This window comes from Streptomyces sp. NPDC051051, assembly GCF_040682975.1.
Taxonomy (GTDB): Bacteria; Actinomycetota; Actinomycetes; order Streptomycetales; family Streptomycetaceae; genus Streptomyces.
Map to the genome: position 1 here is coordinate 115343 of NZ_JBFBCB010000007.1, position 56711 is coordinate 172053.

The following is a 56711-nucleotide window of genomic DNA, read 5'->3' on the forward strand; positions in this document are numbered from 1 at the left end:
GTCGCGGTCCACGCCCAGTTCCCCGGCGAGCCACTTCAGTTCCTCGCCGACCGGGTCGGTGACGGTGCGGTCGAGGACCTTGGCGTGGGAGCGGAAGGCGCTGCGCATCCGTCGGGTGGCGACGCGCATGCCGTGCACGGAGTCGGGCAGCTCCCGGCGGACGGCCGGATCCAGTGCGACGATCGCGTCCCGCTGGGTGCGCAGGTACGCCAGGACGTGGTCCCCGGCGGTCGCCGCGGCGCCGGAAGCGGTCTTCTCGGCGGCGCGCCTCTCGCCGGCCTGCGGCTTCCGCCTCGGTTTCCCGTCCTTCTTCCGTCGCGGTTTCGTCTCCGCCAGTGCGCGCGCCAGCTTCGACGCCGCCCCGGACGGCCGTACGCCCGCCGTGCGGAGCCGTTTCTCCACCTCGTCGAGGAAGTCCGGGTCGCCGCCGTCGGCGAGTTCCACCTCGATCTCGGTCCACCGGGCGGAGCCGCCGTCCTCGGTCAGCCGGTCGGCGCGCACCGCGTCCGCGCTGACCTCGGCGAGCAGCCGGCCCTCCGCGTCGAGCAGTTCGCGGACGTCGCGGGCGGAGCGGAGCCGGACGACCGGTGCCAGCTCGGCGTCCCGCACGCGGGAGCGGACCAGGCCGGCGAGGGCGCGCGGGAGGGTGTCGGACAGCGGTGCCCGGATCTCGTCGCGGACGCCGGGGGCGACGGGGAACTTCAGGTGCCAGCCCGCGTCGGAGCCGCCGGTGCGGCGCCGCAGGGTGAGGGAGGCGGCGGAGAGGCGCGCGTCGGCGGTGTCGTAGTAGGTGGCGTCCAGTTCGGTGACGCCCTTGTCGAGGACGGCGGCGACCCCGGCGACGCCCGTCAGATCGGGCAGCCCGTCGTCATCGGATTCGTACTTGCGCTCGACCTCGCGTTTCGTCTCCGTCATGACCCGAATCTAGTGGCAGTCGAGCCCGGGACGGCAGGGCCGACCGGGCTCGACTTCCTCCGCGCGCGGGGCGCGGCGAGTGCCGTGGTGTGCGGGCCGCTCAGGCCGACATGGGCCGCTGGACCCGGATCGACTGCAACAGTCCGACCGCCACCCACACCGCGAACATCGACGTGCCGCCGTAGGACACGAACGGCAGGGGCAGGCCGGTGACCGGCATGATGCCGAGGGTCATGCCGATGTTCTCGAAGGACTGGAAGGCGAACCAGGCGACTATCCCGGCGGCGACGATCGTGCCGTACAGCTCGGTCGTCTCACGGGCGATGCGGCAGGCCCGCCACAGGACGACGCCGAGCAGCACGATGATGAGGCCGCCGCCGACGAAGCCCAGTTCCTCGCCCGCGACCGTGAACACGAAGTCCGTCTGCTGTTCGGGCACGAACTGGCCGGTCGTCTGCGATCCCTCGAACAGTCCGGACCCGGTCAGGCCGCCCGAACCGATGGCGATGCGCGCCTGGTTGGTGTTGTAGCCGACACCCGCGGGGTCGAGGCTGGGGTTGGCGAAGGCCGCGAAGCGGGCGATCTGGTAGTCGTCCAGGATGTGCAGCTGCCAGACGGCGAGCGCACCGGCGGCGCCCGCGCCGAGCAGCCCGAAGACCCACCGGTTGGAGGCGCCTGAGGCCAGCAGCACGCCCAGCACGATGATGACCATGACCATGACCGACCCGAGGTCGGGCATCAGCATGACGACCAGCATCGGTACGGCGGCCAGGCCGAGGGCCTGGAGCACCGTGCGGTGGTCGGGGTAGAGCTTGTCGCCGGCGTCGACCCGGGCCGCCAGCAGCATGGCCATGCCCAGGATGATCGTGATCTTCACGAACTCCGAGGGCTGGAGCGAGAAGCCGCCGCCGAGCTGGATCCAGGAGTGCGCGCCGTTGACGGTGGAGCCGAGCGGGGTGAGCACCAGCAGGATCAGCAGGACCGACAGGCCGTACAGGACCGGTACGGCGTTGCGCAGCGTGCGGTGGCCGAGCCAGACCGTGCCGATCATCAGGGCGAGCCCGATGCCGGTGTTCAGCAGGTGCCGCAGCAGGAAGAAGTACGGGTCGCCCTGGTTGATCTCGGTGCGGTTGCGGGTCGCCGAGTACACCAGCAGGGAGCCGATCAGCGACAGCGCGATCGCCGCCAGCAGTATCGGCCAGTCCAGGCGCCGCGCCAGCGAGTCGCGGGCGAGGAGCCGCGTCCAGCCGGCCCGTTCGGGCCCGTACCCGGAGACGGAGAAGCCGTTCGCGCCGGTCATGTGCACTTCCTCCGGCTTCCTCGCCGGCGTCCTCGCCGCCGCGTGTCACGGTTGGTGGCCTCGGGTGAGGCGGTGGTCGCTCCCTGCTGCGTGGCGTCCGGGGCGGGCGTGCCGGTCCCGGTGGCCTTCTGGTAGGTCTGCTGCTCCTTCGCCGGGTCCTTGGAGATCTTCGGGGACGCGATCGTGCCGTCCGTCTTGATCTTCGGCAGGGTCTTCTGCGGGGTGGGCAGCAGCGCGTTCTTCTTGTTGATCACGCCGTCGTCGGAGACGCCGTACAGGGCGTCGTATATGTTCCGCACGGCCGGGCCGGAGGCACCGGAACCCGTACCACCCTGGGAGATCGTCATCACGATCGAGTAGTCCTTGGTGTACGTGGCGAACCAGGACGTCGTCTGCTTGCCGTAGACCTCGGCGGTGCCGGTCTTGGCATGCATCTCGATCTTGTCCTGCGGCCAGCCGCCGAAGCGCCAGGCCGCCGTGCCGCGGGTGGCCACGCCGGCGAGGGCCTCGTCCATCTGGGCCAGGGTCTGCTTGCTGACGGGCAGTTTGCCGTGCGCCTGCGGCTCGATCTCCTGGACCGTCTTGCCGTCGGGGCTGACGACGGCCTTGCCGACCGTCGGGTCGTACAGGGTGCCGCCGTTGGCGATGGCCGCGTAGATGGTGGCCATCTGAATGGGGGTCACCAGGGTGTCGCCCTGACCGATGGAGTAGTTGATCTCGTCACCGGCGCGCATCTTGTTGCCCTCGAGGCAGTTCTCGTACGCGATCTTCTCGACGTAACTGCCGTCCTTCTTGCCGGTCTTGCACCAGCCGGCCTTGTTGGCGTCCCAGTAGGACTGCTTCCACTGGCGGTCGGGGACGCGGCCGCTGACCTCGTTGGGGAGGTCGATGCCGGTCTCCTTGCCGAGGCCGAACTGGTGGGCGGTCTTGTAGAAGTAGTCCTTCGGCTTGCCCTTGGGGTCGATGCCGCCGTCCTTCTGCCACTGCTGGTGGGCGAGGGAGTAGAAGACGGTGTCGCAGGAGACCTCCAGGGCACGGCCGAGGGTGATCGGGCCGTGGTTCTGGGACTCGAAGTTCTTGAAGACCTGACCGCCGACCGAGTACGAGCTGGAGCAGTTGTACCGTCCGTCGAACTCGTAGCCCGCCTGGACCGCGGCGGCCGTGGAGACCACCTTGAAGATCGAGCCGGGGGCCGCCTGACCCTGTATGGCCCGGTTGAGCAGCGGGTAGTTGGAGGATTTCCCGGTGAGCTTCTTGTAGTCCTTGGCGGAGATCCCGCCCACCCAGGCGTTCGGGTCGTAGTTCGGGTTGGACGCCATGGCGACCACGCGGCCGGTCTTGGCCTCCATCACCACGACCGCGCCCGCGTCGGCCTTGTAGTTCTCGCCGGTGTTCTTGTCGAACTGCTTGCGGGCTTCCTTCATCGCCTCGTTCAGCTCGTACTCGGCGACTCGCTGGACGCGGGCGTCGATGCTGGTGACGAGGTTGGAGCCGGGCTGTGCCGGGTCGGCCTCGGCCTCGCCGATGACCCGGCCGAGGTTGTCGACCTCGTAGCGGGTGACGCCGGCCTTGCCGCGCAGTTCCTTGTCGTACTGACGCTCCAGCCCGGACCGGCCGACCTGGTCGGAGCGCAGGAAGGGCGAGTCGGTGTCCTGGGCCTTGGTGATCTCCTCGTCGGTGACCGGGGAGAGGTAGCCGAGGACCTGGGCGGTGTTGGCCGCGCCGGGGCTCGCGTAGCGGCGCACGGCCTCGGGCTCGGCGGTGATGCCGGGGAAGTCCTCGGCGCGCTCGCGGATCTGGAGGGCCTGCCTGGGCGTGGCCTCGTCGGTGATGGGGATGGGCTGGTAGGGCGAGCCGTTCCAACAGGGCTGGGGGGTCTCCGCGTCGCACAGCCGGACCTTCAGCGTGACGTCCTCGGCGGTCATGCCGAGGACGTCGGCGAGCTTGGCCAGGACGGCCTTGCCGTCGTCCTTCTGCTTCAGCAGTTCGGTACGGGAGGCGGAGACGACGAGCCGTGTCTCGTTGTCCGCGAGGGGGACCCCTCGCGCGTCCAGGATGGAGCCGCGCACGGCGGGCTCGACGACCTGCTGGACGTGGTTGCCGGAGGCCTCCTTGGCGTACTCCGCGCCCTCACGGATCTGGAGATACCACAGTCGGCCGCCGAGGGTGCCGAGGAGGGAGAGGACGAGGATCTGGATCACGACGAGCCGGATCTGGACCCGTGGGGTCCTCCCGGTCTCGGGAATGTTGGTCACTGCGGCGGTCTCCCCCTCTCAGTGCGCGGACGTGTGTGCCCGGATGCGAGTGCCTGTGGATGTGGGTGTGCGTGTGCCGGTGGGTGTGCGTACGCATGATGAACGATCCGCCTGTGAGGCCCCGTTCCGCCGCGGCGCCCCCGTTCGGGTGAACCCGCGGGCGTCTCCCGCGCACGGGACGCGGCCGGCACCGTCTTCCGCGTCACCCGTCCTCGACTCCCCCGCGATCACAGCCTCTTGACCCCCTTGATGCGCCCGGCACGGGCCGTCCGGGAGCGGGCCGCCTTCATCTTCAGGCCGCCGCGCTGGCCGCCGATCCGCAGGCCGGTGCCGGAGGAGAGCCACCCGGAGGAGATGTCGGGCGTCTTGGCGGCGGCGTTGGTCTCGGCGAGCGGGTCGTTGTCCGCGCGCCGGGCCAGGAACATCACGCCCGGCACGACGAAGGGGGCGAGCAGCAGGTCGTACAGGGCCGCCGAGAACAGCAGGCCGGTGAGACCGACGTGGCGGGCGGCGGTGTCGCCGACGAGGGCGCCGACACCGGCGTAGAGCAGGGTGGAGCCGATCGCGGCGGCGACCACGACGAGCATCGGGCCGGTGGCCGACTTGATGCGGCCGTTCTCCGGTTTGACGAGCCCGGCCAGGTAGCCGATGACGCACAGCACGAGGGCGTAGCGGCCGGCGGCGTGGTCGGCGGGCGGGGCGAGGTCGGCGAGCAGTCCGGCGCCGAAGCCGATGAGGGCGCCGCCGACATGGCCGTAGACCAGGGCGAGGCCCAGGACGGTGAGGAGGAGCAGGTCGGGGACCGCGCCGGGGAGGTGCAGGCGGGCGAGGACGCTCACCTGGATCACCAGGGCGACGACGATCAGCGGGACGGAGAGCAGGATCCGGTTGACGCGCATGGGGTAGTCAGCTCCTACTGCTCTTCCTGGCCTTCGACGGGTGCGTTCGCGTTCGGGGTCACCGTGACGGTCACCGTCGGCGTGGGGACCGGCTTGGGCTTGGTGGGCAGCACGGTGTCGCGCGGGTCCTTCTTCGGGGCCTCGACGACGACGCCGACGATGTCGAGCTTGGTGAAGCTGACGTACGGCGTGACGTAGAGGGTGCGGGTGAGGTCGCCGCCGGACGGATCGACGCGGGAGACCACGCCGACCGGCACGCCGGGTACGAACGGCTTGTCGGCCTGCGAGCCGAAGGTGACCAGACGGTCGCCCTTGCGCACCTCGGCCTTGCCGTTGAGGAGTTCGACGCGCAGCGGGCGGTCGCCCTGCCCGGAGGCGAAGCCCAGTTCGTCGGAGGCCTCCATGCGCGTGCCGACGGTGAAGTCGGGGTCGCTGGCGAGCAGGACGGTGGCGGTGTCCGGTCCGACGGTGGTGACCCGCCCGACCAGTCCGTCGCCGTTCAGGACCGTCATGTCGCGCCTGATGCCGTCGTTGGCGCCGACGTCGATGGTGACGGTCCAGGAGAAGCCCTGGGCCGCTCCGATCGCGATGACCTCGGCGCCCTTGATGCCGTACCGGCCGGCGCCGGCGGTCTTGAGGATCTTGTCGAGCTGCGCCAGCCGACTGCGGTTGCGGTCGTCGCTGCCGAGTTTCGCCTTGAGGGCGGCGTTCTCCTTCTCCAGCGCGGCGAGCCGGTCGTGGCGCTCGCCCGAGTCGCGTACGGCGGAGACGGCGTCGCCGACGGGGTCCACCGCCGACGCCACCCCGTCCTCGACCGGGCCGAAGGCCGCGGCCGCGGCCTGCCGGGCACCGTCGACCGGGGAGTCCTCTCCGCCGCGGATGTCCACCGTGATCAGCGCGAACGCGACGGCGATCAGCAGCACCAGGAGCAGCCGGCTCTCTCGTGTGTCCCTCACGTGCGGCGGCCGTGCCCTTCCTCATAGGAATGCGGGAATGCGGGATTTCGCTCGGCCCCGGCAGAATCCGGGGATGCGGTATGGGGTGCTTGGGGGCTCTTGAGGATCTTATGCCTCGATATCAACGATCCGCCGCACGAGAGGCGATCATCCCGTACGGCGGAATCGAAGCGTTACGTCATCTGCGCGGCGCCGCGTCCAGAACCTGCTGGAGCGCCTCGAACTCCTCGACGCACTTGCCGGATCCGAGCGCCACGCTGTCCAGCGGGTCCTCGGCGATGTGGATGGGCATGCCCGTCTCCCGGCGCAGCCGCTCGTCCAGCCCGCGCAGCAGGGCTCCGCCGCCGGTCAGAACGATTCCGCGGTCCATGATGTCGCCGGACAGCTCCGGCGGGCACTTGTCGAGGGTGGTCTTCACGGCGTCGACGATCGCGTTGACGGGTTCCTCGATCGCCTTGCGCACTTCGGCGGCCGAGATGACGACGGTCTTGGGCAGCCCGGAGACGAGGTCCCGGCCGCGGATTTCGGTGTGCTCGTCGGAGTCGAGATCGTACGCCGAACCGATCGTGATCTTGATCTGCTCGGCCGACCGCTCACCGAGGAGGAGGCTGTACTCCTTCTTGATGTGCTGGATGATCGCGTTGTCCAGCTCGTCGCCCGCGACGCGGATGGACTGGGCGGTGACGATGCCGCCGAGCGAGATGACCGCGACCTCCGTGGTGCCGCCGCCGATGTCCACCACCATGTTGCCCGTGGCCTCGTGGACCGGCAGGCCCGAGCCGATGGCCGCGGCCATGGGCTCCTCGATGATGTGCACCTGCCGGGCGCCGGCCTGGGTCGACGCCTCGATGACGGCGCGGCGCTCGACGCCGGTGATGCCCGAGGGCACACAGACGACGACCCGCGGCCTGGCCAGATACCGCCGCTTGTGGATCTTCAGGATGAAGTAGCGGAGCATCCGCTCGGTGATCTCGAAGTCGGCGATGACGCCGTCCTTCAGCGGACGCACGGCGACGATGTTGCCGGGGGTCCGCCCGATCATCTTCTTCGCTTCGGAGCCGACCGCGAGGATGCCACCGGTGTTGGTGTTGATCGCGACGACGGACGGCTCGTTGAGTACGATCCCACGACCCCTGACGTACACCAGCGTGTTGGCGGTCCCGAGGTCGACAGCCATGTCACGGCCGATGAACGACATTGAGTTCCCCATCAGGATTCGACTGGCCTTCCCATGAGCTCGTGAGGGCTTTTCAGGTCGGCGAGGTGGGTGCTGTGACGTGAAGGCTTACATCGTAGACGCGCCTGCACGAACACTGCGCGAGGGTCTTCGCCATTGTCAGCAGATGCCGTGGCGCCTCGCTTGTGGAGACGGGCCATCGGGGGCATGCGTTCCCCCGATCGGCACGCATATGCCGAGGGACGGCCGAAATCGTACGGCCGTCCCTGGTCAGGCGACGAGGCGAGGTGACGGGCCCTCAGAAAAATTTCCGAAACCTCCGCGACGGGCGGGGTCGGGGAGCGCCGTCGGGCGGCTCGGCCCCCGCCCGGTTCGCTCGTTTCGTCCGGCCGCTCCCGGCTCAGGCGCCTTCGGGTCAGGCGCGTCCGGGGAAGAAGATCTTCACCTCGCGCTCGGCGGACTCCTCGGAGTCGGAGGCGTGGATCAGGTTCTCGCGGACGATCACGCCGAAGTCGCCCCGGATGGAGCCCGGCGCGGCGGCGATCGGGTCGGTCGGGCCGGCCAGGGCGCGCACGCCCTCGATGACCCGCTCGCCCTCGACGATCAGGGCGACGACCGGCCCGGAGGACATGAACTCCACCAGCGGCTCGTAGAAGGGCTTGCCCTTGTGCTCGCCGTAGTGCTGCTCCAGGGTGTCCTGGTCCAGGGTGCGCAGTTCCAGCGCGGTGATCTGCCAGCCGGCCTTGCGCTCGATACGGCTGATGATCTCGCCGGTCAGGCCACGACGGACGGCGTCGGGCTTGAGGAGGACGAGGGTGCGCTGGCTCACGGGGTGGCTCCTTCTGCTGCCGGTGTGCGGTGGGACGAGATTACAGGGCGTGTCCGAGCCCCTGTCACACAGCGTCAGCGGTGTCCGAGGGGGAGGCGGCGGCCTGCGCGGCGAACCTCGCCTTCGCCTCGTCGATCTTGCGTCCGTAGTGCACCGACGCCCACCACAGGGCCCCGAAGAGCACGCCGAGGATGAACATCATCGGCACGACGAAGCCGCTGAGGACGAGGGCGATCTGGAGGGCCCAGCCGAGAGCGACTCCCCCGGGCCGGGTGACCACGCCGCACAGCAGCACGCAGAGGAACATGGCGATGCCGCACACCGTCCACACCGTGGACGTGGTGAGGTCGGCGTCCTTCATGGCGACCAGGCCGGCGAAGCCGATGATGAAGAACTCGCCGATCAGGGTGGAGGAACAGAGCGTACGCATGGTGTGGGACCTCAGCCCTTCCCCAGGAGCAGCCGGGCTTCCCCGACGGTGATGACGGAACCGGTGACCAGGACGCCGCCGCCGGCGAACTCGCCCTCCTCCTCGGCGAGCGTGATCGCCGCCTCCAGGGCGTCGGGCAGCCGCGGCTCGACCTGGACGCGCTCCTCGCCGAACACCTCGACGGCGATCGCGGCCAGCTCGTCCGCGTCCATGGCGCGGTGGCTGGTGTTCCGGGTGACGACGACCTCGGCGAAGATCGGCTCGAAGGCCTCGAGCAGCCCTCGCACGTTCTTGTCGCCGCTGGCCCCGACCACGCCGATCAGCCGGCTGAAGTCGAAGGCCTCGCCGACCGCCTCGGCGGTGGCGCGGGCGCCGGCCGGGTTGTGGGCGGCGTCGAGCACGACGGTCGGGGACCGCCGGACGACCTCCAGACGGCCCGGCGCCGACACGGCCGCGAAGGCCTTGCGCACGGTGTCGATGTCCAGGGGCTCGGGCCGCTGGGCGCCCACGCCGAAGAACGCCTCGACGGCGGCGAGGGCCACGGCCGCGTTGTGCGCCTGGTAGGGGCCGTGCAGCGGGAGGTACACGTCGGGGTACTCGCCGCCGACGCCGCGCAGGGTGAGCATCTGCCCGCCGACGGCGACCTGCCGGGCGACGACCCCGAACTCCAGGCCCTCGCGGGCCACCGTGGCGTCCACCTCGACGGCCTTCTTCAGCAGGACCTGGGCGGCGTCGACGGGCTGCTGGGCGAGGATCACGGTCGCGCCCTGCTTGATGATCCCGCCCTTCTCCGCGGCGATCTCGGCGGGCGTCCCGCCGAGCCGGTCGGTGTGGTCGAGGTCGATGGGGGTGACGACGGCGACGTCCCCGTCGATCACGTTGGTGGCGTCCCAGGAACCGCCCATGCCCACTTCCACGACGGCCACGTCCACGGGGGCGTCGGCGAAGGCGGCGTACGCCATGCCGGTGAGCACCTCGAAGAAGGACAGCCGGTACTCCTGGGCCGCGTCGACCATCTCCACGTACGGCTTGATGTCGTGGTAGGTCTCGATGAACCGCTCGGCGGAGACGGGGGCGCCGTCGAGGCTGACGCGCTCGGTGATCGACTGCACGTGCGGGGAGGTGTACCGGCCGGTGCGCAGGTCGAAGGCGCCGAGGAGCGCCTCGATCATGCGGGCGGTGGAGGTCTTGCCGTTCGTCCCCGTGATGTGGATGGAGGGGTACGCCCGCTGCGGTTCGCCCAGGACGTCCATCAGGGCGGCGATCCTGGCGACGGACGGCTCCAGCTTGGTCTCGCCCCAGCGGGTGGCGAGCTCCGCCTCGACCTCGCGCAGGGCCTTGTCGACCTCGGGGTCCGCGGGCCGGGCGGGCACGTCGGGCTCGGGCGGACCGCCCAGGGTGCGCAGGGTGCGGCTGCCGGCCTCGATCACCGCCAGGTCCGGGTCGCGGTCGGTCTCGGCCGCGATGATCTCCTCGAAGGAGTCGAGGGCATCGGGCTGGTCGTCGTCGTTGCCGTTGGGGGGGAGCTCGCTCACGGGGCCAGTCTACGGACGCCCACCGACGAAGGTGGGCGAAGGCCCCCGGAGCTGCACGTTCCGGGGGCCTTCGCCCATCTGTGGGACACGGGGCGCGGGCGCGCCTACGCCTGCGGCAGCCGGTCCAGCTGGGCCTGGATGCGGGCGATGTCCTCGTCCGCCTTCGCCAGCCGGGCGCGGATCCCGTCGACGACCTTGTCGGGCGCCTTGGCGAGGAAGGCCTCGTTGCCGAGCTTGCCCTGGGCCTGGGCCTTCTCCTTCTCGGCGGCGGCCAGGTCCTTCGCCAGCCGCTTGCGCTCCGCGGCCACGTCGATCGTGCCGGACAGGTCGAGGGCGACCGTGGCGCCCGAGACCGGCAGGGTCGCCGTCGCCGAGAAGTCCTCGCCCTCCGGCTGGAGCCGCAGCAGCTGGCGGATGGCCGCCTCGTGCGGGGCGAGCGCGGTGCCGCCCAGCTCCAGGCGGGCCGGGACCCGCTGGCCGGGCTGGAGCCCCTGGTCGGCGCGGAAGCGGCGGACCTCGGTGATGACCGACTGGAGCGTCTCGATCTCGCGCTCGGCGTCGGCGTCGTGGAAGCCGCCCGGCGCGTCGGCGCCGGGAACGGACACGGCCTTCGGCCAGTCGGCGACGACGACGGACTCGCCGCCGGTCAGCGTCGTCCAGAGGGTCTCCGTGACGAACGGGACGACCGGGTGCAGCAGCTTCAGGGTGACGTCGAGGACCTCGCCGAGGACGCGCTTGCTGACCTCGGCCGGTTCGCCGCCCGCCTGGAACGTCGTCTTGGACAGCTCGACGTACCAGTCGAAGACCTCGTCCCACGCGAAGTGGAAGAGGGCGTCGGAGAGCTTGGCGAACTGGAAGTCGTCGTAGAACGCGTCGACTTCGGAGACCACCGAGTTGAGGCGGGACAGGATCCAGCGGTCGGCCGCCGACATCCTCGAGGCGTCCGGCAGCGGGCCCTCGACCGTCGCGCCGTTCATCAGCGCGAAGCGGGTGGCGTTCCAGATCTTGTTGGCGAAGTTGCGGGAGCCCTGGACCCAGTCCTCGCCGATGGGCACGTCGACGCCCGGGTTGGCGCCGCGGGCGAGGGTGAAGCGCAGCGCGTCGGAGCCGTACTTGTCCATCCAGTCCAGCGGGTTGACCGCGTTGCCGAAGGACTTGGACATCTTCTTGCCGAACTGGTCGCGGACCATGCCGTGCAGGGCGATGGTGTGGAACGGCGGGGTGCCGTCCATCGCGTACAGGCCGAACATCATCATCCGGGCGACCCAGAAGAAGAGGATGTCGTAGCCGGTGACCAGGACGGAGTTCGGGTAGAACTTCGCGAGCGACTCGGTCTGTTCGGGCCAGCCGAGGGTGGAGAACGGCCACAGGCCGGAGGAGAACCAGGTGTCGAGGACGTCGGTGTCCTGGTGCCAGCCCTCGCCGGTGGGGGCCTCGTCGTCGGGGCCGACGCAGACGACCTCGCCGTCGGGGCCGTACCAGACGGGGATGCGGTGGCCCCACCACAACTGCCGCGAGATGCACCAGTCGTGGAGGTTGTCGACCCAGTCGAAGTACCGCTTCTCCATCTCCTGCGGGTGGATCTTGACGCGGCCGTCGCGGACGGCGTCGCCGGCGGCCTTCGCCAGCGGTCCGACCTTGACCCACCACTGCATCGACAGGCGGGGCTCGACGGTGGTCTTGCAGCGCGAGCAGTGGCCGACGCTGTGGACGTACGGCCGCTTCTCGGCGACGATCCGGCCCTCGGCGCGCAGCGCGGCGACGATGGCGGAGCGGGCCTCCAGGCGGTCCAGGCCCTGGAAGGGGCCGTGGGCCGTGATGACGGCGTGCTCGTCCATGATCGTGAGGGACGGCAGGCCGTGGCGCCGGCCGATCTCGAAGTCGTTCGGGTCGTGGGCCGGGGTGACCTTGACGGCGCCGGTGCCGAACTCGGGGTCGACGTGCTCGTCGGCGACGACGGGGATGGAGCGGTCGGTCAGCGGCAGCCTGATCAGCTTGCCGACCAGGTGCCGGTACCGCTCGTCCTCGGGGTGGACGGCGACGGCCGTGTCACCGAGCATCGTCTCGGCGCGGGTGGTCGCGACGACGATGGTGTCGTCGCCCTCGCCGTACTTCATGGAGACGAGCTCGCCGTCGTCGTCCTGGTACTCGACCTCGATGTCCGAGATGGCGGTGAGGCAGCGCGGACACCAGTTGATGATGCGCTCGGCGCGGTAGATCAGCTCGTCGTCGAAGAGCCGCTTGAAGATGGTCTGGACGGCCTGGGAGAGGCCCTCGTCCATGGTGAACCGCTCACGCGACCACGCGACACCGTCACCGAGGCGCCTCATCTGGCCGCTGATCTGCCCGCCGGACTCGCCCTTCCACTGCCAGACGCGCTCGACGAAGGCCTCGCGGCCCAGGTCGTGCCGCGACTTGCCCTCCTTGCCCAGCTCGCGCTCGACGACGTTCTGGGTCGCGATGCCGGCGTGGTCCATGCCGGGCTGCCACAGCGTCTCGAAGCCCTGCATGCGCTTGCGGCGGGTCAGGGCGTCGATGAGGGTGTGCTCGAAGGCGTGGCCGAGGTGCAGGCTGCCCGTGACGTTCGGCGGCGGGATGACGACGGTGAACGGCGGCTTGTCGCTCTTGGCGTCGGCCTCGAAGTAGCCCCGCTCGACCCAGCGCTCGTACAGCGGCGCCTCTACGTCGGCCGGCGCGTACTGGGTCGGCAGTTCGGTCGTGGGCGCTGGGGGCTGCTGCTGAGCGTTGTCGGTCACGGGGCCAGTTTAGGGGTGTCACCGCGCCGTCCCGAAACGCCTTTGTTCTGTAACGGTGGGGCCCCCGCCGCCGTGACCGCACCGGGATTGAGTCAGGATGTGAAAATCGCATAAGCGTCTGGAGGGGAACCCCGTCATGAGCTACAACCAGCCGGGCCCGTACGGCGGGCAGCAGCCTCAGCAGCCCGGCCCGTACGGCCAGCCCGGCCCGTACGGCCAGCCGCCGCAGGCTCCCCAGCCCGGCTACGGGTACCCCCAGCAGCCCCCGCAGGCCACCCCGCCCCAGACGCCGCCGTACGGCCAGCAGCCCCAGCAGCCCGGTCCGTACGGCCAGCAGCCGCCCACCCCGCCCTACGGCCAGCAGCCCCCCTACGGCCAGCCCCCGTACGGCCAGGCCCCCTACGGCGTCCCCCAGCCTCCGCCCCCGGGCGGCGGCAAGAAGAAGACGGGGATCATCATCGGCGCGGTCGCGGTGGTCGTGGCGCTCGGCGTGGGCGCGGCCTTCCTCCTCGGGGGCAACTCGGGCTCGGGCGGCCTGGAGGACGACGGCGCCCACAAGCTGACGACGCCGGAGACGGTGCTCGCCGAGTACAAGCGGGTCGGCAAGGGCAACCAGGTCAGCGACTCCGACAACGCGAAGGACATGGAGAAGAGCGGCGTCAAGGGCGGCACGGCGGTCCTCGGGCAGTGGTCGACCGCCGACTTCAGCGACTACGACCCCCAGGACCCCTCCACGCTGCCCAGCCAGTCCGAGCTGCTGACCGCCAAGGGCATGACGATGGTGGGCGGTTACGGGGAGATCGCCGACCCGCAGGCGACCCTGGACAAGTTCTTCGCCTCCATCCAGAAGCAGGTCAAGGACAGCTCCACCAGCGACACCGGCGCCATGCAGAACGCGGAGCTGGTCGGTGAGCCGGAGGAGGTCGAGATCGACGGCGCGGTCGCCAAGTGCCAGTCGACGAAGAGCACCAACGCGCTCACCAAGAAGGAGTCGACCGACTGGTTCTGCGCCTGGGCCGACTACAGCACGGTCGCCATGGTCTCGCCGGGCGACAACAACGGCACGGGGGTCGGCAAGGACACCGCGGTCGACCTCACCACGAAGCTGCGGGAGCAGATCCGCGTCAAGGCCTGACGCGCCCGCCGCACGACGGACACGACGAAAGGGCCCCGGTCGCTCGACCGGGGCCCTTCGCACGTCTCGTCCGTCCCTCGCTACGCCGTCTTCTGCTCCCCCGGCCCCCGGCCGCCCCGGACGTCCCGCGGGATCAGGGTCGGGTTGACGTTGGAGAGGACGACGTCCGCGGTGATGACCACGCGGGCCACGTCCTTGCGGGACGGGACCTCGTACATGACCGCCTGGAGGACCTCCTCCATGATGGCGCGCAGGCCGCGCGCGCCGGTCTGGCGCAGGATGGCCTGGTCGGCGATGGCCTCCAGGGCCGCACGCTCGAAGTCCAGTTCCACGCCGTCGAGTTCGAAGAGGCGCTGGTACTGCTTCACCAGCGCGTTGCGCGGCTCGACGAGGATCTGGAGCAGCGCCTCGCGGTCCAGGTTGTGGACCGAGGTGATCACGGGGAGGCGGCCGATGAACTCGGGGATCATGCCGAACTTGACCAGGTCCTCGGGCATGACGTCCTCGAACTGGTCCTTGGCCTCCAGCTCCCGCTTCGAGCGGATCGTCGCGCCGAAGCCGATGCCCTTGGCGCCGGCCCGGGACTCGATGATCTTCTCCAGACCCGAGAAGGCACCGCCCACGATGAACAGGACGTTCGTCGTGTCGATCTGGATGAACTCCTGGTGCGGGTGCTTGCGGCCGCCCTGCGGCGGGACCGAGGCCGTGGTGCCCTCGAGGATCTTCAGCAGGGCCTGCTGGACGCCTTCGCCCGAGACGTCGCGGGTGATCGAGGGGTTCTCGCTCTTGCGCGCGACCTTGTCGATCTCATCGATGTAGATGATCCCGGTCTCGGCCTTCTTGACGTCGTAGTCCGCGGCCTGGATCAGCTTGAGCAGGATGTTCTCGACGTCCTCGCCCACGTACCCGGCCTCGGTGAGCGCCGTGGCGTCGGCGATCGCGAACGGCACGTTCAGCATGCGCGCCAGGGTCTGCGCGAGAAGGGTCTTGCCGGAACCCGTGGGGCCCAGCAGCAGGATGTTGGACTTCGCCAACTCGATGGCGTCCTCACGGCCTTGGCCGCCGCCGTGCTCACCGGCCTGGACGCGCTTGTAGTGGTTGTACACCGCGACCGACAGGGCCTTCTTGGCCGGCTCCTGGCCCACCACGTAGCCCTCGAGGAACTCGTAGATCTCGCGCGGCTTCGGGAGTTCCTCCCAGCGGACCTCGCTCGTCTCCGCGAGCTCTTCCTCGATGATCTCGTTGCAGAGATCGATGCACTCGTCGCAGATGTACACACCGGGCCCTGCGATGAGCTTCTTGACCTGCTTCTGGCTCTTGCCGCAGAACGAGCACTTGAGCAGATCGCCGCCGTCACCGATGCGTGCCACGGTGTGCTTCCCCTTCGCCTGGGAAACGACTGGACGTCTTTCGAGTCCAGCGTCTCCTGGTGCTGCCTTATGTCGACGGTACCTTGCCGGGCCCCACGTTCGGGCCCCCCTTGGCACGGTTCACTTCCACGTGGACCGTGTCACACCATGCCAAGGGGCGGCAGACGATACTCCTCCGCCCGCGTCAGCGCAGGTCGGCGTTGTTCATCTTGCGGGTCGAGATGATCTGGTCGATCAGGCCGTACGCCAGCGCGTCCTCGGCCGTGAGGATCTTGTCGCGCTCGATGTCCTCGCGGATCTTCTCGATCGGCGTGGTGGAGTGCTTGGCCAGCATCTCCTCCAGCTGTCCGCGCATCCGCAGGATCTCGTTCGCGGCGATCTCCAGGTCGGAGACCTGACCGCGGCCGGTCTCGCTGTACGGCTGGTGGATCAGCACGCGGGCGTTCGGCAGCGCCATGCGCTTGCCGGGCGTACCGGCGGCCAGCAGGATCGCGGCGGCGGAGGCCGCCTGGCCCATGCAGACCGTCTGGACGTCGGGCTTCACGAACTGCATCGTGTCGTAGATCGCGGTCAGCGCCGTGAAGGAGCCGCCGGGGCTGTTGATGTAGATCGAGATGTCCCGGTCGGGGTCCATCGACTCCAGGCACAGCAGCTGCGCCATGACGTCGTTGGCGGAGGCGTCGTCGATCTGCACGCCGAGGAAGATCACGCGCTCCTCGAACAGCTTCGCGTACGGGTCGTACTCGCGGATGCCCTGGGAGGTGCGCTCGACGAAGCGCGGGATGACGTAGCGGGACTCGGCGCGGGGGCCGGTGTACTCGGCCTCGGTGCGGGCGTAGAGGCCGCTGCCGGGGAAGTCGTTCACGGTGTCTCCTGGAAAAAGGGCTGGGGCGGTGGGTGGAGGGGGCTGGGAGGGGCGCCGACGGCCTCGGGGGCGCCGGGTGTCCGGCGGGGTCCCCCGGGCCGTGACGAGCCCGTACTAGGCCGCCCCGGTACCGCCGCCGCCCGGCATGCCGGCGGCCGTGGGGATGACGTCGTCGATGAGGCCGTACGCCTTGGCCTCGAAGGCGTCGAACCAGCGGTCGCGGTCCGAGTCCCGGGTGATCTGCTCGATGGTCTGGCCCGTGTGCTGGGCCGTGAGCTCGGCCATGCGCCGCTTGGTGTGCAGCAGCCGCTCGGCGTGGATCTTGATGTCCGAGGCCGAGCCCGCCAGGCCGGCGGAGGGCTGGTGGATCAGGATCTCGGCGTTCGGCAGCGCGAAGCGCTTGCCGGGCGTACCGGCGCTGAGCAGGAACTGGCCCATCGAGGCCGCGAGGCCCATCGCGATGGTCACCACGTCGTTCTTGATGAACTGCATGGTGTCGTAGATCGCCATGCCGGCCGTGATCGAGCCGCCGGGGCTGTTGATGTAGAGGAAGATGTCCTTGTCCGGGTCGGCGGCAAGGAGCAGCAGCTGTGCGGTGATCTTGTTGGCGATGTCGTCGTCGACCGGCTGGCCGAGGAAGATGATCCGCTCGCCGAGCAGCCGGTTGTAGACCTGGTCGCCGAGGCCACCACCGATGGAAGGCTCGCCGGCGGCGGAGGGCATCAGATTCGTCACGTATCCACCTGCTCGTCTTGTCGACGGCGTCCGGGCCGTCTCACGTGTACTGCCGGGGGCAACGGGGACTCCCCTGCCCTCGTATTCATGGACCCTAACGCGCGGGTCCCTTCGGAGAATCCCGGAGAGGTGAGTGTTCGCCGGGGGCGTAGCCGGGCCACCGGCGGCGGGGGCGGGGTCGCGCGCGGATCGTGGGCGGGTGCGGGCCGCGCGCCGCCGGTCGCCCGTACGGCGGAGCCGCACCCCGGCAGGGCCTCGCGCCCCCTCGGGCAGACGGACGGGCCCCGGGACGAAGTGTCCCGGGGCCCGTCGTGCACGCGTCGGAGGCGGTGCGAGGCTCAGGCCTCGGGCTTGTCCTCGGCGGACTCGGCGGTGGCCTCGGCGGCCTCCGCGGTGCCCTCGGCGGCCTCGTCCTCGTCGTCCAGGTCGACGATCTCGCCGTTGGTGTCCTTCACCGTGGCGGACTCGACGACCACGGCCAGGGCCTTGCCGCGGGCGACCTCGCCGACGAGGAGCGGGACCTGACCGCCCTCGACGACCGCCTGCGCGAACTGGTCGGGGGACATGCCGGAGGAGGCGGCGCGGCGCATGAGGTGCTCGGTCAGCTCCTCCTGGTTCACGTTCAGCTTCTCGCGCTTGACCAGCTCGTCGAGGACGAACTGGGTCTTGATGCCCTTGACCGCGGCCTCGCGGGTCTCGGCCTCGAACTCCTCGGCGGTCTTGCCCTGGAGCTCCAGGTACTTGTCGAGGGTCAGACCCATCTGGCCGAGCTGGTGGTGCTCCAGGTTGTGCTTGCGGGTGTTGATCTCGTCCTCGAGCAGCTTCTCGGGGACGGGCACCTCGACGAGCTCCAGGAGCTTCTCCAGGACGCGCTCCTGGGCCTGGGTGGCCTGGTCGTACTGCTTCATGTTCGCGAGGCGCTTGCGGCTGTCCACCCTCAGCTCCTCGAGCGTGTCGAACTCGGAGGCGAGCTGCGCGAACTCGTCGTCCAGCTCGGGCAGTTCGCGGGCGGCGACCTGGGTGACCTTGACGGTGACCTCGGCCTCCTTGCCGGCCGCGGAGCCGCCCTTCAGCTCGGAGGTGAAGGTGGCCTCGCCACCGGCCTCCAGGCCCTTCACGGCGTCGTCGATGCCCTCGAGGAGCTCGCCCGAGCCGATCGTGTAGGAGACGCCGTCGGCGACGCCGTCCTCCAGGACCTCGCCGTCGACCTTGGCCTCGAGGTCGACCGTGACGACGTCGCCGTCCTCGGCGGCGCGCTCGACCGGGGAGGTCGAGGCGAAGCGCTCACGGAGCTGCTCGACGGACTTCTCCACGTCCTCGTCGCTGACCTCGACGGCGTCGACCTCGACCTCGATGGAGGAGAAGTCCTCCGGCAGCTCGAGGGCGGGGCGGATGTCGACCTCGGCGGTGAAGTTCAGCGTCTCGCCGTCCTTCAGCTCCGTGATGTCGACCTCGGGCTGACCGAGGACGTCCAGCTCGGCCCCGTTGACCGCCTCCGTGTAGAACTTCGGAAGCGCGTCGTTGACGGCCTCCTCCAGCACGGCCCCGCGGCCGAACCGCTGGTCGATGATCCGGGCGGGGATCTTGCCCTTGCGGAAGCCCTTCACCGTGACCTGCTGGTTGATCTTCTTGTACGCCGCGTCGAGGCTGTCCTTGAGCTCCTCGAAGGGCACCTCGACAGTGAGCCGAACCCGAGTCGGGTTCAGGGTCTCCACGGCGCTCTTCACGGTTCGGTCTCCTTGTGGCTGACTTCTCGGGTTTCGCCGGAACCTGACAGGTCCGGCGATTCAGCGCCCGGGATATTTCGAGGCCGGTGGGCCGGGACACACGGGCGCGCAGTCTGCATAGTAGCCGCAGCAGCTGCGGCCGCCCAAAAGACGATCCCCCGGTGCGGCGCCTGCGCGCTCGCGCAGGATGGCGCACGGATGACGCAGATGGTCGGGGTGGCGGGATTTGAACCCACGGCCTTCCGCTCCCAAAGCGGACGCGCTACCAAGCTGCGCCACACCCCGTCTGGTGCGACACGTAGGGTACATGCCCGCAGGCCGCCCGGCCGCCGCATTCACGAGGGTCCGGCGGGCCCCGGACGCGGCGCGCGAAGAGGGTGTGCGACGAGGGGCGCCGACCCGCTACGATGCCTGAGGCACCGCGGTCGACCGACCTGCGGTCCACGTGTGCGGGCGTAGCTCAATGGTAGAGCCCTAGTCTTCCAAACTAGCTACGCGGGTTCGATTCCCGTCGCCCGCTCTGTACGGCCCGGGGCCGGTCGGAAGTCACCTTTCCGTCCGGCCCCCGCTGTTTTCCCGGGCCGGACCGGGCCTCCCGCCGACGCCTCTCGCGCGGGAACGGCGCGGAAGGCGCTGGTCCCCGTCGGCAGCGGCCGGTCTCTCCCGGCAGCCGCCGGTCCTCCCTAGAAGCTGATCGAGTTGATCGTTTCGGCGAGGGAGTCGAGGAAGCGGTTGATCGACGGGGCCATGCCCGTCGAGGCGAGGAAGAAGCCGAAGAGGATCGCGACGATGGCGGGGCCCGCCTTGATCGACCCGCCTCTGATCAGGACGACCAGGACGATCGCCAACAGCAGCACCACTGACAGTGAAATGGCCACAACTGATCACACACCCTCGGTCGGTCCGCACTCCCGGCCCGGGGACGCGACCCGCGCACCCCGCCAGAGAACATCGTGCCACCAACACGGCCTCCCTATGCGGCCGCTGACGCATCCTCGGTCACAACCGTGCACGCCCGATCACTTCACACCGCCCGCGAGGCCTTGCCGTACGGCAATTCACGGACGCGGTCCGCATACGAATTCACAACTGGCCCGCAGGTAATTCGAATTGTGGGCACACGGTCTTCGAGGACATCCCACAACCGCCCGTTGTGCACCTTTTAGTCGGTATGAATCGTGACATACAAGGCGTCGAAGTAGGTGGGCAGTTGGCACCGGTCGGAAATCGCGAGGAATGAGACCGCGATGACGAGGAAGGTTTTACGGACCGCCACGGACAACGCTAGGGTGCCTCAGATGTTCCACGCCGCTTCGTCTCTCGCGCCGAGTCCCAGCTCAACCGCGAACGAGAAAGATCAGCACCGATCGTCCCCGGACAGACGGGCGAAGCAGCGTGACGCGTTCTTCGACAACGCCAAGTACCTGGCGATCGTGCTGGTCGCCATCGGCCACTCCTGGGAGCCGCTGAAGGGCGACAGCCGGGTACTTCAAGCCACCTACCAGTTCGTGTACGCGTTCCACATGCCGGCGTTCATCGTCGTCTCCGGCTACTTCTCGCGGAGCTTCGACGGCAGTCCGGCCCGGCTGAAGCGCCTGGTGACCGGTGTCGTCGTGCCGTACGTCGTCTTCGAGACCGCCTATCCGCTGTTCAAGCGGGTCGTCGACCACGACACCGAGACTCCCGTCTCCCTCCTCGACCCGTACTACCTGACCTGGTTCCTGTGCGCGCTGTTCGTCTGGCGGCTGACTACGCCGATCTGGCGGATGATCCGCCGTCCGCTGCCGGTGGCTCTGGGCATCGCCCTGCTGGCGTCCGCCGCACCGGGCATCGGCGGCACCCTCGACCTCCAGCGCGTCCTGCAGTTCCTGCCCTACTTCGTGCTGGGCCTGTGCCTGCGGCCGGAGCACTTCCGGATGGTGCGCAACTGGCCGGTGCGGATCGCGGCCGTGCCGGTGTCCGCCCTCGCGCTGGTCTTCTCCTGGTGGGCGGTGCCGCGGATGAACACCGGGTGGCTCTACCACCGCGCCTCCGCCCAGGAGCTGGGCGTGCCGTGGTGGGTGGGGCCCGTCATGCAGCTCGCGCTGTTCGGCTGCTCGCTGCTGCTGACCGCCTGCTTCTTCTCCTGGGTGCCGGGGCGCACGACGTGGTTCACGACGCTCGGCGCGGGCACGCTCTACGGCTATCTGCTGCACGGCTTCCTGATCAGGGGCGCGGACTACCGCGGCCTGTTCGAGTTCGACGCGCTGCACCGGCCGCTCGGCGAGATCGCCGTCACCGTGGCCGTCGCCGCCGCCGTCACCCTGCTGTGCACCAAGCCCGTCCGGTGGGCGTTCCAGGGTGTGATGGAGCCGAGGATGGACTGGGCGTTCAAGCGGGACGCCACCGCTCCCGAACAGGCTCGCGTCCCGGAGCGACAGCCGGTGCGGGAGCGCGAGAAGGTCGACGCCTAGGGTCTGCCTCCGGGTCTGCCTCCGGCCGGATCGGGCCGGATCAGGGAGTCCCGGGGAAGGCCTGGGCGTTCTCCAGGCCGAGGAGTGCGCGCATGCGGGCGTACTTCCCGGTCAGGCGGGTGCGGGTCGGCTCGGTCAGGGCGGCCAGCCGGGCCGGGTCGGCGTTGTGCGCCAGGTCGGACTCCTTCACCAGCAGCGCGCCCGGGGTGGCGAGGATGCGCTCCGCGTACGCCTCCGGGGTCTCCCCCGCCCGCTTGGTGACCGCCGCCACGATGTCCTTCGTGCGGTCGCTCAGGGCCGCCTCGCGCAGCCAGGCCGCGGAGAGGGCGTCGTCCTCGACGGCGTCGTGCAGCCAGGCCGCCGCGATCTGGTCGGGGTCGCCGCCCCGGGACCGTACGCCCTCCGCGACGGCCTGGAGGTGCTCGGCGTAGGGGCGGCCCGCCTTGTCGGTCTGGCCCTCGTGGGCCGCGCGGGCGAGGGCCTCGACCTCGGGGACGGTGAGCATGAAGACCCTTCTACCGGAGTTCGGCCGCCCGGGTCTACAGCAGCGAGGCCGCCTGGGCCGTCGGGCCCTCGCGGCAGACCAGGAGCAGGGCGCGGTCGTCGTTGACGTCCTTGGCGACGGCCTCGATCAGGTGCCAGGCCGCCCCCTGGAAGCCGCCGGCCACATAGCGGTCGGCCTCGCCGGTGAGGCGGTCGATGCCCTCGACGATGTCGCGGTCGGAGGTCTCCACCAGGCCGTCGGTGAACAGCATCAGCACGTCGCCGGGGCGCAGCGAGCCCTTCACCGGGTCGAACTGGGCGCCCTCGTACACGCCGAGCAGCGGGCCCTCCGCGGCCTTCTCCTCCCAGCGGCCGCTGCCGGCGCTGAGCTGGAGGCCCGGCGGATGGCCCGCGGAGTACAGCTCGTAGTCGCCGGAGTCGAGGTCGAGGACGAGGTGGATGGAGGTGGCGAAGCCCTCGTCCCAGTCCTGGCGGAGGAGGTAGCCGTTGGCGGCCGGGAGGAAGGCGTGCGGGGGCAGGGAGCCGAGCAGACCGCCGAAGGCGCCGGACAGCAGCAGGGCCCGCGAACCCGCGTCCATGCCCTTGCCGGAGACGTCCGTGAGGACGACCTCCATGGTGCGGCCGCCGTTGGTGCGGGCCGCGACGACGAAGTCGCCGGAGAACGACTGGCCGCCGGCCGGCCGCAGCGCCATCTCGCGGTGCCAGCCCCGCGGCAGCGTCGGCAGCTTGCTCTGCACCCGGATGCGTTCGCGCAGGTCGAAGAGCATGGTGCCGCCGCGCCGCCAGGGCACGCCGACCCGGCTGCGGAACTGGGCGATGAGCAGGCCGACGAAACCGCAGGCGGCGACGACCAGCACGACGCCCGGCGTGACCCGGGACGGGCCCTCGGTGTACGGGCCGAGTTGCACCGACTCCACGATCAGCGCCGTGGCCGCCGCCGCGTACAGGCCGAGCAGGCTCGCCGGGCGCAGCACGAGGCCGCCGGCGACGATCGGCAGGACCAGGGCGGCCGGTGAGCACCAGACCGGGTCGGCGAGCGTGGTGGCCGCGATCACCGGGACGGTGAGCAGCAGGCCGGCCAGCGCGATCCAGTCCGAGCCGTCGCCGCGGAAGTAGTCCACTGCGCTTCTGCGCAGGCCGGTGCGGACCCGGTGCACCAGGTGCTTCAACCGGGCCGTCAACGTCTCGGCTTCCGCGCGCCGCTGTCGTCCTGCTGCCATTAGTTCGGGACCCTATCCATCCAACCCGGCGCTCGGCACGGGAGGTCCCACTTGTCCCCCGTCCGAGGCTCGACTTCACAGTGAACGCCACGGAAAGCGCTCGCGTCGCCAGGAGGGAGAAATCCCCTGGCTCGTCCCGCATTGCACCGGTAGGCGTGGATCCGTGCCGACTGGGGCGGCGGGCCGTGCGGGCCTCGTCCCCGACATCCGGCGGCGCGGACCCACCAGGCTCCGGTCGACGGGGTACTGGAGGCGGAGGACGCCTTCTGCCCCTGGAACGCCGGGCGTTGACGGCCGGCCGGGGACACGAGGGACCGGCTGCTCCCGTACGACGGGTCCGGCGGATCTCTCCTTGTCCGTACCGTACGGGAGTTGGCGGCGGCGTATCTCGACGGCGTCCCCGCCGGCTCGTCGGCGCGGGCCGGGCCGGTGCGGGAGACGCGGGCGGGGGCGTCGGTGGGGCCTCGGCGGGGTGCGGGGTGCCCGGTCAGGGCTTCTGGCAGGTAGGGCACCAGAAGAGGTTGCGGGCCGCGAGGGATGCGGTGCGGACGGTGTCTCCGCAGAGGTGACACGGCTGGTGGGTGCGGCGGTAGACGTACACCTCGCCGCCGTGGTCGTCGACGCGGGGCGGGCGGCCCATCGCCTCCGGGGTGTGCTCCGGGCGGACCGTGTCGATGCGGTTGTTGCGCACGCCCTCGCGCATCAGGGCGACCAGGTCCGACCACATCGCCGTCCACTCGGCGGGGGTGATGTCGCTGCCGGCGCGGTAGGGGTCGATGCCGTGGCGGAAGAGGACCTCGGCGCGGTAGACGTTGCCGACGCCCGCGATGACCTTCTGGTCCATGAGGAGGGCGGCGATCGTCGTACGGCTGCGGGAGACACGGCGGTACGCCCGCTCCGGGTCGGCGTCCGCACGCAGGGGGTCCGGGCCCAGGCGGTCGTGTATCGCCCGCTTCTCCGCGTCCGTGATCAGGGCGCAGGTCGTCGGGCCGCGCAGGTCCACATGACCGGCGGGGCCGACGAGGCGGAGACGGACGGTGTCCGTGGGCGGGGGCGCGGGAGTGTCCGGGTCGCCGAAGGTGACCTTGCCGAAGAGGCCCAGGTGGATGTGGACCCAGTGGTCCCCGGCGAAGCCCAGGAAGAGGTGCTTGCCGTGGGCCTCGGTGCGGGTGAGTTCCGTGCCGGTGAGCAGGGCGGCGGCGTCGGAGAACTTGCCCTGCGGGCTGGTCACCCGCGGCGCGCTCGCGGCGAAACGGGCGTAGTCCTGGGCCAGGCGGTGGATGGTGTGCCCTTCCGGCACGGCGGGGTCCTCTCGGTCGTTCCTCGTCGCCCTCCCGCCCGACCCGGTCCGACGGGAGGTCCGACTCGGCCCGGGTCTCCGACTCGGCCCGGGGCTCCGGGCCGGACCCCGCAGAGGTCACGGCGCGGGCTCCGGCAACGGATCACCCCGTCGGAGCCGGCCGTCGTGCGCTCAGGCCTGCGGGTGGTGGGACGGGATCGGGGGGAGTTCCGAGGTCGTCTCGTAGGCCGCCAGCATGTCGATGCGGCGGATGTGGCGTTCGTCGCCCGAGAAGGGGGTGGCCAGGAAGGTCTCGACGAACTTCGTCGCCTCGTCCCGGGTGTGCATGCGGGCGCCCACCGCGACGACGTTGGCGTTGTTGTGCTGGCGGCCGAGGGAGGCCGTCTCCTCGCTCCACGCGAGGGCGGCTCGGACGCCCTTCACCTTGTTCGCGGCGATCTGCTCGCCGTTCCCGGAGCCGCCGATGACGATGCCGAGGGCGTCGGGGTCGGCGGCGGTCCGCTCGGCCGCGCGCAGGCAGAAGGGCGGGTAGTCGTCCTGGGCGTCGTAGATGTGCGGGCCGCAGTCGACCGGGTCGTGACCCGCCTCCTTCAGCCATTCGACGAGGTGGTTCTTGAGTTCGAAGCCGGCATGGTCCGAGCCGAGATACACGCGCATGGCACGAGTGTGACACGGGCGCCGCCGGGTGGCAGCGCCGGGTGTCATGCCGGAAAAGTGTGAGCAACGCAATAGAAGCTCAGGGAAACCTCAAGTAACAATCCGGAATCAAAGGTTCCCGAATTCATTCACCTCGGATTCACTGGACCGGCTCGTACGCCCTCGTACGGCCCGTACACCGCTCGTACGGGAGTTCCCCTCACGCGGCGCAAAGGAAATCCGTCCCATGACTTCGCAGCCGACCCTGACGAAGACCGGAAACGGCCCAGGAGACCCCGGAGAACCCCGCTCCGGTCTCCAGGCGGGCCTCAAGAACCGTCACCTCTCGATGATCGCCATCGGCGGGGTCATCGGAGCCGGACTGTTCGTCGGATCAAGCTCCGGCATCGCCACCGCCGGGCCCGGCATCCTCCTGTCCTACGCGCTCGTCGGCACGCTCGTGGTGCTGGTGATGCGGATGCTGGGTGAGATGTCCGCGGCCAACCCGACCTCGGGTTCCTTCTCCGCGCACGCCGACCGCGCGCTCGGCCCCTGGGCGGGGTTCTCCATCGGCTGGCTGTACTGGTTCTTCTGGGTCGTCGTGCTGGCCGTCGAGGCCACCGCCGGTGCGGCGATCCTCGAGTCGTGGATCCCCGCCGTCCCGCAGTGGGGGTGGGCGCTCATCGTGATGATGGTGCTGACCGCCACCAACCTCGTCTCCGTCGGCTCCTACGGCGAGTTCGAGTTCTGGTTCGCCGGCATCAAGGTCGTCGCCATCGGCGCCTTCATCGTCGTCGGCGGGCTCGCCGTGTTCGGCGTGCTGCCCGGCGTCGACAGCGACAAGGCGGGCGTCGGCAACCTCGTCGACCACGGCGGCTTCCTGCCCAACGGGCCCGGCGCCATCCTCACCGGCGTCCTGCTCGTCGTCTTCTCCTTCATGGGCAGCGAGATCGCGACGCTGGCCGCCGGTGAGTCGGAGAACCCGCAGCAGGCGGTCACGAAGTCCACCAACAGCATCATCTGGCGTATCGCCGTCTTCTACCTCGGGTCGATCTTCGTCGTGGTCACCCTGCTGCCGTGGAACGACCCCTCCATCAAGGAGAAGGGCTCCTACGTCGCCGCCCTCGACTCGCTCGGCATCGCGCACGCCGGTCAGATCATGAACTTCATCGTGCTGACCTCGGTGCTGTCCTGCCTGAACTCCGGGCTCTACACGGCCTCCCGCATGGCCTTCTCGCTCGGTGAGCGCGGGGACGCGCCGAAGGCGTTCGCGCGGACCACCTCGCGCGGTGTGCCGATGGCCGCGATCATCGCCTCCGTGGTGTTCGGGTTCGTCGCCGTCTTCTTCAACTACAAGTTCCCGGACTCCGTCTTCCTCTTCCTCGTCAACTCCAGCGGCGCGGTCGCCCTGTTCGTGTGGCTGGTGATCTGCTTCTCGCAGCTGCGGATGCGGAAGATCATCCAGGCCGAGGCGCCGGAGAAGCTGGTCGTCCGGATGTGGCTGTACCCCTACCTGACCTGGGCCACGGCCGCGCTCATCGTGTTCGTCCTCGGCTACATGCTGACCGACACCGAGCACGACGGCCGGGAGACCGTGCAGCTGTCCCTGCTCGTCGCCGCGATCGTCGTCGCCGTCGCCTTCCTCAAGCAGCGGCTGAAGGCGCGGGACGAGGCGCGGGCCGAGGTGTAGTCCCGGCCGGCCGGTCGCCCCTCGGGGCGCGGGCCGCGGTCCGCATCGGTGAAGGGGCCCGTACCCACGGGCCCCTTTTCCGTATCCCCACCGCCGCCGGCCGCCGGCCTTCGGTCCCGGCAGGGGTGGGGCCGTACCGCCCGGACACGGAAGAGGCCCGCCCGGTCACCTCGCGGTGCGGCCGGGCGGGCCTCTTCGACGGATTCCCCGTGCCGGGACAGCGCACCTAGCGCTTGACGAGCTTCCAGGCGGTGGGCAGCAGCCCCATCGCCAGGACGGCCTTGAGGGCGTCGCCGATCAGGAAGGGGGTGAGGCCGGCCGCGATCGCGGCGGAGGCGGAGATGTCGGCGGCGTAGGCGAGGTAGGGCACGCCGACGGCGTAGACGACCGCCTCGCCCACCAGCATCGCACCCGCCATGCGCAGGACCGAGCGGTCGGCGCCGCGGCGGGCCAGGGCGCCGACCACCGTCGAGGCGAGGATCATGCCGAGGACGTATCCGAAGGAGACCGCGGCGGCGCCGGACCCGCCCTCCGCGAACCACGGGACGCCCGCGACGCCGACCAGGGCGTAGAGGGCGAGGGAGAGGAAGCCGCGCCGGGCGCCGAGGGTGGTGCCGACCAGCAGGGCGGCGAACGTCTGGCCGGTCACCGGCACCGGGGAGCCGGGCACGGGGACCGCGATCTGGGCAGCGAGGCCGGTGAGCGCGGCGCCGCCGAGCACGAGCGCGACGTCCCGGACGCGGGAGGCCGGGATGAGGTCGGCGAGGACCCGTCCGGGGCTGACGGGGGTGGCGGCGGCGGTGCTCATGGAATCTCCGCGGAGATAGGTGCGGTCGGGGACACCGTGACGCTATCCCAGCGGACTCGGACCGATCACCGTCAGCCGTCGACAAACGGGCGAGCGGCGTCTTGGTGGGCTCCGGACAAAGGCGGCCGGTTACACGCGGTACGGCGTGACCCTGGTCACTGAGGTGCCGTGGCGGCGGCAACGCGGGGCGGATGGCGGACCTCTGTAGGTTCTCGCCAAACGCGACCGTCGAACGGGCGGCGGCCGACGGCTTTCCCGGCGTCGGGCGCCGGACTCCCCGACCGGGCCGTGGAGGACGGCGCCGCGCACGGCACGCACGTAGCGACGTAGGCACGGCGCGTGCCGGAGGTGTCCGGATGATGGGCGGACCGTCCGTCCGAGCGGACGCCCTGCCCAGAATGTGGGCGTTTTTGCCCTCTCACGCATTGGACGAGCCGCGCCCATGCCCAGCACCACGGTCACGACTCCCCCGGAGTCGGACGACGTCTCCCTCTCGCACGGCCTCAAGCAGCGCCATCTGTCGATGATCGCCCTCGGCGGTGTCATCGGCGCGGGCCTCTTCGTCGGATCCGGCGCGGGCATCGCCGCCGCCGGTCCGTCGATCGTGCTCGCCTACGCCCTCTCCGGACTCCTCGTCATGCTGGTGATGCGGATGCTGGGCGAGATGTCGGCCGCGTACCCCTCGTCCGGCTCCTTCTCGGCGCACGCCGAGCGGGCCATCGGCCCCTGGGCGGGCTTCACTGCGGGCTGGTCCTTCTGGGTCCTGCTGTGCACGGCCGTCGGACTGGAGGGCATCGGTGCGGCGAAGATCGTCACCGGCTGGTTGCCGGGCACGCCCGAGTGGGCGTGGGTGGCGCTGTTCATGACGGTGTTCTGCGGGGCGAACCTGGCCGCCGTGCGCCACTTCGGCGAGTTCGAGTTCTGGTTCGCGGCGCTGAAGGTCGGCGCGATCAGCCTGTTCCTGGTGCTGGGCGTGCTGGCGATCGCCGGCGTCCTGCCGGGCACGCACTCCCCCGGCGCCTCGCACCTGAAGGACTTCCTGCCCAACGGCGGCGAGGGCCTGGTCGTCGGCCTGCTCGCCTCGGTCTTCGCGTACGGCGGTCTGGAGACCGTCACCATCGCGGCGGCCGAGTCGGAGGACCCGGTCGGGGGTGTGGCGAGCGCGGTCCGCACGGCGATGTGGCGCATCGCGCTGTTCTACGTCGGCTCGATGGCGGTCGTCGTCACCCTCGTCCCCTGGGACGCGGAGGCGGTCGTGGAGCAGGGCCCCTACGTCGCCGCCCTCGGCCGGCTGGGCATCCCGGGCGCCGGTCAGCTCATGAACGTCGTCGTGCTGGCGGCCCTGCTGAGCGCGATGAACGCCAACGTCTACGGCGCCTCGCGGATCGCCCACTCGCTGGTGGAGCGGGGGCAGGGCCCGAAGGCGCTGGGCCGGGTGTCGAGCGGGGTCCCGCGCACGGCCGTGCTGGTGTCGTGCGTGTTCGGATTCGGCTGTGTGCTGCTGAGCTACTGGCGGCCCGACGACGTCTTCCCCTGGCTGCTGAACATGATCGGGGCGGTCGTCCTCGTGGTGTGGGTCTTCGTCGCGGTGTCGCAGCTGCGGCTGCGCCGACGGCTGGAGCGCGAGGGCGCGCGGCGGCCGGTGGTGCGGATGTGGGCGTTCCCGGTGCTGACGTGGGTCGCGCTGGCCGGCATGGCGACGATCTTCGTCCTGATGGCGCGGGAGCCCGGCACCCGGGTGCAGCTGTACTCGACGGGCGCGATGACGGCGGTGCTGGCGCTGACCGGATACGCCCGGCAACGGGCGCGCGCCGGGGTCTGAACAGGCGCGGCACCAGGAAGGCCCCCGTCCGGGCGACCGACGGGGGCCTTTTCGATGCCCACGGCCGCCTTCTTATTGCTAGCCTGCACTTGCAACCTCTTTGCAATAAGGTTCGGAGGGGAACCCGCCATGCCCGTCTACACGTTGCCCGACCTGCCGTACGACTACTCCGCGCTCGCCCCCGTGATCAGCCCCGAGATCGTCGAGCTGCACCACGACAAGCACCACGCGGCCTACGTGAAGGGCGCCAACGACACGCTGGAGCAGCTCGCGGAGGCGCGCGACAAGGAGTTGTGGGGCTCGGTCAACGGGCTGGAGAAGAACCTGGCGTTCCACCTCTCCGGGCACATCCTGCACTCGATCTACTGGCAGAACATGACCGGCGAGGGCGGCGGCGAGCCCCTCGCGGTGGACGGGGTGGGCGAGCTGGCGGACGCGATCGCCGAGTCCTTCGGCTCCTTCGCCGGCTTCAAGGCCCAGTTGTCCAGGGCTTCCGCGACCACCCAGGGCTCCGGCTGGGGCGTCCTCGCCCTCGAGCCGCTCAGCGGCCGTCTGATCGTCGAGCAGGTCTACGACCACCAGGGCAACGTCGGCCAGGGTTCCGTGCCCCTCCTCGTCTTCGACGCCTGGGAGCACGCCTTCTACCTCCAGTACCGCAACCAGAAGGCCGACTTCGTCGAGGCCATGTGGCAGGTCGTCGACTGGCAGGACGTCCAGCGCCGTTACCTGGCCGCGAAGTCCCGCGCCGACGTGCTGCTGCTCGCGCCGTAGGCGCCGCACACACGTCCCGCCTCGTGATCGTCTTCTCACCCTTCACGGCGGCGGGCGGAAAGAGGGAGACCCCCGCGAGGACGCGACTCGCGGGGGTCTCTCCTCCGAGCGGCCGGCTCTACAGGTTGCTGAAGTCGGGGCCCTTGGTGCGGGACCGCTTGATCTCGTAGAAGCCGGGCACGGAGGCGACCGCCAGGGTGCCGTCCCACAGCCGCGCGGCCTCCTCGCCCTTCGGGGCCGGGGTGACGACGGGGCCGAAGAAGGCGATCTGCTCGCCGTCGGCGCCGGGCACGGCGATGACGGGGGTGCCGACGTCCTGGCCGACCTTGTCGATGCCCTCCTTGTGGGAGGCGCGCAGCTCGGCGTCGAACTCGAAGTTCTCCTGCTCGGCGTACTCGATGAGGTCGGCGGGCAGTCCGGCGTCCTCGAGGGCGCCGGCGATGGCCTCCAGGGTCGGGCCCTCGCCGTTGTTGTGGAAGCGGGTGCCGAGCGCGGTGTAGAGCGGGCCGAGCACCTCGGCGCCGTGCTTCTGCCAGGCGGCGGTCACCACCCGGACGGGCTTCCAGGCCTTGGTGGCGAGCATGTCCCGGTACTCCTCGGGCAGCTCGTCGAGCTTGTCCTCGTTGAGCACGGCCAGGCTCATCACGTGCCAGCGGACCTCTATGTCACGGACCTTCTCCACTTCCAGCACCCAGCGGGAGGTCATCCAGGCCCAGGGGCACAGCGGGTCGAACCAGAAGTCGACGGGGGTCTTCTGCGACATGTCTCTCCTCGGGAGGAAGCGTTTCCCCGGTGAACGCCACGGCACGCGCCGGTCATTCCCCGCTGACGGCCGTCAGGGGCGCATGGCAGGATCGGTGCTGTCCACAGCCATCGCGCAGACGCATCGAGGGAGTACCGCCCGTGCCCGGTGAGAACCTGTCCCGTGACGAGGCCCGGGAGCGGGCCGCCCTGCTGTCCGTCGACGGGTACGACGTGTCCCTCGACGTACGGTCGGCGATCGGCGACGCGGCCGGCGACGGGGGCGGCCGGACGGCCGGTGACGGGAGCAGCGAGCCGCGCACCTTCCGCTCGGTCACCACCATCCGCTTCCGCTGCAACGAACCCGGCGCGTCCAGTTTCGCGGACCTGATCGCGCCGAGCGTGACGGCCGTCTCCCTCAACGGCCGCGACCTCGACCCCGGCGAGGTCTTCGACGGCGCCCGGATCCAGCTGGACGACCTCGCCGCCGAGAACGAACTGGTCGTCGACGCCCGGTGCGCCTACTCGCGCACCGGCGAGGGCCTGCACCGCTTCGTCGACCCCGAGGACGGCGAGGTCTACCTCTACACGCAGTACGAGCCGGCCGACGCGCGCCGCGTCTTCGCGAACTTCGAGCAGCCCGACCTCAAGGCGCCGTTCCGCTTCGAGGTGCGGGCGCCCGAGGAGTGGGTGGTGTGGGGCAACGGCGCCGGCGAGCGCACCGACGGCGTGTGGCGGTTCGCGGAGACCAAGCCGATCTCGACGTACATCACGTGCGTGGTGGCGGGCCCGTACCACTACGTGACGGACTCCTACACGCGCGAGCTGGGCGACGGCACGACGCTGGAGATCCCGCTCGGCGCCCTGTGCCGCAAGGGGCTCGCGCCCTACTTCGACGCCGACGACGTGTTCCTGGTCACCAAGCAGGGCCTGGACTTCTTCCACGACCACTTCGACTACCCGTACCCCTTCGGGAAGTACGACCAGGCGTTCGTCCCCGAGTACAACCTGGGCGCGATGGAGAACCCCGGGCTGGTGACCTTCCGGGAGGAGTACATCTTCCGGGGCAAGGTGACGCAGGCGTCGTACGAGGCGCGGGCCAACGTCATCCTGCACGAGATGGCGCACATGTGGTTCGGCGACCTGGTCACCATGGAGTGGTGGGACGAGCTGTGGCTGAAGGAGTCGTTCGCGGACTTCATGGGCTCCTTCTCGCTGGTCGGCGCGACCCGCTTCACCGACGGCTGGATCACCTTCGCCAACCGCCGCAAGGCGTGGGCGTACCGGGCCGACCAGCTGCCCTCCACCCACCCGGTCACCGCGGACATCCGCGACCTCCAGGACGCCAAGCTCAACTTCGACGGCATCACCTACGCCAAGGGCGCCTCGGTGCTCAAGCAGCTGGTGGCGTACGTCGGACAGGACGCGTTCCTGGAGGGCGCCCGCCGCTACTTCAAGCGGCACGCCTACGGCAACACCCGCCTCGGCGACCTGCTGTCGGTGCTCGGCGAGACCAGCGGCCGGGACATGGCCGGATGGGCGCGGTCCTGGCTGCAGACGGCCGGGGTCAACTCGCTGACCCCGCAGGTGCTGCTGAACGCCGAGGGCCGGATCGACGAGCTGGCGGTGCTCCAGGAGGCGGCGGAGTCGCACCCGGAGCTGCGGCCGCACCGGGTGGCGATCGGCCTGTACCGGCGGGTCGACGGGCGTCTCGTGCGCTACGCGCGCGCCGAGGCCGACGTCGAGGGGCCGCGGACGGTCGTGTCGGAGCTTGCGGGCGCACAGGCGCCGGAGCTGGTCCTGGTCAACGACGAGGACCTGACGTACTGCAAGATCCGGTTCGACGAGACCTCGCTGGCGGCGCTGCGGGAGTCCCTGGGCGACCTGACCGACCCGCTGGCCCGCGCGCTGTGCTGGTCGGCGCTGTGGAACATGACGCGGGACGCGCTGCTGCCCGCGCGGGACTTCGTGGACCTGGTGCTGCGGTTCGCCGGACGCGAGACCGACATCGGCGTGCTCCAGATGCTGCACGCCTGGGCGGACTCGGCGCTGGCGCACTACGCGGCGCCCGACTGGCGGCAGGCCGGCGAGCGGCTGCTCGCCGAGGGCGCGCTGGCGGAGCTGCGGTCGGCGGAGCCGGGCAGCGAACACCAGCTGGCGTGGGCGCGGTTCCTCGCGTCGGTGGCGTCCGGGCCGGCCGACCTCGACCTGCTCCAGCAACTGCTGGAGGGGGCGGCGAAGGTCGACGGTCTCGAGGTGGACCAGGAACTGCGCTGGGCCTTCCTGGAGCCGCTGGCCGCGCACGGCCGTGCCGACGAGGGCGTGCTGGCGGCGGAGCTGGCCCGCGACGACACCGCGTCGGGCAAGCGGCACCAGGTGCGCTGCCTGGCCGCCCGGCCGTCCGCGGAGGTCAAAGCGCAGGCCTGGGTGCAGCTCGTCGAGTCGGACGCGCTGTCCAACGCGCTGGTCGAGGCGACCATCGCGGGCTTCCAGCAGCCCTCGCAGCGCGATCTGCTCGCCCCGTACGCGGAGAAGTACTTCGCGGTGATCGGGCGGATCTGGGAGCAGCGGTCCATCCAGATCGCGATGCACGTGGTCAAGGGCCTGTTCCCGGCCCTGCTGGACTCTCCGCGGACGCTGGCGGCGACGGACGCGTGGCTCGCGGCGCACGAGGCGGCGCCGCCGGCCCTGCGCCGGCTGGTGCTGGAGGCGCGCGACGACCTGGCGCGGGGGCTGCGCGGGCAGGCGTGCGACGCGGCGGGCGGATCCGGCGCCTTCTGACCGCACCGGTCCGACCGGCAGCGGCAGATCCCACCGGCAGCGGCGGCCGGCCGACAGCCGCTGCCGGCCGAGAAGCACCGCCGGCCGGCAGCGCCCGGCCGGGCCCGGCATCCGCCTGGCCTTTGGCCTGAACTCCGGCCGACGGTGACCGTTACGGAATTCAGTCGATCGGAACCGTAACCCCTGGCCCCCACTGAACGGACCAGGGGTTTCCGGCCCCTACTCGGCATCCGAACACCCGTCCTTTAGGACGAGCTTGTCCGAGTTTGTCGACGGGCTTGTAACAACGGTTACCGGAGGGATCGGAAACGGGAATCTCGGGGTCATGAACCACAACACCCCCCTCACCCCGGCCGCCGCCCGCCCCGCGCGTCACCTCCCCGGCGCGCAGCGGCGCGTACTGTCCACGGCCCAGCTCCGCTCGCTCGGTGTGTCACCGGGCGAGATGAACGAACAGTGCCGGTCCGGCGGTCCCTGGCAGCAGTTCCTGCCGGGCGTCTACCTGCTCCACCAGGGGCCGCCGACCAGCGAGGAGCGGCTGCACGCGGTGCTGCTGTACGCGGCCCGCGAGGTGACGGCGCCCGGAGTGCCGGCCCAGCCGGAGCCGGGGCAGCCGCACCGGCCCGTGTACCGCGAGGCGATGATCACAGGGCTGGCCGCGCTCACCCTGCACGGCTTCGCCTCCGCGCCCGCGCTGCTCTCCCTGGACCGCATCGACGTCCTGGTGCCCCGGCTGCGCCGGCTGCGTTCGACGGGCTGCGCGCACGTCCTGCGCGCCGCGGCCCTGCCGGCGCCGGAGGAGGTCACCGGGGTGCCGGTGGCGCCGGTGCCGCGCGCCCTGGCGGACGCGGTGTCGCAGCTGACGGACACGGGGGCGGTACGGCGGCTGCTGTCGGAGGCGGTGCGCACCGGCCACTGCGAACCGGCCGCGATCGTGGCGGAGTTGGAACAGGCCAAGCTGCTGGGCCGTCCGCACGTGGTGGACGCGGTGGACTCGCTGCTGGCCGAGGGACGGGCGATCGCCGAGGACCGCCTCTACGCGATGGTGCGGGACTTCGGCCTGCCGGACCCGGTGTGGAACGTGGACCTGCGGCTGCCGGGCGGCCCGCACCTGGGGGGCCTGGACGCCTACTGGCCGCAGCAGGCGGTGGCGGTGGAGCTGGACACGCGGGCACCGCGCCAGGACGAGGACGCCCTGTGGTCGGAGTACGTCCGCAAGCGGGAGCACCTGGAGCGGCTGGGCATCACGGTCGTGTACATCACGCCGAGGAAGCTCCGGGACGGGACGGAGCAGCAGGCGGCGGTGGTGCGGACGGCCCTGATGGCGTCGGGGGACCGCGATCCGGCGGCGTACGTCGTGGTGCTGCCCCGGTAGTGACGGACCGGGGCGGTACCAGAAGGGGAGAGGAGGGGCCGCCGGGTACGACCCGGCGGCCCCCTCCTCAGGTCGGCACCCGTCCGTTCGCGGGCCGCTCGCGCCACAGCCTCAGCGCCACGTCGACCAGCCGTATCCGGGTCAGCTCCGGTACGGCCGTCAGGTCGTGCCAGGCCGCCAGGTCGGTCGAGCCGCCGATCTCGTTGCGGAGTTCGCCGCCGGTCACCCGGCCCTCGTAGACGATGCGCACCCCGTGGTGGTCGACGGGGCCGCGCAGGTTCCTGCGGGGCACGGTGTGGCGGGAGGAGTCCACGCCGAGCAGACCGGTCACCTCGATGCGGTAGCCGGTCTCCTCCGCCAGCTCCCTCATGACGGTGTCGTGCGGGTCCTCGCCGTGCTCCATGCCGCCGCCGGGCAGCACCCACTCCGGGGTACCGTCGGGCGCCGGCGAGCGGGCCAGCAGCAGTTGTCCGTCCCGGACGCACACGGCGTAGGCCGCCACCCTCAACTTCTCGCGCACACCTGGACGTTAGCGGTCCCGGTCCGGGTTGGCAGGTGAGTATTCGGGTGCGGACCAGCGCAGGGGCAGCGCGGCGGGGGTGTCGACGGCCCGCGCCACGGTGAAACGGACCGTGCGCTCGCCGTCGGAGCCGAACTCGGTGCGGGCCTCGCCGGTGAGCTGGAGGGTGCGGCCCGTCGTCCAGTCGAGGAACAGCAGTCCGGCGCGCGGGTCGGCCGCGAGGTTGCCGAGGCTGAGGAACATCGCGTTGCCGGGGTAGTCGCGCCAGGCCAGTTCGCCCGGTGAGACGACCCGGACGAAGCCGGGGTTGCCGCCGCGGTGGCTGGCGTCGGCGCCGCCCTCGCGCACGCTGGCGAGGAAGAAGGTGTCGGACGCGGCGACGAACCCGGCCTGTTCCGGGGTCAGTCCGGTGCCGTGCCGGGGCGGACCGGGAAGACGGCCGGACACCGTCCCGTACGTCTCCCGCCGCTGGAGGTACTTGGGGCAGTTGGCGAAGACCTGGTCGGCCTCGACGGCGAAACCGCCGGGGGCGGCCAGCAGCCGGCCGTTGAGGCGCATACGGCGGCGGGTGCGCGGGTCGAGGGCGATCGTGCCGACGGGGGTGCCCGGAGTGGCGAGGGCCGTCGCGAGAGGGTCGGTCGGGGGTGGCCCTCCCGCGACGGAGATCCGCCGGGGCCCGGTGGCTCGGACGAAGCCGGGGGTATCCGTGATCACCGAGGCCCACACCTCGCCGCCCACGGGATCGGCGGCGCCCAGCACCAGCTGTGGCTGGAGCTCCAGGAAGGCGGCGGCGACGGACCGGATGCCCTCGCCGACGGACCGGCCGACGTGGTCGGCGAGGTCGCGCACCCCGAGCCGGTCCTGGAGGGTGCGCGAGCCGGCGTGGTAGAGATCCACGGCCTGCCCCATGACCTAGAAGAAGCCGCAGGTCGGAGCGGACGCGCCGCCGGGCGCCGGGGCCCCTTCCACCCCGTCGGACACCGAGATCTCCAGGCGGGTGCCGTCGGGGTCGTGGAAGAAGACGCCACCGGAGGCCGCACCCTCGTGGTGGGCGACGACGCCCTCGTGGGCGAAGTCGGCGCCGTGGGCCCGCAGCGCCGCCTCGTACTCCCGGACCCGCTCGACGGAGTCGGCCTCGAAGGCGAGGTGGTGCAGACCGGCGCGGGCTCCGTCGTACGGCCCCTGCGCCTGCTGCCAGAGGGTGAGGACGAGCCGGTCACCGTCCCCGAGGAAGGCGTACCGCCGGCCCTCCTCCTTGCCCTCGCCCATGAGGGCGAAGCCCATGACCTCCCGGTAGAAGGCGAGGGAGCGGTCGAGGTCGGTGACGTTCAGGCCGACGTGGCCGGTGCGCAGGGTCATGACGGGTGTCCCCTTCGACGGAGGAAGGTCAGCAGTTCTAACCTCTGTTCATGATGTTAAAGGTTAGACAAGGGTACGTCAACCAGTCACGTACCCTTTGCTGGTTAGTACGGAAGGAGCCCTTCGATGCCCACCACCCCCGACCCGCGCCCCCTCACCGGCGAACCCCTCGCGCTCGACCTGCTCAACACGCGCTGGATGCGGGACGGCTCCCTCCAGGACCTGTTGACCGGCACGGACGGGCTGGCGGTGTGGCTCGCCGCGAACGGGCTGGACGGGCGGTTCGCCGCGGACGAGGCGACCCTGCGACACGTCCTGCGGGCGCGCGACGCGCTGAGGGCGGCCGTGGACGGGGCGGCCGGGGGCGGGGCGGCGGCCGGGACGACGGCGGACCGCGGGCCGGCGGACGCGGTGGACGCCGTGCTGGAGCACGGACGCATCCGGCCCACCCTCGCCGCCGAAGGACCCGGCGAACGGGCCGAGTTCGCGGACGGGACCTGGGGGCCTGCCTGGCTGGCCGCCCGCAACTACCTGGAGCTGCTCGCCACCGCGCCCGACCGGATCCGCCGCTGCGCGCACGAGGCGTGCGTCCTGCATTTCTTCGACACCTCGCGCAACGGCACCCGCCGCTGGTGTTCGATGGCGGCCTGCGGCAACCGCGCGAAGGCGTCCCGCCACTACGCCCGCACGAAGGACGCCTGACCGGCACCCCGGCGGCGCCCGCACCCTGCCCGACCGGCGCCCGCACGGCGCCTTGCCGACGCCCCACCGGCACCTTGCCGACGCCCGCGCAACACCACGCGGACACCCCGCAACACCCCGTCGACGCGCCCGCGACCCCCGGCCGTCGCCCGGCCGTCGGCATCCGGACGGCCGAAAGCCCTTGCACAGGTGACTCGTAGAGGGTTTTCCCCATACATCCATATCGATTCGGTCAACTCTCCCCAAACATCTGTCCCTTGGACAAGGCTGTGCGATCGTCCGGGATCACATTCCGGCGACCGCGATCAGGCAGGAACGGCCCGGTCGCGTGACGCTCGTTCCTTTACCTCCAAGGGATGCCGATGACCCACACCCCCCAGCGCGAACCGATACCGGGCGCGAGACGCGCGGTCCGGATAGCCGTGGCCGCCGGTCTGGTGGCCGCGCTGTCCGCGGCCGGGCCCATACCGCTGGCCTTCTCCGCCGACCAGACCCCGGCCGCCGACCCGGGCGTGAAGTCCGCCGCCGACAAGCTGGGATCCGACGACGCCGACGTCCTCGCCGACGCCAAGGCCGCCGGTGACAAGAACGTCACCCTGATGGTCGCCACCTCGCCCGGGAAGACCGAGCAGGTCGCCGACGAGCTGGACGCGGTCAAGGGCGGTTCCGTCGGCCGGTCCTACGACAAGCTCGGCTACGTCCGCGCCACCGTCCCGACCGCCAAGGCGGACGCGGCCATCGCCGCCGCGGCCAAGTTGTCCTCGGTGCACGCGATCGACCTGCGGCAGGAGATCGCCCTCGACGACCCGACGCCGAGCGCCGACACCGCGAAGGGTGCGGGCGCCACCGCGAGCGCGAAGACGTATCCCGCGCCCGGCAGGAAGACCCCGGCCGAGAACCCGTACAACCCGTCCTTCGAGACGGGCGCCGTCGACTTCGTGGACGACCACCCGAAGGCGGACGGCCGCGGCGTCACCATCGGCGTGCTGGACTCCGGCGTGGACCTCGGGCACCCCGCGCTCCAGAAGACCACCACCGGTGAGCGCAAGATCGTCGACTGGGTCACCGCGACCGACCCGATCGTCGACAGCGACGGCACCTGGCGCCGGATGACCACCCCCGTCAGCGGCCCGGCCTTCACCTACGGCGGCGCGTCCTGGAAGGCGCCCGAGGGCAGCTACCAGGTCAACCTGTTCCGCGAGTCGGTCACCGCCGGCGGCGACGCCAAGGGCGACGCCAACCGGGACGGCGACACCACCGACGTCTGGGGCCTGCTCTACGACCCGGCCGCCGGCACCGTCCGCGTCGACCTGAACAACAACTTCGACTTCACCGACGACGCGCCGATGAAGCCGTACAAGGACGGCTACCAGGTCGGCTACTTCGGTACCGACAACCCGGCCACCGACGTCGTCGAGCGGCAGCCGTTCGTCGTCGAGATCCGCAAGGACGTACCCACCGACCCGTACGGCGGCGACTGGGTCGGCAAGAAGGCCGACTTCGTCAACGTCGGCGTCATCGAGTCCGAGCACGGCACCCACGTCGCGGGCATCACCGCGGCCAACGGCCTGTTCGGCGGGAAGATGAACGGCGCCGCCCCCGGCGCCAAGGTCGTCTCCTCCCGTGCCTGCTCCTGGACCGGCGGCTGCACCAACGTCGCGCTCACCGAGGGCATGATCGACCTGGTCGTGAACCGCGGCGTCGACATCGTCAACATGTCCATCGGCGGCCTCCCGGCGCTGAACGACGGCAACAACGCGCGCGCCGAGCTGTACACGCGCCTCATCGACACCTACGGCGTCCAGCTCGTCATCTCGGCGGGCAACGAGGGCCCCGGCGCCAACACGATCGGCGACCCCGGCCTGGCCGACAAGGTCGTCTCGGTCGGCGCGGCCATCTCCAAGGAGACCTGGGCCGCCAACTACGGCTCGCAGGTGACGAAGAAGTACGCGCTGCTGCCGTTCTCCTCGCGCGGCCCGCGTGAGGACGGCGGCTTCACGCCGACCCTCGTCGCGCCGGGCGCCGCCATCAACACCATCCAGACCTGGCTGCCGGGCGCCCCGGTCGCCGAGTCCGGATACACGCTGCCGGCCGGCTACGCGATGCTCCAGGGCACCTCGATGGCCTCCCCGCAGGCCGCCGGCGCCTCCGCGCTGCTGCTGAGCGCCGCGAAGCAGAAGGGCATCGAGCTGACGCCCGCCACCCTGCGCACGGCGCTGACCTCGACCGCCGACCACATCAAGGGCCTCCAGGCCTACGAGGAGGGCGCGGGCGCCATCAACATCGTGGACGCCTGGGACTCCATCAAGGACGGCGCCACCGCCCACGAGTACGCGGTCAAGGCCCCGGTCGACACCGCGATCGACTTCGCCCTGAAGACGCCCGGCTTCGGCACCGGCATCTACGACCGCGAGGGCGGTCTGAAGGCCGGTCAGAAGAAGACGTACGACGTCACCATCACCCGTACGACCGGCGCCGACAAGGCGATCCGCCACGAGCTGCACCTCGAGAACAACGCGGCCGGCACCTTCAAGATCCTCGGTTCGGACGAGGTGAAGCTGCCGCTGAACCAGCCGGTGACCGTCAAGGTCCAGGCCGCTCCGAAGTCCGCCGGCATCAAGAGCGCGATCCTCGAGGTCGACGACCCGCGGACCGAGGGCATCGACAAGCAGGTCCTGAACACGGTCGTCGTCTCGACGCCGGTGGCGCACACGTTCTCCGCGCAGAACACCGTGCAGCGCAACAGCTCGCAGCACTACTTCCTGACCGTGCCCGAGGGTGCGACGTCGCTGGAGGTCGCGATGAGCGGGCTGAAGGACAAGAGCCAGACCCGGTTCATCTCGATCCACCCCTACGGTGTCGCCGTCGAGGACAGCGCCACCGTCTACTGCTACAACAACTACCTCGACGGCAACGGCTGCAAGCCGGACGCGCGTTCCTACGCCGACCCGCAGCCCGGCGTCTGGGAGATCGAGGTCGAGTCGCGCCGCACGTCGCCGCTGCTCGACAACCCGTACAAGCTGGACGTCACCGTGTACGGCGCGGCCTTCGACCCGGCGACCGTGACCGTGCCCGAGGCGAAGGTCGGCACCCCGGCCGCCGTCTCCTGGAAGGTGACGAACGACTTCGCCGCCATCGACGGCAAGCTGAAGGGGGGCCCGCTCGGCTCGTCCAAGGCGGCCCGTCCGACCATCGCGGACCACGAGAACCAGACGACCACGGTCGAGGTGCCCGCGGGCGCCAAGTCCCTGGACGTCTCCATCGGCGGTGTCTCCGACGCCTCCGCCGACCTCGACCTGACCGTGTACGACGCTGAGGGCACGGAGGTCGGCAAGTCCGCCGACGGCGACTCCGAGGAGGCCGTGTCCATCCCGTCGCCCGCCGCCGGGACGTACACCGTCGAGGTCGCGGGCTACTCGGTGCCGGCCGGCACCACCGCTTACGACTACCTGGACGTGTTCTACTCGTCCGCGCTCGGCACGGTCGGCGTCGACGAGTCGACGCCGGTGAAGCTGGCCACGGGCGCCTCGGCGACGGTCTCCGCGACCGTCACCGCCGCGGCCCCCGCGCCGGCGGGCCGGTCCTTCTTCGGCCAGGTCCAGCTGGTGAACGCGCGCGGCACCGTCGCGGGCCTCGGCAGCGTGGTCATCGAGAAGGTCACGCAGTAAGGCGGTACCTCAGGGGCTCGGCAGCGCGATGAGCGACTGAGCCGCTGAGCGAAGGGGGGCGGGCGTCCGGTCGGGCGCCCGCCCCTCGCTCATTCGCAGGCCGCGCCGCCCGCCTCGGGCAGCGCGCGGGCCAGCGCCGAGCGGCCGTCGGCGATGTCGGCCTCGCCGACGATCCACACGTCGGGGGACGCGGACCCCTGCGGGAGGCCGGCCAGGACGTGATCGCCCTCGGCGGCCGGCGGGTCCACGTCCCGCTCCACCACGAAGTCGACCTCCTCCCGGGCCACGGCCCCGGGCTTGTAGGAGCGGGTCACGCGCAGGGTGACCCGCTCGCGGGAGGTGCCGCGCACCGGGACGACGTCCGTCACGTCGCCCTCGACCACCAGCCGGGCGCAGGCGAGGTAGCCGGGGTCGTCGAGGGGACCGTGGGCGCCGGACGCGGCGGCCTTCTCGCCGGCGCCGGACGAGGTGATGTCGTCGGCTCCCCCGTTCACCTGGACGAGCAGCCATCCGCTCCCGGCGACCAGCGCACCGGCCGCCGCCAGCCCGACCGTCCTCAGGGCCGGGGGGAGGCGCCTGCGGGCCGGCCGGAGCGGGACGGGGGCCGGCCGGAGCGCGGGCTCCGCCGCCGACGGGCGGGTGAGGGCCTCGGCGAGGACGCCGAGCTGCTCGCGCAGGAGCGCCACGTCGGCCGCCGCGGCGCGGTGTCCGGCCACGAGGGCGGGATCGGTCCGCGCGTCCCCGGACAGCGGCACGTCCAGGATGGCCGCCATCAGCGGGTCCGTGCCGTCCGGGCCGCCGCGGGGGCCGTCGCCGTACCGGGCGCAGGGGTCCTCGCGGCCGTCGTCGTGGGTGTCGGGTTCGTGTCCGGCGGTCATGTCACACCACCTCGTCCTCGTGCAGGCGGGCGCGCAGGGCCCGGACGGCCGTGTGCAGGCGGCTCTTGACCGTGCCCTCGGGGACGCCCAGCTCCTCGGCTATCGAGCGCACCGGCAGGTCGGCGTAGAAGCGCAGGACGACCACCTGGCGCTGGGCGTCGGGCAGGTCGTCCAGGCCCTGCGCGACGGCGAGGGAGAGCACGCTGGTGTCCTCGCCGGAGGGGTGCTCGTGCGGGCCCAGGGACGCCAGCCGCTCCCCGAGGCGCTCCTGGCGGCGCTTGGCCCGGTGCCAGTCCATGGCGAGGTTGGAGGCGACGACGGCCGCCCACGCCGAGACGTCCCGCGGGGCGTCGTACCCCTTGGCGGCCCGCTCCAGCAGCCGCAGGCGGACCTGCTGCACCCCGTCCGGCAGGTCCGCCTGCGGTACCCCGCCCAGCGCGAGCACCGCCCGCACCCGGCGTTCCTGCGCCGCGTCCAGCGGGTCACCGTGCCCGGTGTCCTCCCCCGGTCCGCGGCGGGCCGTTCTGCGCAGCACGGACACCCCTCCCCTCCCCGTGTCACCTCTACGACGCCGTCGCGCGCGGAAACGTTCGGCGCGGCGCCGGGAAATCGTTCGGAGGCGTACGTCACACCGCCGCGCGCGGCAGCACAGCTTGCGGCGGGAAACCCGGACGGAGGGAATTCCTCCAGCTCAGCGGGGGTGCGGACGGGAGTTCCGGAGCCGTTCGGGGGTGCGGGGCGTCCCAGTCCTCGGGCATGGGGGTCAAAGGATTGGACAGGCGGGGCCGTGTCGGCCGCATCATGGAAAAGCCTCGGCCAGGCACCATGCACGCAGAAGCACAGACAGAGGGAGTCGCCGTGAGGGTCGGAATCGTCGGAGCCACCGGTCAGGTCGGCACGGTCATGCGCAGGATCCTCAAGGAGCGTGACTTCCCGGTCACGGAGCTGCGGCTGTTCGCCTCGGCCCGTTCCGCGGGGACCGAGCTGGACGGTGTGACGGTCGAGGACGCGGCGACCGCCGACTACTCCGGCCTCGACATCGTGCTGTTCTCCGCCGGTGGCGCGACCTCGAAGGCGCTGGCCGAGAAGGTCGCCTCGCAGGGCGCGGTCGTGATCGACAACTCCTCGGCCTGGCGCCGCGACCCCGACGTGCCGCTGGTCGTCTCCGAGGTGAACCCGCACGCGATCGCGAACCGCCCCAAGGGCATCATCGCCAACCCGAACTGCACCACGATGGCCGCGATGCCGGTCCTCAAGCCGCTGCACGCCGAGGCGGGCCTGGAGGCGCTGGTCGTCGCCACCTACCAGGCGGTGTCCGGCTCCGGTGTCGCGGGCGTCGCGGAGCTGCACGGCCAGGCGCAGAAGGTCGTCGCCGACGCCGACCGGCTCACCCACGACGGCGAGGCCGTCGACTTCCCGCAGCCGCAGGTCTACCGGCGGCCCATCGCCTTCAACGTCGTCCCGCTGGCCGGCTCGATCGTGGACGACGGCCTGAACGAGACGGACGAGGAGCAGAAGCTCCGCAACGAGTCCCGCAAGATCCTGGAGATCCCCGAGCTGAAGGTCTCCGGCACCTGCGTGCGCGTCCCGGTGTTCTCCGGCCACTCCCTCCAGGTCAACGCCCGTTTCGCGCGCCCGATCAGCGCCGAGCGCGCCACCGAGCTGCTCGCGGACGCCGAGGGCGTCGTCCTCACCGACATCCCGACCCCGCTCCAGGCGGCCGGCAAGGACCCGTCGTACGTGGGCCGCATCCGCCGGGACGAGACCGTGGACAACGGCCTCGCCCTGTTCGTCTCCAACGACAACCTGCGCAAGGGCGCGGCCCTGAACGCGGTGCAGATCGCGGAGCTGGTGGCGGAGGAGCTGAAGGGCTAGTCAGCCCCCGGTGACCTCTCGGGTCACCTCGTAGAGGTAGCAGCCGTACTCGACGGCCCGGACGTGGACGAGCGCCACGGCCGGGTCGTCGAACGCTTCCCGCAGGGCCCGCTCGAACGCCTCCGGCGAGGGGTCCGCGACGAGTCGGCCGCCGAGGATGCGGCCCTCGGCGGAGTAGCGGCGGACCGTGCGGTGCGCGTTCGTGAAGGGCAGGGCCCCGCCGTCCCGGTCCGGGCCCGGGCACGGGTCGGCGTGGACGAAGACGGGGCCCTGTTCGTCGTACGCCCCGGGGTCGGTGCCCGTCTCGGCGGCCCGGCGGCGCAGGGGCGCGTAGGAGACGAGGGCGATCCGCTCCCCCGGCGTGCTGTGGCGCAGGCAGCAGCGCAGCGGGGCGCCGCCCTCGTCGTCGGTGAACGCGGCCGTGGGGCGTCCGGCGTCGTCGACGGCGCGGAGTTCCGCCAGCGCGCCGGGGGTGAGGGGGCGGGCCGTGAAGGTCCGGGTCGTGGTCGTCATGCCTTCCAGGTTCACGCGCCGCGGGACGTCCCACCGGCGGGTTCCGGACGTCGCGCTGCCGTCGTGGTACGGGACATCGCGCACATCTCACCTTCCAGGGCTGCGGAGGCCGTGATCCGGCGTACGGTCGTCACGATCTCAACTTTCTGGAGGTTTCGTGGCCTCGTCCGCCGCAGAGTCCCGCCCCGGCCGCGGGGAACCGCCGCCCGCCCGTCCCGGTGGCGCGGTGACCGTCGAGGGGCTCGTCGACGAGATCGGGCGGGGAGCGGCGGAGCTGAAACCGGGCGAGCCGGACGCGCTGTACGCGGGGGTGGCGCGGCTGACGGCCGCCGTGGACCGGCTGCGGCGGGTGGCCTGGACGGCGCGGGCCGCGGCGGCGGACGACGGGGGCTGCGGCGAGCCGGACGACGGCCCGTACGGACTCGCCCTGCCCGCGGCCGGTTTCGCCGCGGTCGCCGAGACGCACCGCCGTGGCTCCTGGTCCACTGCTACCGCATGACCGGCTCCTACGACGACGCCGAGGACCTCGTCCGGGAGGCCTTCCTGCGGGCCTGGCGGGCCCGCGACACCTTCCGGGCCGGGACGGGCGTGCGGACCTGGCTGTACCAGATCGCCACCACCGCCTGCCTGGACCTGCTGCGCCGCACCGCGCGCCGCCCCCACGACCACGAGCCGCTGCCCGGCACCGACCGCCGGGGAGGCGAACCGCCCGCGCGGGTCACCTGGCTGCAGCCCTTCCCGGACGACGAGCTGCCGGAGACCGCCGGGGACGGGGACGCGGTGGGCGCGTACGGGTCCCTGGAGCTGCCCATCGTGGTGGCCCTGTAGCACCTTCCGCCCCGGCAGCGGGCCGCGCTGGTCCTGCGGGACGTGCTCGGGCTGAGCCTCGGGGAGACCGCCGAGACGCTCGACCTGGCACCGGTCTCGGTCGACGGCGCGCTGCAACGGGCCCGGCCCGCCCTGCGCGACCTGCTGCCGGACAGGCGTACGCGGGAGCCGGCCGAGCGCGAAGCCGCCCTGCTCAGCCGGTACATGGCCGCCGGGGAGGCGCTCGACCCGGCGGCGTGGGGCGGGCTGCTCGCGGACGACGTGCTGCTGACGACGCCGCCGAACCCGTACTGGTGCCGGGGCCGGGACGCCGTCCTGGCCTTCCTGCGGCCGAGCCCGGCCCCGGCCTCCGCCGCCTTCCCGGGCCACCGGCGGCACCTGCCCGCCCGTGCCAACGGGCAGCCCGCGACGGGGGGTTACCTCCGCCGGCCGGGAACGAACGTGTACCGCGCCCAGGTCCTGGACGTGCTGCGGGTCGAGGGCGACCGGATCGTGGAGATCACGTCCTTCGAGCCGCACCTCTTCCCGGCCTTCGGACTGCCCCTGCGGCTGTGAACGCTCCCGCGGGGCCGTGCCCCGCTCCCCCGGCACGGCGAAGGGCGCCCGGCCGGACACCGGGCGCCCCTCACCACCGTACGGACCCGTACGGACCCGTACGGACGACGGCTGCTACCGCGCGTCCGCCGCCTGGGCCTTCAGGGCGCGTTCCACGCCCGAGCGGGCCTCGGAGACGAGGCGGCGCAGGGCCGCGTTCGGCTCGGCCGAGGTCAGCCAGGCGTCGGTCTTGCGCAGGGTCTCCTCGGAGACCTGGACGGCCGGGTAGAGGCCGGTCACGATCTGCTGGGCGATCTCGTGCGAACGCGAGTCCCAGACGTCCTTGACGACGTCGAAGTACCGGTCCGTGTACGGCGCCAGCAGCTCGCGCTGGTCGGTCTGCACGAAGCCGCCGATGACGGCCTCCTGGACGGCGTTGGGCAGCTTGTCGGACTCGACGACCGACGCCCACGCCTCCGCCTTGGCCTCCGCCGTGGGGCGGGCGGCGCGGGCGGTCGCCGCGTGCCGCTCGCCGGCGGCGGTCCGGTCGCGCCCGTACTCGCCGGCGATCTCCGCCTCGTCGAAGCGGCCGACCGCCGCGAGGCGCTCCACGAACGTCCAGCGCAGCTCGGTGTCGACGGCGAGACCCTCGATCGTCTGCGTGCCCTCCAGCAGCGCCTCCAGAAGGTCCAGCTGCTCCGGCGTGCGGGCGGTGGCCGCGAACGCGCGCGCCCACGCCAGCTGGTGGTCGCTGCCCGCCTCGGCGGTCCGCAGGTGCGCCAGCGTGGCGTCGGTCCAGCGGGTCAGCAGCGCCTCGCGGGCGGCCGGGTCGGCGTACAGGTCGACGGCGAGCTTGACCTGGCGGTGCAGGGACTGCACGACACCGATGTCGGACTCCTTGCCGATGCCGGACAGCACCAGGGACAGGTAGTCGCGGGTGGGCAGTTCGGCGTCGCGCGTCATGTCCCAGGCGGACGCCCAGCACAGGGCGCGCGGCAGGGATGCCTCGAAGTCGCCGAGGTGCTCGGTGACGAACGCGAGGGACCGCTCGTCGAGGCGGACCTTGGCGTACGACAGGTCGTCGTCGTTGAGCAGCACGACGTCCGGCCTGCGCGTGCCGGCCAGCTGCGGTACGGCGGTCAGCTCGCCGTCCACGTCCAGCTCGACGCGCTCGCCGCGCACCAGCTTGCCGCTCGCCTCGTCGAGGTCGTACAGGCCGACGGCGATGCGGTGCGGCCGCAGGGTCGGCTCGCCCTTGGCGCCGGCGGGCAGGGCGGGGGCCTCCTGGCGGACGGCGAAGGAAGTGATGACGCCGTCGGCGTCGGTCTCGATCTCGGGGCGCAGGATGTTGATGCCGGCGGTCTGCAGCCACTTCTGCGACCAGGTGCCCAGGTCGCGGCCGGAGGTCTCCTCCAGCGCGCCCAGCAGGTCGGACAGCCGGGTGTTGCCGAAGGCGTGCCGCTTGAAGTAGGCCTGCACGCCCGCGAAGAACGCGTCCGTGCCGACGTACGCCACGAGCTGCTTCAGGACGCTGGCGCCCTTGGCGTAGGTGATGCCGTCGAAGTTGACGAGGACGTCGTCCAGGTCGCGGATCTCGGCCATGATCGGGTGGGTCGACGGCAGCTGGTCCTGCCGGTAGGCCCAGGTCTTCATGGAGTTGGCGAACGTCGTCCAGGAGTGCGGCCACCGGCTGTCCGGGGCGTACGCCTGGCAGGCGATGGAGGTGTAGGTGGCGAACGACTCGTTCAGCCACAGGTCGTTCCACCACTCCATGGTGACGAGGTCGCCGAACCACATGTGGGCCAGCTCGTGCAGGATCGTCTCGGCCCGCAGCTCGTACGCCGCGTCGGTCACCTTGGACCGGAAGACGTACTGGTCGCGGATGGTGACCGCGCCCGCGTTCTCCATCGCGCCCGCGTTGAACTCCGGCACGAACAGCTGGTCGTACTTCTTGAACGGGTACGCGTAGTCGAACTTCTCCTGGAACCAGTCGAAGCCCTGCCGGGTGACCTCGAAGATCGCGTCCGAGTCGAGGAACTCGGCGAGCGAGGGACGGCAGTAGATGCCGAGGGGCACGCTCTGGCCGTCCTTCTCGTACACGCTGTGCACGGAGTGGTACGGGCCGACGATCAGCGCGGTGATGTACGTGGAGATCCGCGGGGTCGGCTCGAACACCCAGACGTCGTCCTTGGGCTCCGGCGTCGGCGAGTTGGAGATGACGGTCCAGCCGCTCGGCGCCTTCACCGTGAACTGGAAGGTCGCCTTGAGGTCGGGCTGCTCGAACGAGGCGAAGACGCGGCGGGCGTCCGGCACCTCGAACTGCGTGTACAGGTAGGCCTGCTCGTCGACCGGGTCGACGAACCGGTGCAGTCCCTCACCGGTGTTGGTGTAGGCGCAGTCGGCGACGACGCGCAGGATGTTGCGGCCCGCCGGCAGGTCGGGCAGGGCGATCCTGGAGTCGGCGAACACCTCGGCCGGGTCGAGCCGGTCCCCGTTGAGCGTCACCTCGTGGACGGTCGGCGCCACCAGGTCGATGAAGGACTCGGCGCCCTTCTCCGCGACGTCGAAGCGCACCGTGGTCACGGACCGGTAGGTCCCGCCCTCCTGCGCACCGGACAGGTCGAGATCGATCTCGTACGAGTCAACGGTGAGCAGCTTCGCCCGCTGCTGCGCCTCTTCGCGAGTCAGGTTTGTGCCAGGCACGCGGTCATCTCCTCGTTATGTGTCGGTTGCGTCATCCTTCCACGGCGGCACCGCGTCGGGCGACGACCTTCTCCGGCGCCGGCGTGGGACCATGCGGGCGGACTGCCCCTACGGCGGGGGCGGGGGCGGTGGGCGCGGTGGCGGTGGCGGCGGCGGCCGTAGAGGCAGTCATGGTCGTAGGGGCGGTCGCGGCGGTCGCCGTGCGGCGCGGGCCGAGCTGTCCGGCCACCGTCGCGCCGAACGCCAGCGCCATGCCGGCCAGTTGCAGGGCCGTCAGCGCCTCCCCGAGGGCCGCCCAGCCGACCACGGCCGCGGTCAGCGGGGAGAGCGGCGCGAGGAAGGTGACCTGGGTGGCGCTGAGCCGGCCGATCCCGCGGAACCACAGCCAGTACGCGACCGCCGTGCCCGCCAGCGCCAGGTAGAGGTAGCCGCCGACGGCCGCGGTGTCCAGGGCGGGCGGGGCACCCTCGACGAGGAGGGCGAGGGGCGCGACGAGCAGGCCGCCGATGGTCAGCTGCCAGCCCGCGAGCGCCAGCGGGCCGGCCCCCTCGGGGGTGCCCCACCTCTTGGCCAGGACGAGACCGGCGGACATCGAAGCCGTGGAGGCGACCGCCGCCGACAGCCCGATCGCGTCCAGTCCGCCGGTCGCCTTCAGCACGACCAGGCTGACCCCGAACGCGGCCACGACCCCGGTCAGCAGGGTGCGGGCGGCGGGCCGCTGCCCGAGCAGCAGTGCCGAGAACCCGATGACGAACAGCGGTCCGGCCGAGCCGACGACGGCGGCCATGCCGCCCGGCATCCGGTACGCGGCGAGGAACAGGAGCGGGAAGAACGCGCCGATGTTGAGGGCGCCGAGCGCCGTCGCCCTGCCCCACCAGGCGCCGTGGGGCAACACCCGGACCAGGGCGAGCAGCAGCAGGCCCGCGGGCAGGGCGCGCACGAGGGAGGTGAACAGCGGGCGGTCGGCCGGCAGGAACTCGGTGGTGACGGCGTAGGTGGTGCCCCAGGAGACGGGGGCGAGGGCGGTGAGCAGGACGGTCGCGGCCCGGTTCATGACCGGCACCCCTCTCGGAGAAATGACTTGGCGGTAATTAGCTTAGCTCTAAGCAACTTGCCGTCAAGCCACTTTCTTGCGGCCGACCGGAAGCGGGCGGATACTCCCCGCATGAGTGCGCAGCGCAGGGATCCGGTCGACGCGATCGTCGAGCAGTGGGCGGCCGAACGGCCCGACCTCGACACCACCGCCATGGAGGTCTTCGGCCGCGTCTCCCGGCTCGCCCGCGCGATGGGCGACCGCATGGAGAAGGCCTACGCGGGCCTCGGGATCTCGCGCGGCGAGTTCGACGTGCTGGCCACCCTGCGCCGCTCCGGCGAGCCGTACACCCTCTCACCCCGCCAGCTGTCGGCGACGCTGATGCTCACCACCGGCGGCATGACCGGCCGCCTCGACAAGCTGGAAGGGGCCGGACTCCTGCGCCGCTCCCCCGACCCGCACGACCGCCGGGGCCTGCGGGTGACCCTCACCGAACAGGGCCTGGCGCTGGCCGAGGAGGCGGTGGGCGCGGGTCTCGCCGTCCAGACGGAGGCCCTGACCACGGCCCTGGACGCCGGACAGGCCGGCCAACTGGCCGACCTGCTGAGGGAACTGCTGCTCGCGACGGAACGGTAGCCGCAGGCGGCGGGCGCGGACGGTAGCCGCGGACGGCGGGCACGACCGGAGGGCACTGCCGGCGGGTGCCGGCAGCCGGTGGTCGGCTCCGGCCGGCGGGCGGCTCAGCCGACGTGCGCGGCGAGCGCAGCCCCGATCGCCGCCGGGCACGCGTCGTCGGCCGCCCAGGCGACGTACCCGTCGGGCCGCACCAGCAGCGCCGTGCGCCGGTCGCTCGCCCAGTGCCGCACCGCCAGGCGGCCCTCGCGGGGCCCGTCCGTTCCCTCGTCGTGGGCGCCCGGTGGGGTGACGAGGACGAAACGGCCGCCGCGCTGGGCCTCGTACAGGCGGCTGCCGTCCGCGAAGGTGACGTCGGGGACGCGCGCGCCGGTCAGGCGGTGGGCGCCGCGCGGGGCCGGGTAGCGGTAGCCGATGCCGGTGACCCGGCCGACCGCCCGGCGCCGGGCGGGACCGACGTGGTTCAGGAACGTGGTGAGCGCGGCGCGCAGGGCCAGGGTCCAGGGGCGCTCGGCCATGGCGAGGCGGACGATGCCGCCGCTGCTGCGGAGGACCGACCTGCCCACGGGGTGGCGTTCGGCCTGGTAGGTGTCGAGGAGGTCGGCGGTCGCGCGGCCGTCGACCACCCGGGCGAGCTTCCAGCTCAGGTTGGCCGCGTCCTGCAGACCGGTGTTCATGCCCTGCCCGCCGGCCGGGGTGTGCACGTGCGCGGCGTCCCCGGCGAGGAGGACCCGCCCGACGCGGTAGGCGGGCGCCTGGCGTTCGTCGCTGTGGAAGCGGGACATCCAGCGGGCGTCGTACATCCCGAAGTCACGGCCGAGGGCCGACCGGGTGACCTCCCTGACCTCGTCGAGGTCGAGGGGCTCGGTGTCGGGGACGTCACGGGCCCGGTTCCAGGCGATCACCCGGTGGTAGCCGTCGCCGAAGGGCGCGAGGAAGGCGAAGGCGTCGCCGACGGCGTTGACGGTGAGCAGCGTCTCGGGCTCCTCGGCGAGACGGACGTCGGCCAGGACGACGGAGCGGATGACCGAGCGGCCGGGGAAGGGAAGCCCCAGGGCGTTCCGTACGGCGCTGCGCATGCCGTCGGCGCCGACGACGTACCCGGCGCGGAGCGTGCCGGTGGCGCCGGCGGAGGTCCGGACCTCGACCGTCACCCCGTCCGCGTCCTGGGCCAGCCCGGTCACCTCGGTCTCGTACCGGAACTCCACCCCCGCCTCGACCGCCCGCCGCTCCAGGACCTTCTCGACCTCGTACTGCGGGATGACGAGGAGGTGGCCGAAGCGGGAGGGGAGGGTGGCGAGGGCGAGGGTGAGCCGGCCGAAGAGGCGGAGCCGGTCGAGGGGGTGGCCGAGGGCCTCCAGCGGATCGGCGAGACCGCGGCCGTCGAGCTGCTCCAGGGTGCGGGCGTGCAGGACGAAGGCGCGGGAGAGGTTGCCGATCCCGTGCGGGCGCTTCTCCAGCAGGGTGACGGGCACGCCGGCGGTGGCGAGGTCTCCGGCGAGGAGGAGGCCGGTCGGACCGGAGCCGACGACGATCACGGGGCGGGTGGTGAGGTCGGTGGAACCGGTGGTGCCAGTCGTGCCGTTCATGAGGGCCTCCTGGGGTGCCAACACTCGTTCGCCAACACTTGTTCGTCGGCATTCGCTTGCCTGCATTCGTTTGCCAACGACTGTTGACCAACGCTTGTTGGCAAGATTAGAGCGGCCGTGAGTAGCGTGTCAACAGATGTTGGCCTACGCTCGTTGGCATGCCTGACAGCCGGCCCGACACCGCCACCCCCGTCTCCACCCCCACCCCCCTTACCGGCGCCGCCACCGCCACCACCCGCCGCTCCGACGCCACGCGCGGCGCGATCCTCGACGCCGCCCGGGAGCGGTTCGCCGCCGACGGGTACGAGCGGGCCACCATCCGGGCCATCGCCCGGGACGCGAACATCGATCCGTCCATGGTGATGCGCTACTACGGCAGCAAGGAGGGCCTCTTCGCGGCGGCCGTCTCCGTCGACCTGAGGCTGCCGGACCCGTCCGCGTTCGCCCGCGAGGACGCCGGGCGGGCCCTCGTCACGCACTTCCTCGACATGTGGGAGGAGAACGAGGTCCTCACCGCCCTGCTCCGCGTCGGTGTGACCAACCAGGCCGGGGCCGAGCGGATGCAGGCCATCTTCCGCGACCAGTTGCTGCCGGTCACCCGCGCGGTGTGTCCGGACCCGGAGCAGACGCCGGCCCGTGCGGCGCTCTGCGCCGCTCAGCTGCTGGGGCTCGCGCTGACCCGCTACGTGCTGCGCTTCCCGCCCGCCGTTGCGCTGACCCGGCAGGAGGTCGTGGCCTGGGTGGCGCCGACCGTGCAGCGGTACCTCACCGCGCCGCACCCGTAGGCACCGCGGAAGGCACGGGGGCTCGCCGCGCCGCACCCGTGGACGCCGTGGGCGGTCGCGCGGTGGCCGTACGACGCGCGAGGGCGCCGTCTCCGGCGTCGTACGGCGGTGTGCGCGTACGGACGGCGGGGACGGCGCCCTCGAGAGGTGTGCCGGGGAAGGGTCAGCCGGCCTTGGCGGCCTTGGCGGCGTCGCCCTTCACGGTGATGTTGGAGCTGGTGGTGTCGGCGCGGTCCTTCGACCGGTCCAGCACCCACACCAGGCCGGTGATGGCCGCGAACAGGGCGAGCGGAGCCAGCACGTAGAGGCCGAGCGTCTCGATGACGCTGAGGCCCTGACCGGGGTCGTCGCCGTCGTCGCGGGTCAGCGCGAGCGCGGGGGACGACATGAGCAGCATCATCAGCGTCGTACCGGCAGCCAGGGCGCCGGCGCGCAGGGCGTTCTTCTTGTCCACGGTGCCAAGTTAGCGAACGGGGTTCGGGCGCGCGCGTCCGGGGTGCCGTACGAGGTGGCGCGAGAGGCGCGGACACCCCCGCGCGTCCGCCCCGCGCGTCCTGGCCGCGCCGCACGCCGCCACCGCCCGTCGGCCCCTCCCACCGCCCTCACCCCTCGCCCTCACCCGTCGGCCTCCTCCCGCAGCACCTCCATCAGCGCGTGCAGGCGCGGGGACGCCGACAGTTCCTCCAGCGTGACCGGCCGGCCGTCGGCGTCCGCGACCGGCAGGCGCCAGTTCGGGTACTGGTCCCAGGTGCCGGGGAGGTTCTGCGGGCGGCGGTCGCCGACGGCGTCCGGGAGCCAGACGCCGATCATGCGGGCCGGGGTGCGCAGCAGGAACCGGTGGAGGGCCTGGATCTCGGCCTCCTCCGAGGAGGTGTCGCCACCCCCGCCGGTGCCCTGGAGCAGGTCGAGCCGGGACAGCAGGTCGAGCCACTCGCCGGTGTCGGCGGCGGCCGCCGCGCGTTCCTCCTCCAGCGGGCGGGTCAACAGGTCGAGCCGGTGGCGGAGTTCGACGTGCTCGCCGGTGAGGCGGGCGGCGGTGGAGGGCAGGTCGTGGGTGGTGGCGGTGGCGAGGCAGTCGGCGCGCCAGTGGTCGGGGGGCAGCGGGCGGCCGTCGCCCTCCCAGTCGCGTTCGAACCACAGGACGGAGGTGCCGAGCACCCCGCGTTCGCGCAGGGCCTCGCGCACGCCGGGCTCCACGGTGCCGAGGTCCTCGCCGATCACCACCGCGCCGGCCCGGGACGCCTCCAGGACCAGCACGGCGAGCATGGCCTCGGCGTCGTAGCGGACGTAGGTGCCCTCGGTGGGCGGCTCGCCCTCGGGGACCCACCAGAGCCGGAACAGGCCCATCACGTGGTCGATGCGCAGGGCGCCGGCGTAGCGGAAGAGGGCGCGCAGGAGGCGGCGGTACGGGGCGTAGCCGGACTCGGCGAGGCGGTCGGGACGCCAGGGGGGCAGGCCCCAGTCCTGGCCGCGGGCGTTGAAGGCGTCCGGGGGCGCGCCGACCGACATGCCGGCCGCGAGGTGGTCCTGCTGGGCCCAGGCGTCGGCGCCGCCGGGGTGCACGCCGACCGCGAGGTCGTGCACGATCCCGAGGGGCATGCCGGCCTCGCGCGCGGCGCGCTGGGCGGCGGTGAGCTGGGCGTCGGTGAGCCAGGCGAGACGGGAGTGGAAGTCGACGCGGTCCATCAGTTCCAGGCGGGCGCGGGCGGTCTCGGCGGAGCGCGGGTCGCGCAGCCCCTGCGGCCAGCGGTGCCAGTCGGAGCCGTGCACCTCGGCCAGCGCGCACCAGGTGGCGTGGTCCTCCAGGGCCTGCCCCTCGCGGGCGAGGAAGTCGCAGTAGGCGGCGCGCCGGCCCGGTCCGAGCGGTACGGCGGCGATCAGCTCCAGTGCCTCCCGCTTCAGCTCCCACACGGCGTCCCGGTCGATCAGCGCCCCCTTGTCGAGGACGGTCTCCCGCAGCCGCGCGGCGCTCTCCCGCAGTCCTCGCAGCTCCCGCAGCCGCTCGGGGTCGGTGGCGTACGCGAACTCGGGGACGTCCTCGATCCGCAGGTGCACCGGGTCGGGGAAGCGGCGGGAGGAGGGCCGGTACGGGGAGGGGTCGGTGGGGGTGCCGGGGACGGCCGCGTGCAGCGGGTTGACCTGCACGAATCCGGCACCGAGCGCCCGCCCGGCCCAGTCGGCCAGCTCGGCGAGGTCCCCGAGGTCACCCATGCCCCAGGAGCGGTCGGACAGCAGGGAGTAGAGCTGGACGAGGAGGCCGTACGAGCGTCCGGCGGGCGTGGGGAGCCGGGGCGGGGCCACGACCAGGTGGGCGCGGGCGGTACGGCCGTCGGGCGCGGTCGCGATCATCGTGTGGACGCCCGGCGGGAGCCGGTCGAGGCAGGCGTGGGTCTCGCCCTGCTCGGTCTCGACCAGCAGGCGGGTGCCTTCGGGAAGGGCGGCGAGGGCGTCCGGCTCGGCGCCGCCGCTCCAGCGGACCACGGTCGGCGGCAGCAGCCGTTCGGCCAGTTCGCGTTCCCGGTCGGCCAGCGCGGCACTGGTCGCCTGCGGGGTGCCCGCGTCCACGCCGAGGGCGGCCAGGGCGCGGGTGACGGCGGCGGCGGAGGCGGTGACCGTGCGGTCCGGGGAGGGCCGGTAGGAGGCGGCGACGCCGTGCAGCGCGGCGAGCCGGGTGAGGTCCTCTCCGAGGGGTGCGGTCATCTACGGCCTCGTGAAGTCGGAGTCCGCGGCGGCGAGCGGCGGTTCGCTGGTGAGGGGCTCGGCGTCGGGCAGCGGGGGTTCGCTGGTCAGCGGGGCCTCGGTACGGGCGCCCTCCGCGCTGCACGCGTACAGGTGGGGTTCCTCGGTGTAGGCGGACGGCGCCGCCGGGCGTTTGGAACGGTCCGGGAGCAGTTGGTGTGCCGGTGCGACCACGGTGGCCTCCTTGTTCGGGGACGGCGCCGTCGTACGGGGTGCGCGGCGTCGTCGTACGGCGCTCGACAGCGTCGGACGGTGTCCGGCGGTGTCCGCTGGTTACCGCAAAAGCCCTACCCAGCGGGCGCGGCGGCAGACGTCCCCGTATCGGGCGACGCGCATCTCGTCACATTCCTCACCCTGACATTCTCCCCAATGCGGGGCGATTACGGCAGATCGCGCGCCGTCCGGGTTCCGGCGTGAACCGTCGGCGCCGACCCGGCCGACAGAGAGGGTGTGAGACTGTTCCGCCCCATGAGGGGCCACGGTGAGGGCGGCACGGACGCTGCGCTGCTGCGGTCCGTCGCCGACGGGGACGCCCATGCCCTGGCCACCCTGTACGACCGGCACGCCGGCTGGCTGCACGCGCGGCTCACCCGGCGCTGCGCCGATCCCGAGGTGGTGCGGGAGGTGGTGCAGGACACGTTCGTGACCGTGTGGCGGTCGGCGGCCGGACACGGCGGCGGGGAGGCCGGTGGCTGGCTGTGGACCATCGCCGCCCGGCGGCTGGTCGACGCGCGGCGGGCACAGGAGCGCTCCGCGCGGATCGAGACGGCGCCGATGGACACCGAGCGGGTGGAGCGGGCACCGGCGGCGGCCCTGCCGTCCGCGGAGGAGCGGGTGCTGGCGGGCCTGGAGTTCGGCGACGTCGGCACCGCCCTCGACCGGATCCCGCCCGAGCTGCGGGAGGTGCTGCGCGCGACCGTCGTCGACGGGCTCACCACCCGCGAGGCCGCCCGGCTGCTCGGCATCCCCGAGGGCACCGTCAAGACCCGCGCCATGCGCGCCCGTGCCGAACTGCGCGCGGCGCTCGCCCAGTTGCACCCGACTCCGGCGGGAGGCCCGGCATGAACCCCACCCGACGGCACACGACCGACGCCCTGGCCGCCCGCTACGCCGACGGCACCCTCCCGGAGTCCGACGCCTGGTCCCTGGAGAGACACCTGGAGCACTGCACGGCCTGCGCGACCCGCGTGTCCCGCGCAGTACGGGAGGGCGCCGCGGGGGCCGTTCTGGAGCAGGTACGGGGGGCGGTGCTTCGAGAGGCCTCGAACCCCGCACCGGCACCGGCACCCGCAGCCGCACCGGCACCGGCACCGGCACCGGCACCGGCACCGGCGAGGGGGGCCACGTCACCGCCGCCCGCCCCCGCC

The 56711-nt window shown here is 71.9% G+C and carries 50 protein-coding genes and 2 tRNA genes (2 of these 52 running past the window's edge); 18 read left to right on the top strand and 34 right to left on the bottom strand.

The genetic code is table 11. The features are described 5' to 3' along the window. From AB0N31_RS08005 to AB0N31_RS08050, 10 genes are all read right to left on the bottom strand, one after another. Positions 1–915, bottom strand: the 5' portion of a protein-coding gene (locus AB0N31_RS08005; RefSeq protein ID WP_366057527.1) for a CYTH and CHAD domain-containing protein. Its footprint begins 633 nt before the window's first position; only the first 915 of its 1548 coding nucleotides appear in the window; its start codon is at positions 913–915; its stop codon lies beyond the left edge, outside the window. A gap of 100 nt (positions 916–1015) precedes the next feature. Then, positions 1016–2215: a rod shape-determining protein RodA gene (gene rodA / locus AB0N31_RS08010; protein WP_366057528.1), complete on the bottom strand. Its 1200-nt coding sequence runs from the start codon at positions 2213–2215 to the stop codon at positions 1016–1018. After that, the gene (gene mrdA / locus AB0N31_RS08015; protein WP_366057529.1) at positions 2212–4470 is read right to left on the bottom strand and encodes a penicillin-binding protein 2; all 2259 of its coding nucleotides are present in this window, start codon (positions 4468–4470) and stop codon (positions 2212–2214) included. The genes rodA and mrdA overlap by 4 nt, the downstream gene beginning before the upstream one ends. A 227-nt stretch (positions 4471–4697) precedes the next feature. Continuing rightward, on the bottom strand, positions 4698–5369 hold the full coding sequence (mreD, locus tag AB0N31_RS08020; protein ID WP_366057530.1) for a rod shape-determining protein MreD: 672 nt from the start codon (positions 5367–5369) through the stop codon (positions 4698–4700). A 14-nt stretch (positions 5370–5383) separates the two neighbouring features. Continuing rightward, positions 5384–6325, bottom strand: a complete 942-nt coding sequence (gene mreC, locus AB0N31_RS08025; RefSeq protein ID WP_366057532.1) for a rod shape-determining protein MreC — start codon at positions 6323–6325, stop codon at positions 5384–5386. A 178-nt stretch (positions 6326–6503) separates the two neighbouring features. Beyond that, on the bottom strand, positions 6504–7523 hold the full coding sequence (locus tag AB0N31_RS08030) for a rod shape-determining protein (RefSeq protein WP_366057533.1): 1020 nt from the start codon (positions 7521–7523) through the stop codon (positions 6504–6506). Positions 7524–7917: 394 nt separating this feature from the next. Beyond that, entirely contained in the window at positions 7918–8331 is a 414-nt protein-coding gene (gene ndk / locus AB0N31_RS08035; protein WP_363088256.1) for a nucleoside-diphosphate kinase, read from the bottom strand. A gap of 64 nt (positions 8332–8395) precedes the next feature. Continuing rightward, entirely contained in the window at positions 8396–8761 is a 366-nt protein-coding gene (locus AB0N31_RS08040; protein ID WP_366057534.1) for a DUF4233 domain-containing protein, read from the bottom strand. Between the two features lie 11 nt (positions 8762–8772). Continuing rightward, positions 8773–10296 carry a folylpolyglutamate synthase/dihydrofolate synthase family protein gene (locus AB0N31_RS08045; RefSeq protein WP_366057535.1) on the bottom strand — a complete coding sequence of 508 codons (1524 nt, stop codon included), beginning with the start codon at positions 10294–10296 and terminating at the stop codon, positions 8773–8775. A gap of 104 nt (positions 10297–10400) precedes the next feature. Next, complete coding sequence (locus AB0N31_RS08050) at positions 10401–13052, bottom strand: valine--tRNA ligase (RefSeq protein ID WP_366057536.1); 2652 nt, start codon at positions 13050–13052, stop codon at positions 10401–10403. Positions 13053–13188: 136 nt separating this feature from the next. Between AB0N31_RS08050 and AB0N31_RS08055 the strand changes: the two genes are divergently transcribed. Next, positions 13189–14187: a hypothetical protein gene (locus tag AB0N31_RS08055; RefSeq protein ID WP_366057537.1), complete on the top strand. Its 999-nt coding sequence runs from the start codon at positions 13189–13191 to the stop codon at positions 14185–14187. Positions 14188–14267: 80 nt separating this feature from the next. Here the strand turns inward: AB0N31_RS08055 and clpX are convergent, their stop codons facing one another. The 5 genes from clpX to AB0N31_RS08080 all read right to left on the bottom strand — a co-directional run bounded on the left by clpX (position 14268) and on the right by AB0N31_RS08080 (position 19169). Further along, positions 14268–15557 carry an ATP-dependent Clp protease ATP-binding subunit ClpX gene (clpX, locus tag AB0N31_RS08060; RefSeq protein WP_366057538.1) on the bottom strand — a complete coding sequence of 430 codons (1290 nt, stop codon included), beginning with the start codon at positions 15555–15557 and terminating at the stop codon, positions 14268–14270. Between the two features lie 184 nt (positions 15558–15741). Continuing rightward, positions 15742–16422 carry an ATP-dependent Clp protease proteolytic subunit gene (locus tag AB0N31_RS08065; protein ID WP_366057539.1) on the bottom strand — a complete coding sequence of 227 codons (681 nt, stop codon included), beginning with the start codon at positions 16420–16422 and terminating at the stop codon, positions 15742–15744. A 114-nt stretch (positions 16423–16536) separates the two neighbouring features. Beyond that, positions 16537–17145, bottom strand: coding sequence for an ATP-dependent Clp protease proteolytic subunit (locus AB0N31_RS08070; RefSeq protein WP_366057618.1), 609 nt, complete (start codon positions 17143–17145; stop codon positions 16537–16539). Positions 17146–17495: 350 nt separating this feature from the next. Then, positions 17496–18884, bottom strand: a complete 1389-nt coding sequence (tig, locus tag AB0N31_RS08075) for a trigger factor (RefSeq protein ID WP_366057540.1) — start codon at positions 18882–18884, stop codon at positions 17496–17498. Positions 18885–19092: 208 nt separating this feature from the next. Next, a tRNA-Pro gene (locus AB0N31_RS08080) sits at positions 19093–19169 on the bottom strand. A gap of 164 nt (positions 19170–19333) precedes the next feature. Here AB0N31_RS08080 and AB0N31_RS08085 point away from each other — a divergent pair. Beyond that, positions 19334–19404, top strand: a tRNA-Gly gene (locus AB0N31_RS08085). 163 nt (positions 19405–19567) lie between these two features. On the opposite strand, the gene AB0N31_RS08090 is transcribed toward AB0N31_RS08085, so the two are convergent. Beyond that, positions 19568–19762 carry a hypothetical protein gene (locus AB0N31_RS08090; protein WP_086773337.1) on the bottom strand — a complete coding sequence of 65 codons (195 nt, stop codon included), beginning with the start codon at positions 19760–19762 and terminating at the stop codon, positions 19568–19570. A 420-nt stretch (positions 19763–20182) separates the two neighbouring features. Here AB0N31_RS08090 and AB0N31_RS08095 point away from each other — a divergent pair, with 420 nt between their 5' ends. Beyond that, entirely contained in the window at positions 20183–21337 is a 1155-nt protein-coding gene (locus tag AB0N31_RS08095; RefSeq protein ID WP_366057541.1) for an acyltransferase family protein, read from the top strand. A 40-nt stretch (positions 21338–21377) separates the two neighbouring features. Here the strand turns inward: AB0N31_RS08095 and AB0N31_RS08100 are convergent, their stop codons facing one another. From AB0N31_RS08100 to AB0N31_RS08115, 4 genes are all read right to left on the bottom strand, one after another. Beyond that, positions 21378–21842: an HD domain-containing protein gene (locus AB0N31_RS08100; RefSeq protein ID WP_366057542.1), complete on the bottom strand. Its 465-nt coding sequence runs from the start codon at positions 21840–21842 to the stop codon at positions 21378–21380. A gap of 34 nt (positions 21843–21876) precedes the next feature. Further along, positions 21877–23061 carry a PP2C family protein-serine/threonine phosphatase gene (locus AB0N31_RS08105; protein ID WP_366057543.1) on the bottom strand — a complete coding sequence of 395 codons (1185 nt, stop codon included), beginning with the start codon at positions 23059–23061 and terminating at the stop codon, positions 21877–21879. Positions 23062–23548: 487 nt separating this feature from the next. Next, positions 23549–24361: a DNA-formamidopyrimidine glycosylase family protein gene (locus AB0N31_RS08110; protein ID WP_366057545.1), complete on the bottom strand. Its 813-nt coding sequence runs from the start codon at positions 24359–24361 to the stop codon at positions 23549–23551. A 171-nt stretch (positions 24362–24532) separates the two neighbouring features. Further along, complete coding sequence (locus AB0N31_RS08115; RefSeq protein ID WP_366057546.1) at positions 24533–25018, bottom strand: ribose-5-phosphate isomerase; 486 nt, start codon at positions 25016–25018, stop codon at positions 24533–24535. Positions 25019–25244: 226 nt separating this feature from the next. Here AB0N31_RS08115 and AB0N31_RS08120 point away from each other — a divergent pair, with 226 nt between their 5' ends. Then, on the top strand, positions 25245–26687 hold the full coding sequence (locus AB0N31_RS08120; RefSeq protein WP_366057547.1) for an amino acid permease: 1443 nt from the start codon (positions 25245–25247) through the stop codon (positions 26685–26687). A gap of 226 nt (positions 26688–26913) precedes the next feature. Here AB0N31_RS08120 and AB0N31_RS08125 read toward each other — a convergent pair whose 3' ends face one another. Continuing rightward, positions 26914–27495: a biotin transporter BioY gene (locus AB0N31_RS08125; RefSeq protein ID WP_366057548.1), complete on the bottom strand. Its 582-nt coding sequence runs from the start codon at positions 27493–27495 to the stop codon at positions 26914–26916. A gap of 442 nt (positions 27496–27937) precedes the next feature. Between AB0N31_RS08125 and AB0N31_RS08130 the strand changes: the two genes are divergently transcribed. Then, entirely contained in the window at positions 27938–29317 is a 1380-nt protein-coding gene (locus tag AB0N31_RS08130) for an amino acid permease (protein ID WP_366057549.1), read from the top strand. Between the two features lie 129 nt (positions 29318–29446). Further along, a complete protein-coding gene (locus tag AB0N31_RS08135; RefSeq protein ID WP_366057550.1) occupies positions 29447–30088 on the top strand; it encodes a superoxide dismutase in 642 nt (213 codons plus the stop codon). A gap of 118 nt (positions 30089–30206) precedes the next feature. On the opposite strand, the gene AB0N31_RS08140 is transcribed toward AB0N31_RS08135, so the two are convergent. Continuing rightward, positions 30207–30851 carry a DsbA family protein gene (locus AB0N31_RS08140; protein ID WP_366057551.1) on the bottom strand — a complete coding sequence of 215 codons (645 nt, stop codon included), beginning with the start codon at positions 30849–30851 and terminating at the stop codon, positions 30207–30209. Between the two features lie 140 nt (positions 30852–30991). Between AB0N31_RS08140 and pepN (AB0N31_RS08145) the strand changes: the two genes are divergently transcribed. Both pepN (AB0N31_RS08145) and AB0N31_RS08150 read left to right on the top strand, forming a co-directional pair. Further along, positions 30992–33610, top strand: coding sequence for an aminopeptidase N (gene pepN, locus AB0N31_RS08145; protein WP_366057552.1), 2619 nt, complete (start codon positions 30992–30994; stop codon positions 33608–33610). A 325-nt stretch (positions 33611–33935) separates the two neighbouring features. Beyond that, entirely contained in the window at positions 33936–34985 is a 1050-nt protein-coding gene (locus AB0N31_RS08150; RefSeq protein ID WP_366057554.1) for a hypothetical protein, read from the top strand. Between the two features lie 67 nt (positions 34986–35052). Here AB0N31_RS08150 and AB0N31_RS08155 read toward each other — a convergent pair whose 3' ends face one another. The 3 genes from AB0N31_RS08155 to AB0N31_RS08165 are packed head-to-tail and all read right to left on the bottom strand — an operon-like array spanning position 35053 to position 36864. Beyond that, complete coding sequence (locus tag AB0N31_RS08155; protein ID WP_366057555.1) at positions 35053–35505, bottom strand: NUDIX hydrolase; 453 nt, start codon at positions 35503–35505, stop codon at positions 35053–35055. Positions 35506–35514: 9 nt separating this feature from the next. Further along, a complete protein-coding gene (locus tag AB0N31_RS08160) occupies positions 35515–36414 on the bottom strand; it encodes a pyridoxamine 5'-phosphate oxidase family protein (protein ID WP_366057556.1) in 900 nt (299 codons plus the stop codon). Positions 36415–36417: 3 nt separating this feature from the next. Next, complete coding sequence (locus tag AB0N31_RS08165; RefSeq protein WP_366057557.1) at positions 36418–36864, bottom strand: VOC family protein; 447 nt, start codon at positions 36862–36864, stop codon at positions 36418–36420. 126 nt (positions 36865–36990) lie between these two features. Here AB0N31_RS08165 and AB0N31_RS08170 point away from each other — a divergent pair, with 126 nt between their 5' ends. Both AB0N31_RS08170 and AB0N31_RS08175 read left to right on the top strand, forming a co-directional pair. Then, positions 36991–37566 carry a CGNR zinc finger domain-containing protein gene (locus AB0N31_RS08170; RefSeq protein WP_366057558.1) on the top strand — a complete coding sequence of 192 codons (576 nt, stop codon included), beginning with the start codon at positions 36991–36993 and terminating at the stop codon, positions 37564–37566. Between the two features lie 362 nt (positions 37567–37928). Continuing rightward, entirely contained in the window at positions 37929–41234 is a 3306-nt protein-coding gene (locus AB0N31_RS08175; RefSeq protein WP_366057559.1) for a S8 family serine peptidase, read from the top strand. A gap of 89 nt (positions 41235–41323) precedes the next feature. Here the strand turns inward: AB0N31_RS08175 and AB0N31_RS08180 are convergent, their stop codons facing one another. Beyond that, on the bottom strand, positions 41324–42112 hold the full coding sequence (locus AB0N31_RS08180) for a hypothetical protein (protein ID WP_366057560.1): 789 nt from the start codon (positions 42110–42112) through the stop codon (positions 41324–41326). A gap of 1 nt (position 42113) precedes the next feature. Further along, on the bottom strand, positions 42114–42653 hold the full coding sequence (locus AB0N31_RS08185) for a sigma-70 family RNA polymerase sigma factor (protein ID WP_366057561.1): 540 nt from the start codon (positions 42651–42653) through the stop codon (positions 42114–42116). A 317-nt stretch (positions 42654–42970) separates the two neighbouring features. Here AB0N31_RS08185 and AB0N31_RS08190 point away from each other — a divergent pair, with 317 nt between their 5' ends. Beyond that, the gene (locus tag AB0N31_RS08190; protein ID WP_366057562.1) at positions 42971–43987 is read left to right on the top strand and encodes an aspartate-semialdehyde dehydrogenase; all 1017 of its coding nucleotides are present in this window, start codon (positions 42971–42973) and stop codon (positions 43985–43987) included. Here AB0N31_RS08190 and AB0N31_RS08195 read toward each other — a convergent pair whose 3' ends face one another. Next, entirely contained in the window at positions 43988–44500 is a 513-nt protein-coding gene (locus AB0N31_RS08195) for a DUF1203 domain-containing protein (RefSeq protein WP_366057563.1), read from the bottom strand. A 157-nt stretch (positions 44501–44657) separates the two neighbouring features. Between AB0N31_RS08195 and AB0N31_RS08200 the strand changes: the two genes are divergently transcribed. Genes AB0N31_RS08200 through AB0N31_RS08210 form a run of 3 tightly spaced genes read left to right on the top strand, consistent with a single transcriptional unit; the run spans position 44658 to position 45883 of the window. Further along, a complete protein-coding gene (locus tag AB0N31_RS08200) occupies positions 44658–44999 on the top strand; it encodes a hypothetical protein (protein WP_366057564.1) in 342 nt (113 codons plus the stop codon). Continuing rightward, the gene (locus AB0N31_RS08205) at positions 44996–45328 is read left to right on the top strand and encodes a sigma factor (RefSeq protein WP_366057565.1); all 333 of its coding nucleotides are present in this window, start codon (positions 44996–44998) and stop codon (positions 45326–45328) included. The genes AB0N31_RS08200 and AB0N31_RS08205 overlap by 4 nt, the downstream gene beginning before the upstream one ends. A gap of 42 nt (positions 45329–45370) precedes the next feature. Then, complete coding sequence (locus tag AB0N31_RS08210) at positions 45371–45883, top strand: nuclear transport factor 2 family protein (RefSeq protein ID WP_366057566.1); 513 nt, start codon at positions 45371–45373, stop codon at positions 45881–45883. 114 nt (positions 45884–45997) lie between these two features. On the opposite strand, the gene pepN (AB0N31_RS08215) is transcribed toward AB0N31_RS08210, so the two are convergent. Beyond that, on the bottom strand, positions 45998–48565 hold the full coding sequence (pepN, locus tag AB0N31_RS08215; protein WP_366057567.1) for an aminopeptidase N: 2568 nt from the start codon (positions 48563–48565) through the stop codon (positions 45998–46000). Between the two features lie 31 nt (positions 48566–48596). After that, complete coding sequence (locus AB0N31_RS08220) at positions 48597–49619, bottom strand: EamA family transporter (protein ID WP_366057568.1); 1023 nt, start codon at positions 49617–49619, stop codon at positions 48597–48599. Positions 49620–49730: 111 nt separating this feature from the next. Between AB0N31_RS08220 and AB0N31_RS08225 the strand changes: the two genes are divergently transcribed. After that, complete coding sequence (locus tag AB0N31_RS08225; protein WP_366057569.1) at positions 49731–50234, top strand: MarR family transcriptional regulator; 504 nt, start codon at positions 49731–49733, stop codon at positions 50232–50234. Between the two features lie 104 nt (positions 50235–50338). Here the strand turns inward: AB0N31_RS08225 and AB0N31_RS08230 are convergent, their stop codons facing one another. After that, entirely contained in the window at positions 50339–51820 is a 1482-nt protein-coding gene (locus tag AB0N31_RS08230) for an FAD-dependent monooxygenase (RefSeq protein WP_366057571.1), read from the bottom strand. Between the two features lie 158 nt (positions 51821–51978). On the opposite strand from AB0N31_RS08230, the gene AB0N31_RS08235 reads away from it, so the two are divergent. Then, the gene (locus AB0N31_RS08235; protein ID WP_366057572.1) at positions 51979–52605 is read left to right on the top strand and encodes a TetR family transcriptional regulator; all 627 of its coding nucleotides are present in this window, start codon (positions 51979–51981) and stop codon (positions 52603–52605) included. A gap of 163 nt (positions 52606–52768) precedes the next feature. Here AB0N31_RS08235 and AB0N31_RS08240 read toward each other — a convergent pair whose 3' ends face one another. The 3 genes from AB0N31_RS08240 to AB0N31_RS08250 form a co-directional block, all read right to left on the bottom strand. Beyond that, positions 52769–53059 carry a hypothetical protein gene (locus tag AB0N31_RS08240; RefSeq protein ID WP_366057573.1) on the bottom strand — a complete coding sequence of 97 codons (291 nt, stop codon included), beginning with the start codon at positions 53057–53059 and terminating at the stop codon, positions 52769–52771. Between the two features lie 161 nt (positions 53060–53220). Beyond that, positions 53221–55305, bottom strand: coding sequence for a 4-alpha-glucanotransferase (gene malQ / locus AB0N31_RS08245; protein WP_366057574.1), 2085 nt, complete (start codon positions 55303–55305; stop codon positions 53221–53223). Then, entirely contained in the window at positions 55306–55518 is a 213-nt protein-coding gene (locus AB0N31_RS08250) for a hypothetical protein (protein ID WP_366057575.1), read from the bottom strand. 294 nt (positions 55519–55812) lie between these two features. On the opposite strand from AB0N31_RS08250, the gene AB0N31_RS08255 reads away from it, so the two are divergent. Together AB0N31_RS08255 and AB0N31_RS08260 are read left to right on the top strand one after the other, a co-directional pair. Then, positions 55813–56409, top strand: coding sequence for an RNA polymerase sigma factor (locus tag AB0N31_RS08255; protein ID WP_366057576.1), 597 nt, complete (start codon positions 55813–55815; stop codon positions 56407–56409). Further along, on the top strand, positions 56406–56711 hold the start of the coding sequence (locus tag AB0N31_RS08260) for a zf-HC2 domain-containing protein (RefSeq protein WP_366057577.1). 747 nt of this gene lie beyond the right edge of the window; only the first 306 of its 1053 coding nucleotides appear in the window; it begins with the start codon at positions 56406–56408; the stop codon falls past the right edge of the window. The genes AB0N31_RS08255 and AB0N31_RS08260 overlap by 4 nt, the downstream gene beginning before the upstream one ends.

What these genes read in the sequence shown, in the direction of transcription:
- rodA (WP_366057528.1), bottom strand. Translation starts at nt 2,215, where the DNA reads ATGACCGGCGCGAACGGCTTCTCCGTCTCCGGGTACGGGCCCGAACGG.
- mreD (WP_366057530.1), bottom strand. Translation starts at nt 5,369, where the DNA reads ATGCGCGTCAACCGGATCCTGCTCTCCGTCCCGCTGATCGTCGTCGCC.
- AB0N31_RS08030 (WP_366057533.1), bottom strand. Translation starts at nt 7,523, where the DNA reads ATGTCGTTCATCGGCCGTGACATGGCTGTCGACCTCGGGACCGCCAAC.
- AB0N31_RS08040 (WP_366057534.1), bottom strand. Translation starts at nt 8,761, where the DNA reads ATGCGTACGCTCTGTTCCTCCACCCTGATCGGCGAGTTCTTCATCATC.
- AB0N31_RS08055 (WP_366057537.1), top strand. Translation starts at nt 13,189, where the DNA reads ATGAGCTACAACCAGCCGGGCCCGTACGGCGGGCAGCAGCCTCAGCAG.
- AB0N31_RS08070 (WP_366057618.1), bottom strand. Translation starts at nt 17,145, where the DNA reads ATGCCCTCCGCCGCCGGCGAGCCTTCCATCGGTGGTGGCCTCGGCGAC.
- AB0N31_RS08095 (WP_366057541.1), top strand. Translation starts at nt 20,183, where the DNA reads ATGTTCCACGCCGCTTCGTCTCTCGCGCCGAGTCCCAGCTCAACCGCG.
- AB0N31_RS08100 (WP_366057542.1), bottom strand. Translation starts at nt 21,842, where the DNA reads ATGCTCACCGTCCCCGAGGTCGAGGCCCTCGCCCGCGCGGCCCACGAG.
- AB0N31_RS08105 (WP_366057543.1), bottom strand. Translation starts at nt 23,061, where the DNA reads ATGGCAGCAGGACGACAGCGGCGCGCGGAAGCCGAGACGTTGACGGCC.
- AB0N31_RS08115 (WP_366057546.1), bottom strand. Translation starts at nt 25,018, where the DNA reads ATGCGCGTGTATCTCGGCTCGGACCATGCCGGCTTCGAACTCAAGAAC.
- AB0N31_RS08120 (WP_366057547.1), top strand. Translation starts at nt 25,245, where the DNA reads ATGACTTCGCAGCCGACCCTGACGAAGACCGGAAACGGCCCAGGAGAC.
- AB0N31_RS08125 (WP_366057548.1), bottom strand. Translation starts at nt 27,495, where the DNA reads ATGAGCACCGCCGCCGCCACCCCCGTCAGCCCCGGACGGGTCCTCGCC.
- AB0N31_RS08130 (WP_366057549.1), top strand. Translation starts at nt 27,938, where the DNA reads ATGCCCAGCACCACGGTCACGACTCCCCCGGAGTCGGACGACGTCTCC.
- AB0N31_RS08135 (WP_366057550.1), top strand. Translation starts at nt 29,447, where the DNA reads ATGCCCGTCTACACGTTGCCCGACCTGCCGTACGACTACTCCGCGCTC.
- AB0N31_RS08140 (WP_366057551.1), bottom strand. Translation starts at nt 30,851, where the DNA reads ATGTCGCAGAAGACCCCCGTCGACTTCTGGTTCGACCCGCTGTGCCCC.
- AB0N31_RS08150 (WP_366057554.1), top strand. Translation starts at nt 33,936, where the DNA reads ATGAACCACAACACCCCCCTCACCCCGGCCGCCGCCCGCCCCGCGCGT.
- AB0N31_RS08160 (WP_366057556.1), bottom strand. Translation starts at nt 36,414, where the DNA reads ATGGGGCAGGCCGTGGATCTCTACCACGCCGGCTCGCGCACCCTCCAG.
- AB0N31_RS08165 (WP_366057557.1), bottom strand. Translation starts at nt 36,864, where the DNA reads ATGACCCTGCGCACCGGCCACGTCGGCCTGAACGTCACCGACCTCGAC.
- AB0N31_RS08170 (WP_366057558.1), top strand. Translation starts at nt 36,991, where the DNA reads ATGCCCACCACCCCCGACCCGCGCCCCCTCACCGGCGAACCCCTCGCG.
- AB0N31_RS08175 (WP_366057559.1), top strand. Translation starts at nt 37,929, where the DNA reads ATGACCCACACCCCCCAGCGCGAACCGATACCGGGCGCGAGACGCGCG.
- AB0N31_RS08180 (WP_366057560.1), bottom strand. Translation starts at nt 42,112, where the DNA reads ATGACCGCCGGACACGAACCCGACACCCACGACGACGGCCGCGAGGAC.
- AB0N31_RS08195 (WP_366057563.1), bottom strand. Translation starts at nt 44,500, where the DNA reads ATGACGACCACGACCCGGACCTTCACGGCCCGCCCCCTCACCCCCGGC.
- AB0N31_RS08205 (WP_366057565.1), top strand. Translation starts at nt 44,996, where the DNA reads ATGACCGGCTCCTACGACGACGCCGAGGACCTCGTCCGGGAGGCCTTC.
- AB0N31_RS08220 (WP_366057568.1), bottom strand. Translation starts at nt 49,619, where the DNA reads ATGAACCGGGCCGCGACCGTCCTGCTCACCGCCCTCGCCCCCGTCTCC.
- AB0N31_RS08225 (WP_366057569.1), top strand. Translation starts at nt 49,731, where the DNA reads ATGAGTGCGCAGCGCAGGGATCCGGTCGACGCGATCGTCGAGCAGTGG.
- AB0N31_RS08230 (WP_366057571.1), bottom strand. Translation starts at nt 51,820, where the DNA reads ATGAACGGCACGACTGGCACCACCGGTTCCACCGACCTCACCACCCGC.
- AB0N31_RS08235 (WP_366057572.1), top strand. Translation starts at nt 51,979, where the DNA reads ATGCCTGACAGCCGGCCCGACACCGCCACCCCCGTCTCCACCCCCACC.
- malQ (WP_366057574.1), bottom strand. Translation starts at nt 55,305, where the DNA reads ATGACCGCACCCCTCGGAGAGGACCTCACCCGGCTCGCCGCGCTGCAC.
- AB0N31_RS08255 (WP_366057576.1), top strand. Translation starts at nt 55,813, where the DNA reads ATGAGGGGCCACGGTGAGGGCGGCACGGACGCTGCGCTGCTGCGGTCC.